The following is a 57,671-nucleotide window of genomic DNA, read 5'->3' on the forward strand; positions in this document are numbered from 1 at the left end:
ACACGAGCGATCCACGTGTCCCCGGCGCGTCGCGCACGCCTGTGCGCCTCACAGGGCCTGCACATGTGGAAACATGAGGGGTCGCTGTCACCCGACAGACACGCACCACGTCGTCCGTACCCGTTGGATCACCATGGACATATTCGCCCAGGAACGCGATCGGCTCCTGAGCTCCACCACGCGCACCCTGGGCATCGCCTGCGCCGGGGTGTCGCTCGTGGCCCTGGCGTTCCCGGGCGTGACCGAGCCAGCTCACCTCGCCCTCGTGGCCGTGCTCGTGGCCGTCCTCGTCGCGGCACTGGTCGTCGTCGGCCGGTCGGGCTCGCGCTGGGCCGTGCTCGGCGGCATGGCCGCCGGCCTCGCCGCCACGGTCGTGGCCCTGCTCCCGTTCGGGGCGCCGGCCGACGCGGCCGTCGCGACGGCGGTCATCCCCCTCGCAGGAGGCGCCAACGCGTCGTTCGCGTTCGTCCTGTCCACGAGCCGCATCCGCGTCGTCACCGCCGTCGTCGCGTTCGCCGTCTCCGTCGCGTGCGTCTCGCTCGCCACGGGATCCGTCCTCACCTTCCCCGTCGCGGCCGTCGTGCTCGGCTGGGTCCTCGTCTTCGTGGTCGGCGTCTGGCTCGGCCGCGCCGTCCCACTCGCCGCCCGTCGCATCTACAGCATCGGCAACGCGCACCGTGCCGAGCGCCAGGCGAGCGAGACGGAGGCGCAGCGCCGGCAGGGCGCGCGCCTCCTGCACGACACCGTCCTCGCGACCCTGACCCTCCTCGCCCACTCGGGCGTGGGCGTCACCCCCGAGGCGCTGCAGGCGCAGGCGGCGGAGGACGCGCGCCTGCTGCGTCACCTCCGCCTCGGCGGGACGCCCCAGCCACAGGCGTCGGGCGAGTACACCCTCGAGACCGTCGAGGAGTCGCCCCTCGGGCAGACCCTCGAGTCGGTCAAGCAGCGCTTCGGGCGCATGGGCCTCGAGGTGAGCTGGCACGGCACCGGCCAGGTGCTGCTGCCGACGCACGTGCTCGACGCGTTCCTGCTCGCCCTCGCCGAGTGCCTCGAGAACGTGCGGCGCCACGCCGGCGTCACCGAGGCGCACGTCACGATCATCCACGACGACTCCATGGTCCGCGCGATGGTGACCGACGCCGGCGTCGGCTTCGAGCTGAACGGCGTGAGCGAGGAGCGCCTCGGCTTCAAGGAGTCCGTCGTCGGCCGCCTGCGCGAGGTGGGCGGCAGCGCCCGGCTCTTCTCGTCGCCGGGCTCCGGCACCACCGTCGTCCTGGAGGCGCCCCGATGAGCATCGACGAGAACACCCTCGGGGTGCAGCGTGGGCGGCGGGCCGCCCGCGGCCTGCCGATCGGCTCGACGGGGGCGCGCTCCCTGCGCCAGGCCCGTGCCGCCGGCGCGACCCTCGGCACCGGCTACCTGGGGATCGGCGCGGCCGTCGTCGCCGCCGTGCAGGCGGTCTACGGGCTCGTCTTCTTCCTCAGCCACCTGTCCGACTACCCGATGGTCGCGCCCGCCCTCGTCGCGTGGCTCCTCTACATCGCCGCGTTCGTCGGCACGGCTGCGCTCGTGACGATCCGGGGCGAGCGCCTCACCGGCGGGGTCTTCGCCGTCATCGGCGGCATCATGATCGTCGTCGTCGTGCTCGACTTCATCGCGATCTGGCCGCTGCACGACGTCGGCGCCTACGCCACGGCGAGCGTCGCGGTCGGCTTCGGGCTGCTGCCCGTCGTCACCCTGCGGCCGGCCCGCGAGATCGTGGTCGCCGTCGGGGTGCTCCTCGTGGGCTTCGTGGTCATGGTCGTGGCCTCGACCCCCCTCACCGCCGACTCCGTGCCGCAGCAGATCTCGATCGTCGCGCTCGCCGTGCTGCCGAGCGCCGTCGCCGTCTCGGTGGTGCAGCGGTTCCGGCGGATGGTCCAGGTCGAGCTCGACCGCGTGCTGGTCCAGAGCAACGTCTCGCAGCCCCGCTTCGCGGTGGGGATGCTCGCGAGCGACGAGCTCGCCCGCCTCGACCTCGCCGCCGAGAAGCTGCTCGACGGCGTCGCCGGGGGCGACGTGCCCCTCCCCCTCGCGCCCAAGGTCGCCTCGCAGGCCGCGTCGCTCGCGACCGAGCTGCGGCTGCACCTCATCGAGGGCCGCCGCGAGACCTGGCTGCACCACGCCGTCACCGAGTCCGAGTACCTCGGGCGCTCGGTGACGCTCGTCGACCCGTCGTCGCTCGCCGGGCTGCTCGCGCCGACGCAGCGCGACGGACTCCTGCAGGCCGTGTGGCTCCTCCTCGGCGACTCGAAGACGAGGGCACCGAGCGCGGCGATCACACTGACCCTCGGCCCCGTGGCCGCCGTCACCCAGTCGATCGCCTCCCTGGCCGGCCGGAGCGTCGAGGTCCCGATCGTCGTCTCGACGACCGGCATCCGGCGCAACCGGGTCACCCCCGCGACGTGGAGCGCCCTCGAGCGCGTGGGCGAGTACTCGGCCTCGACGCACGAGTCCAGCCTCCGCCTGCGCATCCACTGCATCGTCGACAACCCCGCCGAGTCGTGACCGCCCGCGACAGGGCTGTCTGCACCTCGACCCGTCCGTCTAGCATGGACACCACCTCCTCAGAAAGAAGGACCGCCCCGTGACGACACCCGACGACCGCATCCGTCTGGCCCTGGTCGACGACCACAAGATGCTCCTCGGCGCCCTGAGCGAGTGGATCCGGGGCGCTGCCAGCGACATCTCGATGGTCGCCGCCGTCGCGTCCTGGCCCGAGCTGCTCACCCACCCCGAGTTCCCCGTCGACGTCGTGCTGCTCGACCTCGACCTCAAGGACAACATCCCGATCTCCCTCAAGATCAACACCCTCAAGACGACCGGCGTGAAGACGGTGCTGATGAGCACCTACTCCGAGCCGAACGTCGTCCGCGAGGCCCTCGCCGCCGGGGCGCTCGGCTACCTCGTCAAGAGCGAGGACGCCGAGATGATCGTCGAGGCGATCAGGGCCGCCGCCAAGGGCGAGTCGTACATCTCGGCCGAGCTCGACCTCGCGCTCAACGCCGCCGAGATCGGCGGGGTGCCGAAGCTCAGTGCGCAGGAGCGTCGCGTCATGGCCCTGTACGGCGGCGGCGAGCCCGTCAAGGCCGTGGCCTACCAGCTCGGCATCAGCGAGGAGACGGCGAAGAGCTACCTCAAGCGCATCCGCGAGAAGTACCGCGTGGCCGGCTACGACGTCGGCACCAAGGTGGCCCTGCGGAAGCGCGCCATCACGGACGGCATCCTGCTGCAGACCGACATGCCCGCGCAGACCAGCTTCTAGCCACGACGTGACGACGGCCCGGCCCCCCGGAGGGTGCCGGGCCGTCGTCGTCGGTCCCTAGCGCCCCTGCACCACGAAGACGGACCCCGTGTCGGTGTCCTCCTTGTGGTCGGCCTCGCTGGCGGCGGCGCAGAGCGCGGCCTGACGCGCGTCGCCCGTCTTCTGCAGCCGGAAGCTGGCCACGGTCAGCACGACCCCGACGAGCGCCAGCGCCACGCCGACCCAGCCCGGGGCGGCGAAGCCGAACCCGGCGGCGATGACGGCACCGCCCAGGTACGCGCCCGCGCTGTTGCCCAGGTTCATCGACGAGTGGTTGAGGGCGGCGCCGATCACCTGGCTCTCACCGGCCACCTCCATCAGCCGCGATTGGACCGAGGGCCCGATCATCGAGCTGACGAGTCCGAGGAAGAACGTGGTCACGAAGATGCCCACGATGCCGTCGACCAGCAACGCGTACGCGACCAGCGCGGCGATCAGCCCGACGAACCCGACGGTGAGGGCGGCCTTCAGGTTCTTGTCGCTCGCCCAGCCGCCGATGACGTTGCCGATGGTCATGCCGACGCCGACACCGACGAGCACCCACGGCACGACGCCTTCGCCGACGCCCGCGCCCTCGGTCACCGCGTTGGCGATGTAGCTGTAGACGGCGAAGAACCCGCCGAAGCCGATGGCGCCGATGCCCATGACGAGCCAGACCTGGGGCTTCCCGAACGCGCTGAGCTCCCGCCGCATCGAGGCGGACGAGTCGCCCTCCATGCGCGGCACGGCGAGCGCGACGGCGACGAAGGTCAGCGCGAAGATCGCGGCCACGGCGAGGTAGGCGGCGCGCCAGCCCTGCGCCTGTCCGAGCGCGGTGATCGACGGGACGCCGATCACGTTCGCGATCGTCAGGCCGCTGAGCACGAGGGCGACGCCCTTGCCCCGGTTGCCGGGGCCCATGATGGTGGCCGCCACGATGGAGGCGATGCCGAAGTAGGCGCCGTGCGGCAGGCCCGCGAAGAACCGCGCCCCGAGCACCCAGCCGAACGTCGGCAGCACCGCCGACAGCACCGTGCCGACGACGAACAGGGCGAGGAGCCCCATCAGCAGCTTCTTCTTCGGCAGGTGCGACGACATCGCCGCGATGGTCGGGGCGCCGACGACGACGCCGAGCGCGTACGCGCTGACGAGCCAGCCCGCCTGGGCGATGCCCTCGTCCGACGACCGCGCGTAGAGGCCGGGGAGCAGGTCCTGTGCGATGTTCGGCAGCAGGCCCATGGCGACGAACTCGGTCGAGCCGATGCCGAACCCGCCGAGTGCGAGGGCGATCAGGGCGAGGGTCTTGCGGCGGGTGGTGAGGACGATCACGGGCGGCTGCCTTCGAGGTCGGAGGGGCGGGCTGGGATCCAGGGACTCTCCGTCGAGCTGGCTGGTGCGCGACGGGCACGAGGCCCGTCCGTCGGGCACCTGACGTTCGAATCGATTCGACAGGGCCAGGTCGATCCTACCGCCTGGCAGGCACGAGGAGCGAGGGCTCAGCCCTGCTCGCCCAGCGCCCGCTCGAGGCGCTCCACCTTGCCGTCGAGCTCGCCGGTGCGGCCCGGGCGGATGTCGGCCTTGAGCACCAACGAGACTCGAGTGCCGTACCGGCCCACCGCCTCCGTCGCTCGCTTGACGACGTCCATGACCTCGTCCCACTCCCCCTCGACCTCGGTGAACATCGAGGAGGTGCGGTTCGGCAGCCCGGACGCGCGCACCACCGCGACGGCCGCGGCCACCGCCTCGTGCACCGAGTCGCCGTGCGCCTCGGGGTCGAGCGATCCGGCGGACGGGCCGCCGCTGGGAGAGACGGAGAAGGCGACGATCATGCGGTCATACTCGCACCGTCGCCGGGACGCCGCCACGACGCGGCGGCGTCCGACGAGCGCGACGACGAACCGGCCCGCCACAGCTGCACCAGCGCCACGACGAGCAGCGCGACCTCGCCGAGGTTCCGCACCGTGATCAGCACGAGCATCCAGGGCTCGACGCCGAGCAGGGCCTGGTACTCCCACGGGTAGATGACCTGTGTGAGCGCGGCGATGCCCACGGCCAGCGCGGCAGGCACAGCGGCCGACGGCCCTCCGCGCCGGGCGAGCACGAGCCAGAGCACCACCGGCGGCGCGAGCCAGGAGACGAACTGCGGCGAGCCGACCTTGTTCGTGACGATGAGGGCCGTGACGAAGGCCAGCGACAGCGGCGCGAGGAGGTGCACGGCCGACGCGCCGCGCCTCACGGCCCGCAGCCCCAGCAGCAGCACGAGCAGCACGACGAGAGCCATCAGCACGGTCGTGAGCCTCGCGGCGGTGCCGACGCCGTCGCCCTCCACCTGGTAGGTGAGGATCTGGTGGTCGTAGTAGACGAAAGCCCCCGGCGTCGCGGCGGCGGCCCGCCACAGCCACGCGGTGGCGGTGGGCGACTCCACCTGCAGCCCGCGGCCGGCCTGCTCCCCCACGAAGCCGAGCACGGTGGCCCCGCTGCCGAGCACGAGCGAGATCGCGACGACGGTGACGGTCGTCGCGACGGCGCCCACGACGACGTCACTCCGGGCCCGGCCGCGCAGGGCCACGACGGCGGCGACGACGAGGGCGGCCGGCCACACCTTGACCCACGCGGCGACCGTCAGCAGCACGGACGCGGCCAGCGGCCGGGACGAGAGCAGCAGCAGCCCGACGATCGCGAACGGCACGGTGACGGCGTCGATGCGCCCGACGGCGATCGGCCCGAGCGCGAGCAGGAACAGCAGCCACCACCAGGCGGCCCCGACGTGAGGACGTCCGTGCACGGCCTCCGCCGGCGCTCCTGCTCCTCGTGTGCGGGCCACTGGTCTACGGATCCCGCCGATCAGCACCGCGAACGCCCCCGCGTCCAGCAGCAGCACGATCGTCAGCCACGCCTGCCCGTAGTGGGCGTCGCCGCCGACGCGCGCGAGCAGCATCGGCACGGCGGCGAGCAGCGGGTAGACCCACGGCCGGTCCACGCCCACCCAGTCGCCGCCTCCCACGCCCTGCTGCATCCACGTGCGATAGACGCTCCACACGTCGCCCATCGGCTGGTTCGGCCCGGTGAGCGCCGCGTGGCCGACGACGAGGTGGACGAGCACGAAGGCCGACCACAGCACGGCAGGGTGAGCCGCGACGCGTGCCGAGAGGCGTCGTGAGGCGCCGTCCGCGCCGGGTGCACGAGGAGGCGCGGCGACGGTCATGCGGGCAAGGCTAGCCGTCCGGCGTCACACGAGGCCTCGGTGCCGCCGCGCGGGACCGCGGACGGATATCCTGCCCCTCATGCCCCGCACCCGTCTCCGTCTCGCGGCCGCCGCCGTCTCCGTCGTCGCCGCCGTCGCCTCCTTGTCGGCCTGCGCCCCCACGTCCGGCTCCGGCGACGGCCTCGTCACCGAGGGCAAGCTGACCGTCGCGACCGGCGAGCCGGCCTACAGCCCGTGGGTCGAGGACGACGACCCGACGACCGGCCAGGGCTTCGAGGCCGCGCTCGCCTACGCCGTGGCCGACCAGCTCGGCTACGAGAAGGACGACGTCGTCTGGGTGCGCTCCACCTTCGACGAGGCGATCGCGCCCGGCCCCAAGACGTTCGACCTGAACCTGCAGCAGTTCTCGATCACGGAGCAGCGCGCCGAGGCCGTCGACTTCTCGTCGCCGTACTACGAGACGCGCCAGGCCGTCGTCACCCTGCCCGGCAGCGCGGCCGAGGGCGCGACGAGCGTCGCCGACCTGCAGGGCCTCGCCATCGGCGCCCAGAGCGGCACGACCAGCTTCACCGCGGCCGAGAAAGTCATCGACCCCGAGGGCGGCGTCCAGGCCTACAACTCGAACGACGACGCCAAGGCGGCGCTCGAGGCCGGCCAGGTCGACGCGATCGTGCTCGACGTGCCGACCGCCACCTACTTCGTCGAGGGCGGCGTCGTGCTCGGCCAGCTCGCCGCCGAGGACGGCGCGAGCGACGAGCTCGGCATCGTCCTGCCGCTCGGCAGCGCGCTCACCGGCGACGTCACCGACGCGGTCGAGGCCCTGCGCGCCGACGGCACCCTCGACGAGCTGCAGCAGGAGTGGCTCGCCGACTACGACGTGACGGAGCTGTCGTAGCCCGCACCGCGCTCGCGGTCGACGCCCACCCCGTCAGCGACCTCGAGCTCGGCCGGCGCGCTTTCCGGCGGCGGCAGTCGGGGCGCTCCGTCGCGATCGCCGCCGTGAGCACGATCGCCTTCGCGGCCCTGGCCTGGTGGGCCGTCACGAGCACGCCCGGCTGGGACAGGGTGCGCTTCAGCTTCTTCGACGGCCCCACCCTCGTCGCCGCCTGGCCGCGGGTGCTGGAGGGGCTCTGGCTGAACGTGCGGGTGCTCGTCGTGGCGCTGATCGGCGTCGCCGTGCTCTCGACCCTGCTCTCGGCCCTCCGCACGCTGCGAGGCCCCGTCTTCTTCCCGGTGCGCGCCCTGGTGCGCGGCTACACGGACCTGTTCCGCGGACTGCCGCTGATCATCGTGCTCTACCTCGTCGGCTTCGGGGTGCCCGGGCTCGGCCTCGGCATCCCCCGCCTGCCCGCGGAGGTCTGGGGCACGGTCGCCCTCGTGCTCACCTACTCGGCCTACGTCAGCGAGGTCATCCGTGCCGGGCTCGACGCCGTGCACCCGTCCCAACGGCTGGCCGCCCGCTCGCTCGGCCTCAGCCACGCCGCGACGCTGCGGCTGGTCGTGTTCCCCCAGGCGATCCGCAAGGTCACGCCGGCCCTGATGAACGACGTCGTCTCGATGCAGAAGGACGTCGGGCTGATCTCCGTGCTCGGCGCCGTCGACGCCGTGCGCGCCGCCCAGATCGAGACCGCGACCGCCGCCAACTTCACGCCCTACGTGCTCGCCGGGCTGCTCTTCGTCCTGCTGGCCCTGCCGACCGTCTGGCTGACCGACTGGCTGTCGGCGCGCCTCCGTCGGCGTGAACAGGCCGGGAGCGTCGTGTGAGCGAGCAGGACCAGAGCAAGGGCCACGGCCAGGCCGACCTGACCGCAGGAGGCGCGGCGTCGGGCGCCGAGGTCGTCCTGCGCCTCGAGGGCGTCCGCAAGTCGTTCGGCGGCACCACCGTGCTCGACGGCATCGACCTCGACGTGGCCCGCGACGAGGTCGTCGCCCTGATCGGCGCGAGCGGCTCGGGCAAGTCGACGCTGCTGCGCACGGTGAACCTGCTCGAGCAGGTCGACGACGGGCGCATCGTGCTCGGCGGCGAGGACATCACCGATCCGCGGGTGCGGGTCGACGCCGTCCGGGCCCGCATCGGCGTCGTGTTCCAGCACTACAACCTGTTCCCGCACCTCACGGTCCTCGACAACGTCTCGCTGGCGAGCCGCCACGTGCTGCGGCGCCCCCGGGCCGAGGCCGAGGCGCGGTCCCTCGAGCTGCTCGAGCGCGTCGGGCTCGGCGACAAGGCGCGTGCCTACCCCGACCGCCTGTCGGGCGGCCAGCAGCAGCGCGTCGCGATCGCGCGGGCCCTCGCCCCGAGGCCTGCCGTGCTGCTGCTCGACGAGGTGACGAGCGCCCTCGACCCCGAGCTCGTGGGCGAGGTGCTCGACCTCGTCCGCACGCTCAAGGAGGTGGGGACCACCATCCTCATGGCGACCCACGAGATGGCGTTCGCCCGTGACGTCGCGGATCGGGTGGTGTTCCTCGACGCGGGCCGCATCGCCGAGCAGGGCCCGCCGGCCCAGCTCTTCGGGGCGCCGCGCACCGAGCGGGCGAGGGAGTTCCTCGCCCGCGTCTCCGGCTGAGGCGCCGGCGCCCCTCCCGGGGACCGCCGGCGCCCCGCGTCCGCCCTCAGCGGCGCCGGCGCTTGCTGTACACGTCGAACGCGACGGCGAGCAGCAGCACGAGCCCCTTGATGACCTGCTGCCACGCGGCGTCGACCGACAGGATCGACAGGCCCTGGTTGAGCACGCCCATCACGAGGCCGCCGATCACGGCCCCGACGACGGTGCCGATGCCGCCCTGCACGGCGGCGCCGCCGATGAACACGGCCGCGATGGCGTCGAGCTCGAAGCTCTGGCCCGCCGACGCGACGGCGCTGCCGGCGCGGGCCGTGCTGACGACGCCGGCGAGCCCGGCGAGCAGGCCCATGTTGACGAAGATGCCGAAGGTGACCCACTTCGTCTTGACGCCCGACATCATCGCCGCGTACAGGTTGCCGCCCATCGCGTAGACGTGCCGGCCGAAGACGGTGCGCGTCAGCAGGAACGAGTAGAGCAGCACCAGCGTCGCCAGGATGATCAGGATGATCGGCGTCCCGCGGTTGTAGGCCAGCAGGTAGCAGAGGTACATGATCGCGGCGACGGCGATGGCGATCTTCAGCACGAACGAGACCGCCCGCTCGCGGGGCAGCTCGAGGCGCCGCAGGTTCGCCCGGGCGCGCAGCTGCTGAGCGACGAGGCCCGCCGAGGCGAGCAGGCCGATGCCGAGCGTGAACAGGTCGGGCTGGCCGGTCGTCGGCAGCGTGCCCGAGCCGATCGAGTTGAAGGCCCGCGGCAGCCCGCTGATGGTGCCGCCCGTGAGCAGCACGAGGGCCACGCCGCGGAACACCAGCATTCCGGCGAGCGTGACGATGAACGCCGGGATGCCGACGAAGGCGATCCAGAAGCCCTGCCACGCCCCGATCAGCGCGCCGACGAGCAGCGACAGCGCGACGGCCACGCCCCAGGGAAGCCCCCAGTCGTTCATGGCGAGCGCGGCGACCGCGCCCACCGTGGCGACGACCGAGCCGACCGAGAGGTCGATGTGCCCCGCGATGATCACGATCACCATGCCGATCGCGAGGATCAGCACGTAGGCGTTCTGCTGGATCAGGTTGCTGACGTTGCCGGGGTAGAGCAGTCGGCCCTCGGTCAGCACCTGGAACAGCAGCACGATGACGAGCAGGGCGGCGAGGATGCCGTACTGCCGCATGTCGATCCGCAGGCGTCGCTTGGAGCCCGGCATCGGCCCGGACGCAGGAGGCGGAGCGGACGGACGAGGAGGTGCGGTGGTGGTCACGAGGCTTCTGCTCCTAGGTTCCTGGTCGCGGTCATGTGGCGCATCAGCTCTTCCTGGCTGGCGTCGGCGCGCGAGAGCTCGGCCGTGAGCCGCCCCTCCGCGATGGTGTAGATGCGGTCCGAGAGGCCGATCAGCTCGGGCAGCTCGCTCGAGATGACGACGACCGCCTTCCCCTGGGCGGCCATCTCGGCGATGATCCCGTAGATCTCGTACTTCGCCCCGACGTCGATGCCCCGGGTGGGCTCGTCGAGGATCAGCACGTCCGGGCCCGAGTAGATCCACTTGCTGAGGACGACCTTCTGCTGGTTGCCGCCGGAGAGGTTGCCCACGACCGACGAGACCGACGGGGTCTTGATGTTCATCTGCCGGCGGTAGTCGTCCGCCACGGCGTACTCGCGGTTGCGGTCGATGACGCCGAGCCGGGCGAGCTTGCCGAGCGCGGCCGCCGAGACGTTGACCGTGATGCTGCCGATCAGGTTCAGGCCGTAGCGTTTCCTGTCCTCGGTGACGTAGGCGATGCCGTTCTTGATCGCCTCGCCCACGGTGCGGGTCTGGATCTCGACGCCGTCCTTGTAGACGCGGCCCGAGATGTCGCTGCCGTACGAGCGCCCGAAGAGGCTCATCGCGAGCTCGGTGCGCCCCGCCCCCATCAGGCCCGCGAAGCCGACGATCTCGCCGGCCCGCACGGTGAAGGAGGCGTCGTCGACGACCACGCGGTCGGCGTCGACCGGGTGGTGCACGGTCCAGTTCTCGACGCGCAGCTTCTCGGCGCCGATGTCGGGCACCCGCGGCGGGAACTGGCTGTCGAGCGGACGGCCGACCATGGCGCGGATGATGCGCGTCTCGATCTCCGGGGTGTCCTCGACCGCGAACGCCTCGATCGTCTTCCCGTCCCGGATGACCGTGACCGTGTCGGCGATCGCCCGGATCTCGCCGAGCTTGTGGCTGATGATGATCGCCGTGATGCCCTGGTCGCGCAGCTGGTCGATCAGGCCCAGCAGGTGCGCCGAGTCGTCGTCGTTGAGCGCGGCCGTCGGCTCGTCCAGGATCAGCAGCTTCACCTCCTTCGAGAGCGCCTTCGCGATCTCGACGAGCTGCTGCTTGCCGACGCCGAGCTCGAGCACCTTGGTGACGGGGCTCTCGGCGAGGCCGACCCGCTGCAGCAGGGCCGCCGCCTCCAGGTTGGTGCGGTTCCAGTCGATGACGCCGCCGCGCTGCACCTCGTTTCCGAGGAAGATGTTCTCGGCGATCGAGAGGAACGGGCTGAGCGCGAGCTCCTGGTGGATGATCACCACGCCGTCGCGCTCGCTGTCGTTGATCGACGAGTAGCGGACGGGCCGGCCGTCGAGCTCGATCACGCCGCCGAAGCTGCCGTGCGGGTAGACGCCCGACAGCACCTTCATCAGCGTCGACTTGCCCGCGCCGTTCTCTCCGCAGATCGCGTGCACCTCGCCGCGCCGCACGCTGACGGAGACTCCGTCGAGCGCGCGGACGCCGCTGAACTCCTTGACGATGTCGGTCATCTGGAGGATGACGTCGTCCATGTGGTCCTCGTTCCGTTCAGGGGTGAGGGAGCCGGCGGCGGCCCGTGGGGACCGCCGCCGGCTGCCGGGTGGTGGGGTCAGAGACCCACGTCGCCGGCGTCGACGAAGCCGGAGTCGACGAGGACGGACTGCACGTCGTCCTTCGTGACGACCACCGGGTCGAGCAGGTACGCCGGCACGACCTTGACGCCGTTGTCGTACGTCTCGGTGTCGTTCGTCTCGGGGTCCTCGCCCGCGACGATCGAGGCGATCATCGCCTGCACCTGGGTGCCGAGCTCACGCGTGTCCTTCCAGACCGTCATCGACTGCTGGTCGGCGAGGATCGCCTTGACGTTCGCGACGTCGGCGTCCTGGCCCGTGATGATCGGCCAGTCGGTGCCCGCCTGGTAGCCGGCCGCGTCGAGGCTGGCCTCGATGCCGAGCGCGAGGCTGTCGTTCGGCGAGAGCACGACGTCGACCTTGTCTCCGCCCGTGTAGAACGACTGGAGGCGGTTGTCCATCTCGGCCTGGGCGTCGTCCGAGCCCCAGCCGAGGATGCCGATGGCCTTCCAGCCGTCGTCGTCGGCCGGTGCCTTGCCGCTCGGCACGGTCAGCACGCCGCTCTCGACGTAGGGCTGCAGGACGTCCCACGCACCGGCGAAGAAGAAGCCGGCGTTGTTGTCGTCGGGGCTGCCCGCGAAGGGCTCCATGGTGAACGGGCCCTTCTCGCCGTCGGCGAGGCCGAGCTGGTCCTCGATGTACTGGCCCTGCAGCTGGCCGACCTTGTAGTTGTCGAAGGTCGCGTAGTAGTCGACCGCCTCCGTGCCGTTGATGAGGCGGTCGTAGGCGATGACGGTGACGTCCTGCGAGGCCGCGTCCTCGAGCACGGGGCCGAGGGTCTGCCCGTCGATCGCGGCGACGACGAGGATCTTCGCGCCTCCCGCGACCTGGTTCTGGATCTGGCTGATCTGCTGGTCGGTCTTGTTGTCGGCGTACTGCAGGTCGACGGTGCAGTCGTCGCCCTCGAGCTTCTCCTTGAGGCCCTCGCCGTCGTTGATCCAGCGCTCGAGGCTGCGCGTCGGCATGCTGATGCCGACGTTGCAGTCGGTGCCGGCGGCGTCGTCCCCGCCGCCGGAGCCGCCGGAGGAGCCGGCGGGTGCGCAGGCCGCGAGTCCGGCCACGAGGCCGAGCGTCAAGGCCGCCACGGAGAGCGTGCGTGCTGTGGTCATGGTGCGGATCCTTCCGATGGGATCTGCCCGGGCGACGGGTCGCGGCTCCCTCCGGGTGCGTGGGGAGCGTCGTGGCCGTGGTTCGTCGTCGAACCGGTCCAGATCGAGCTGTACTTCGCTGTAGTGCTCGAGGCCGACGAGGGTGCGTCGGCTATTTGTTGGCTCTCGGAACATATAGCCGGGAGGAGGCGCGCGCCAGAGCGAGGAGCCGTCGTTACCGAATCGAGATGAACGATGCTCGCGTCCGCCCTGGTCGAGGGCCGGTTGCCGCGCCTGCACCTTCCCAGCGCCGTCCTAGGGTGACGCGTCATCATCCTGGGCAGGCGCCTCCTCCGTGCCGACCAGCCCGAGCAGCACCCGAGCCGACCCCAGGAGACACACCATGAAGAAGAAGACCGGAATCGTCCTCGGAGTCGCAGCGGTCGTGGTGGTGGGCCTCGGCGTCACCGCCGCCGTCGCCGGCCCCGCCTTCTACCGCGACGTGATCGTCGGCGAGCCCGAGGCCGCCCCCACCGTCTCGGTGACGCCCGGCGCGACGACCATCGACACGAGCGACCTCAGCGGCGCCTGGACCGTGGGCGACGGCAGCACCGCGGGCTACCGCGTGGACGAGGTGCTGAACGGCACCGACGTCACCGTCGTCGGCACGACCGACCAGGTCACCGGCACCGTCACGGTCGAGGGCGACTCGGTCACGGCCGCCACGATCGACGTCGACGTCGCGAGCATCGCCACGGACAGCGGCAACCGCGACGGCTACTTCCGCGACGACGCCATGGAGGCCTCGACCTACCCGACCGCGACCTTCGTCCTGACCCAGCCCATCGACGCCGGCGTCCCCGCCGACGGCGACGTCGAGACCGTCGAGGCGACGGGCGACCTCACGATGCACGGCGTCACCCAGAGCGTCACCGTCTCGCTGCAGGCCGCGCTCTCGGGCGACGGGGTGCAGATCAGCGGATCGGTGCCGGTGACCTTCAGCGACTACGGCGTCGAGGCGCCGAGCTTCGGCTTCGTCCAGGTCGAGGACTCGGGCACGGTCGAGTTCCTCGTGTCGGCGACCCCCGCCTCCTAGGCGCGCAGCGATGTGACGCTGCCAGGGCATCTCGCTGAGGCGGACTGCCCCGGAGCGTCAGCTCGATCAGCGCAGCAGGGCGGCTATCGTCGCCGGGAGCGCGTCCACGAGGCCCAGGACCGTGAGGGGCCCTCCGGCGCTCGCGCGCTCGGCGGCCAGGCCGTGCACGACCGCGGCGGTGGCCGCGAGACGGGCGAGTGCGTCCTCCTGGGCGAGCGCCTCGTCCGAGTGGGTGGCGACGAGCGCGCCCAGCACGCCGCCGAGCGCGTCACCGGCGCCCGCCGTCGCGAGCCAGGTCGGCGCGCTCTCGGCCACCAGCCGGGTGCCGCCGGGCGAGGCGACGTGCGTGCGGTGGCCCTTCACCAGGACGGTGCAGCCCCACTCCCCCGCCGCCCGCACCGCGGCCTCGGCCGGGTCGGCGGCGACCTCGTCGACCGACCGGCCCGACGCCCGCGCCAGCTCGCGGAAGTGCGGCGTCAGCACGACCGGCCCCGTCGCCCGCCCGCGCAGCGACAGCGCACCCGCGTCGAGCACGAGGGGCAGCCCCGAGGAGGCGGCCGTCTCGAACCCCTCCGCGGTCTCGTCGTCGAGGTGGTCGGGGTCCACCCCCGAGCCGAGCAGCCAGGCCTGCACCCGGCCGGGGCTCGTCACGGCCTCCGGCCGTCGGTGCAGCACGAAGTCCGAGGCACGCGACGGGCCGAGGTAGCGGAGCATGCCGACGCCGGTGTGCAGCGCGGCCTCCACGCCGAGGACCGCGGCCCCCGGGTACGCGGTCGAGCCGGTCACGACGCCGAGCACGCCGCGGCTGTACTTGTCGTCGTCGACCGCCGGGACGGCGATCCAGGCAGCGGCGTCGGCGGGCGTCCAGGCGGTGAGCCGGGAGTCGGTGGAGCGGGAGTCGGCGGAGCGGGAGTCGGTGGTCACGCCCCGACGCTAGTCGGGCTCGCGGCGCCGGCGTCCGGAGACTCGGCCGAGCCGAGCCGGCCGACGCCGCCGATACGGTGGGTCGATGAGCATCTCGATCCCCGGCCGCACCGTCGTCTTCGACTACGGCGAGGTGATCTCCCGGTTCCCCGACGACGCCTCGCGTCGGCGCATCGAGGAACTCGCCGGTGTCGAGCCCGCCGCCCTCTGGGCCAGCTACGGTGCCCACCGGCACGCCCTCGACCACGGCCGGCTCACGGCCACCGGCTACTGGCGGGCCGTCGAGGCCGACACCGGCGCCGACTGGTCGCGCACCCGCGTGCACGAGCTCTGGGCGGCCGACTTCCCGTCGTGGTTCGTGCCCGAGCCCGGCACCCTCGACGTGATCGCCGACCTCGCCGACGGCGGCACGCGCCTCGCGATCCTCTCGAACGCCGGCCAGGACTTCGCCTCGCCCTTCCGCCACTCGCCCCTCGGCGACCTGTTCGAGCAGGTGTTCGTCAGCGCCGAGCTCGACGACCTCAAGCCGTCGGCGTCGATCTTCCGGCACGTTCTCGCCGAGCTCGGAACAACCGCCGCCGACACGGTGTTCATCGACAACAGGTCCGACAACGTCGAGGCCGCCCAGGCACTCGGCATCACCGGGCACCTGTTCACCGGCCCCGAGCCGCTCCGACTGTTCGTCGAGGGCCTCGCGGGCCTCCCCACCGAAAGGCGATGACCGCTCTCGTGACCCAGACGGACGCTGCACCCTCCCCCACCTCCGCACCCGGCGCCTCCCCCGTCGGCCTCTTCGACTCCGTCACGCTGCGCGGCCAGACGTTCCGCAACCGGCTCTGGGTCGCGCCCATGTGCCAGTACTCGGCCGAGGAGCAGGACGGCGTCGCCACCGACTGGCACCTCGTGCACCTCGGCTCGCTGGCCCGAGGAGGCGCGGGCGCCGTCATCTCGGAGGCCGCGTCCGTCACCCCCGACGGCCGCATCTCGCCGCAGGACCTCGGCATCTGGAACGACGACCAGGTCGAGGCCCTGAAGCCGATCACCGCGTTCGTCCGCTCGCAGGGCTCGGTGCCCGGCATCCAGCTCGCGCACGCCGGGCGCAAGGCGTCCACGTTCCGCCCCTGGAGCGAGACCCAGGGCTCCGTCCCCGAGGCCGAGGGCGGCTGGCCGACCGTCGCGCCCTCCGCGGTCGCCTTCGAGGGCTACGCCGTGCCGCGCGAGCTGACCCGCGACGAGGTCGTCGGGCTCGTGGAGGCCTTCCGCGCCGCGGCCCGCCGCTCGGTCGAGGCCGGCTTCGGGCTGATCGAGCTGCACGCCGCCCACGGCTACCTGCTGCACCAGTTCCTCTCGCCGCTCAGCAACGAGCGCACCGACGAGTACGGGGGCTCCCTCGAGAACCGGGCGCGCCTCCTCGTCGACGTCGTCCGCGCCGTGCGGGCCGAGGTCGGCGACGACCTGCCGCTGCTCGTCCGCTTCTCGGCCACGGACTGGGCCGAGGGCGGCTGGGACGAGCACGAGACGGCCACCGTCGCCGCCTGGTCTCGCGACGCCGGCGCCGACCTGTTCGACATCTCGACCGGCGGGCTCGTCGCCGGGGTGACGATCCCGGTGGGCCTCGGCTACCAGGTGCCGTTCGCGCAGCACGTGCGCGAGACGGCCGAGGTCGAGACCGGGGCCGTCGGCCTGATCGTGTCGGCCCGGCAGGCGCAGGCCGTCGTGGCCGAGGGCCGGGCGGACGTCGTGCTGATGGCCCGCGAGTTCCTCCGCGACCCGCACTTCCCGCTGCGCGCCGCGGCCGAGCTGGGCGTCGAGCTCGACTACTGGCCCGAGCAGTACCTCCGGGCGCCGTTCCGCACCGCGTAGCGCCGCGGACGACGACGACGGCCGCGCCGCCCCCTCGGGGTCGGCGCGGCCGTCGTCCGTGCGGGGCTACGACCGCCGGGTCGCGTCCTGCACCTCGCCGATCAGCTCCTCCAGGATGTCCTCGAGGAACAGCACGCCCTGGGTGTCGCCCCGCTCGTCGAACGACCGGGCGACGTGCACGCCGCTCCGGCGCATCGTCGCGAGGGCGTCCTCGAGGTCGGTGCCTTGGTAGATCGAGATCAGCTGGCGGATGCGCTTCGGCGGCACCGGGTCGCCGAACTCGTCCTCGTCGAGGTCGATGACGTCCTTGAGGTGCAGGTACCCCGTCGGGTCGCCGCCGTCGTCGACCAGCACGTACCGCGAGAAGCCGTTCTGCGCGACGGCGCGCTCCACGTCGCCCGGGGTGGCGTCCTCGGGCAGGGTGACGAGGCCCGACATCGGCACGGCCACGTCGTCGACCGTCTTCTCGGTGAACTCGAACGCCGCCTGGAGCGTGCCGCTGCCGTCGCGGAGGGTGCCCTCACGCTGCGACTGCGCCACGATCGTGGCCACCTCGTCGACCGTGTAGGCGCTGGCGGCCTCGTCCTTCGGCTCGACGCGGAACGCCCGCAGGACGGCGTTCGCCGACCAGTTGAGCGACACCACGACGACGTGCAGGAGGCGCGCCACGGCCACCAGGGGCGGCGCGAGCAGCAGCGCGGCCTTGTCCGGCAACGAGAACGAGATGTTCTTCGGCACCATCTCGCCGAGCACGACGTGCAGGAACGACACCAGCAGCAGCGTGATGACGAACCCGACGACGCTCACCAGCCGCTCGCTGAGCCCGGTCAGGCCGAGCGGGCCCTCGAGGAGGTGGTGGATGGAGGGCTCGGAGACGTTCAGGATGAGCAGCGAGCAGATCGTGATGCCGAGCTGGGTCGTCGCCAGCATCATCGTCGCGTGCTCCATGGCCCAGAGGGTGGTCTTGGCCGCCCTGCTGCCGGCCTCGGCCTTGGGCTCGATCTGCGACCGGCGCGCCGAGATGACGGCGAACTCCGCCGCCACGAAGAACGCGTTGCCCATCAGCAGCAGCACCAGCCAGACGATGCCCCACCAGTCGCTCATCGGGCCGACTCCTTCTGGCGGGCGTCGACGCCGCGCATCGACGCCGGCGCGTCCGACCTGCCGGCGCGCTCGGCCCGGCTCGCGCGCTCGGCGCGGCCACCGCGCTCGGCGCGGCCACCGCGCTCGGGCTGCTCGACGACCTCGTCCTCGGGCGTCGGCGTGAACCTGATCCGGTCGATGCGCCGTCCGTCGAGCCGCTCGACGCGGAACGTGCCCGCCTCGGACTCGACGACGTCGCCGACGACGGGCAGCCGTCCGAGCTCGCTCATCACCCAGCCGCCGACGGTCTCCCAGGGGCCGTCCTCCGGCACCGCGACCGACGCGCGCTCGAGCAGCTCGTCGGGGCGCAGCAGCCCGGGGAACGTCAGCCAGTTGCGCGAACGCACGACGTCGACGCGGCTGCGGTCGTGCTCGTCCGACACCTCGCCGACGAGCTCCTCGATGAGGTCCTCCAGGGTGACGACGCCGGCCGTGCCGCCGTACTCGTCGACGACGACGGCCATCTGGTAGCCGCGGCCGCGGACCTCGCCGAGCAGGTTGTCGAGCGTCATGGTCTCGGGGACGCGCACGGCGTCGGTGAGCAGCGCCGAGACGGGCACGTCGGCCCGCTTCTCCCGCGGCACGGACACGGCCTGCTTGACGTGGACGAGGCCGACCACGTCGTCGATGCCGCCGTCGGTCACCGGGAACCGCGACAGGCCGGTGCGACGGGCCAGCTGCAGCACGGTCTCGGCCGAGTCGGTGCGCGTGACGGTCGAGAGGCGCGGCCGCGGCGTCATGACGTCGGAGGCCGTGTGGTCGCTGAACGCCAGGGTGCGCGCCAGCAGGGTCGCCGTGTCGAGGTCGAGGCTGCCCTCGAACGCCGAGCGGCGCACGAGCGACGAGAGCTCCTCGGCGGTGCGCGCGCCGGACAGCTCCTCCTTGGGCTCGATCCCGACGCCCCGCAGGATCGCGTTCGCCGTGTTGTTGAGCAGGGCGACGGCGGGACGGAACACCGTCGTGAAGCCGACCTGGAACGGGATGACGAGCTTCGCCGTCCGCAGCGGCAGCGCCAGCGCGAAGTTCTTGGGCACGAGCTCGCCGACGATCATCGAGAGCAGGGTCGCCACGACGATCGCGACCACCGGCCCCGCGACCGTGACCACCGGCTCGGGCAGGCCGACCCCGAGGAGGGGCGGCGCGAGCAGCCGGGAGATCGCGGGCTCCATCGTGTAGCCGGTCAGCAGGGTCGTCAGCGTGATGCCGAGCTGGGCGCTGGAGAGGTGCGTCGAGGTGATGCGGAGCGCGCCGATGGTCGGCGCGAGCCCCTTCTCGCCCTTGGCCTGACGGGCTTCGAGGTCGGAGCGGTCGAGGTTGACCAACGAGAACTCGCTGGCGACGAAGAGGCCGGTGCCGATCGTGAGGACGATGCCGATCGCGAGCAGGATCCACTCGTTCACGACGACGGAGCACCGCCCTCAGTCACGGGATGGTGGGAGGGTGCAGCGGGCTGAGACGGAGGGTCATCCATAGAGAGGGAATCTTAGCCGCTGGACGCCCCGTCCGTCAGCGGTCGGCCCCATCTCGTCACCAGCAGGGGAGGAGCCTCGTCACCAGCTGACGGGGAGCGCCTTGCCCTCCTCGTAGCCCGCCGCCGACTGGATGCCCACGAGGGCCCGCTCGGCGAACTCGGGCAGGGTGCGGGCACCCGCGTAGGTGAACGAGCTGCGGACGCCGGAGGTGATCATGTCGAGCAGGTCCTCGACGCCGGGCCGCAGCGGGTCGAGGTAGATGCGCGACGACGAGATGCCCTCGGCGAAGAGCGTCTTGCGGGCGAGCTCGAAGGGGTCGAGGCGGCCGAACCGGCCTTGGACGGCCTTCGTCGACGCCATGCCCCAGCTCTCCTTGTAGAGGCCGCGCTCGTCGGTCGCCAGCTCGCCGGGCGCCTCCACCGTGCCGGCGAACCAGGAGCCGATCATCACCGACGACGCGCCGGCGGCCAGGGCCAGCGCCACGTCGCGCGGGTAGCGGACGCCGCCGTCGGCCCAGACGTGCGCGCCGAGCGACCGGGCGGTCGCCGCCGTCTCGAGCACGGCGGAGAACTGGGGGCGGCCCACGGCGGTCATCATCCGGGTGGTGCACATCGCCCCGGGGCCGACGCCGACCTTGATGACGTCCGCGCCCGCGCCGACGAGGTGGCGCACCGCCTCCTCGGTGACGACGTTGCCGGCGACGATCGGCAGACCCAGCTTGGCCGCCGCGACCTTCCTGACCGCGGCGACCATGCCGTCCTGGTCGCCGTGCGCGGTGTCGAGCACGAGCACGTCGACGCCGGCGGCGGCGAGCGCGCGGGCCTTCTGCTCGACGTCGCCGTTGATGCCGACGGCGGCCGCGACCCGGAGGCGGCCGTCGCGGTCGAGTGCCGGCTGGTAGATCGTCGAGCGGAGCGCGCTCTTGCGGCTCACCGTGCCGACGACCTGCCCGTGTCGCAGCACGGGCGCGAAGTCGATCTCGGCGGCGACCATGCGGTCGAACGCGGCCCGGGGCGAGTCGACGTCGTCCGCGTCGAGCGAGGTGAGCGCGCCGTGCAGCAGGTCGCCCAGCACGGCGTCGCGCGGTGCGGTGGCCAGGCGGGAGGCGGCGATGCAGCCGAGGAACCCGCCGTCCGCGTCGTGGAGCACGATGCCGTGCCCCTCGACGGCGGGCACGCGGGTGAGGGCCGTGGCGACGGTCTCCCCCGGGTCGAGCGACCAGGGTGTGTCCCACTCGACGGGCTGCGACTTGACCCAGCGGATTGCCGCGTCCAGCTCCTGGAGCGGCATGTCCTGCGGGAGGACCCCGAGGCCGCCGCGCCGGGCGAGGGTGGCCGCGAGGCGGGGGCCGGTGACGGAGTTCATGTTGGCGGAGACGATCGGGACGGTGGCGCCCGTGCCGTCGCCCGGCGCCAGCGAGACGTCGAGCCTGCTCGTCACCGACGAGCGGCTGGGCACCAGGAACACGTCGGAGTACGTCAGGTCGTGGGTCGGCGTCGTCTCGTAGAACCTCATGGGTCAACGGTAATCCCTGCGGGTCGTCGGGACGCGGCCAGGCGGACGTTGTTAAGCTGGTCCTCGGCGGGCGCCGCTGCCCGCCGTGACATCGAACGATCAACGGAGAGTGGGCGATCGGCTGTGACGAGCCACGTGACGGGAACGACCGACGAGGGTGCCTTCGGGGCCAACGAGTGGCTGGTCGACGAGCTCTACGAGAAGTGGGTGGTCGACAAGTCCGCGGTCGACGAGTCGTGGTGGCCCGTCCTCGAGGCCTACACGCCCTCGGGCGGCTCCGAGGCCGCGACGCCGGCCGAGGCCCCCGCCTCCGCACAGGCCCCCGCCTCCGCCGACGCCCCCGCGGCCGACCAGGCGTCCGGCGGCGAGGCGCAGGTGCCCGACGAGGTGACCGGCGCCCCCGGTGAGAACGAGCCCGCCGCGCCCGCACCCGCCCCGGCCGCCCCCGCCGGCAAGAAGGCCGCCAAGACCACCTCGGTCGAGCCGTCGGAGAAGCCCATCCCGGCCGAGTCGCCCGCCAAGGCACCCGAGAAGCCCCGCAGCAGCGCCGAGCCCGCACCGGAGCCCGAGGCGAAGGTGGCTCCCCTCCGCGGCATGGCCAAGTCGCTCGCGACCAACATGGACGCGAGCCTGAGCGTCCCGACCGCCACCAGCGTCCGCACCGTCGCGGCGAAGCTCATGATCGACAACCGCATCGTGATCAACAACCACCTCAAGCGCGCCCGCGGCGGCAAGGTCTCGTTCACGCACCTCATCGGCTGGGCGCTCGTCCAGGCCCTCAAGGAGTTCCCGAGCCAGAACGTCTTCTACGACGAGGTCGACGGCAAGCCCTCGGTCGTCACGCCGGCGCACATCAACCTCGGGCTCGCGATCGACATCCCGAAGCCCGACGGCACGAGGGCCCTGCTGGTCCCCGGCATCAAGAAGGCCGACGAGATGACCTTCGCCGACTTCCTGTCGGCCTACGAGGACGTCGTCCGCCGCGCCCGTGACAACAAGCTGACCGCGGCCGACTTCCAGGGCAACACGATCTCGCTGACGAACCCGGGCGGCATCGGCACGGTGCACAGCGTGCCCCGCCTGATGAAGGGCGCCGGCTCGATCATCGGCGCCGGCGCGCTCGACTACCCCGCCGAGTTCCAGGGCACGTCGTCGAAGACGCTCGTCGAGCTCGGCATCGGCAAGACGGTCACGCTCACGAGCACCTACGACCACCGCGTCATCCAGGGCGCCGGCTCGGGCGAGTTCCTCAAGAAGGTCAACGAGCTGCTGATCGGCCAGCGGGGCTTCTACGAGCAGATCTTCGCGGCCCTCCGCATCCCGTACGAGCCCATCCACTGGAACCCCGACATCAACGTCAACCTCGCCGAGCGCGTGGGCAAGACGGCCCGGGTGCAAGAACTCATCAACAGCTACCGGGTCCGCGGCCACCTCATGGCCGACATCGACCCGCTGCAGTACCGACAGCGCAGCCACCCCGACCTCGCCATCGAGAGCCACGGCCTGACCTTCTGGGACCTCGACCGCGAGTTCGTCACCGGCGGCCTCGGCGGCCACACCTCCGCGCTGCTGCGCGACATCCTCGGCATCCTGCGCGACTCGTACTGCCGCACCATCGGCGTCGAGTACATGCACATCCAGGATCCCGCGCAGCGGGCCTGGGTGCAGCAGCACGTCGAGGTGCCCTACGTGAAGCCGTCGCACGACGAGCAGATGCGCATCCTCGCGAAGCTCAACGAGGCCGAGGCCTTCGAGACGTTCCTGCAGACCAAGTACGTCGGACAGAAGCGCTTCAGCCTCGAGGGCGGCGAGTCCGCCATCGCCCTGCTCGACACCGTCATCCAGCAGGCGGCCCGAGAAGAGCTCGTGGAGGTGGCGATCGGGATGGCGCACCGTGGCCGCCTGAACGTGCTCACCAACATCGCCGGCAAGACCTACGGCCAGATCTTCCGCGAGTTCGAGGGCACGCAGGACCCGAAGACGGTCCAGGGCTCGGGCGACGTCAAGTACCACCTCGGCACCGAGGGCGAGTTCACGAGCGCCACGGGCGAGACGATCCCCGTCTACATCGCCGCGAACCCCTCGCACCTCGAGGCCGGCGACGGCGTCCTCGAGGGCATCGTCCGGGCCAAGCAAGACAGAGGCCCGAAGGGCGTCTTCGGCACCCTCCCCATCCTCATCCACGGCGACGCGGCGATGGCCGGCCAGGGCGTCGTGGTCGAGACCCTGCAGATGTCGATGCTGCGCGGCTACCGCGTGGGCGGCACCATCCACGTGGTGATCAACAACCAGGTCGGCTTCACGACCCCGCCGTCCGAGTCGCGCTCGTCGATCTACTCGACCGACGTGGCGAAGACGATCCAGGCGCCGGTGTTCCACGTCAACGGCGACGACCCCGAGGCCGTGGCCCGGGTCGCCGAGCTCGCGTTCTCGTACCGCCAGCAGTTCAAGCGCGACGTCGTCGTCGACCTCATCTGCTACCGCCGCCGCGGGCACAACGAGGGCGACGACCCCTCGATGACGCAGCCGCTGATGTACAACCTCATCGAGGCCAAGCGCAGCGTCCGCACCCTCTACACCGAGGCACTCGTCGGCCGCGGCGACATCACGCAGGAGGAGTACGACGGCGCGCACCGCGACTTCCAGGACCGCCTCGAGCGTGCCTTCCAGGAGACGCACGCGGCCCAGACGGGCTCGATGCCCGTCATCACGGACGACAGCGGCGACGTCGACGACCTCGAGCGCCCCCGGTCGCAGCGGGACGACGCCTCGGGCGAGCCCGAGAGCACGGGCGTCGACCTCGACCTGATCCACGCGATCGGCGACGCGCACGACAACCCGCCCGAGGGCTTCTCGGTGCACCCGAAGCTCTCGCAGCTGCTCAAGAAGCGCGTCGACATGAGCCGCAACGGCGGCATCGACTGGGCCTTCGCCGAGCTCCTGGCGATGGGCTCGGTCCTGACCGAGGGCACCCCGGTGCGCCTCGCCGGCCAGGACAGCCGCCGCGGCACCTTCGTGCAGCGCCACTCGGTGCTGCACGACCGGGAGAACGGCCAGGAGTGGCTGCCCCTGCAGAACATCACCGACGACCAGGCGAACCTCTGGATCTACGACTCGCTGCTCAGCGAGTACGCGGCGATGGGCTTCGAGTACGGCTACTCGGTCGAGCGGGCCGACGCGCTCGTCATGTGGGAGGCGCAGTTCGGCGACTTCAGCAACGGCGCGCAGACGATCATCGACGAGTTCATCTCGAGCGCCGAGCAGAAGTGGGGCCAGCGCTCGAGCGTCGTCCTGCTGCTGCCGCACGGCTACGAGGGGCAGGGGCCCGACCACTCGTCGGCCCGGATGGAGCGGTTCCTCCAGATGTGCGCGGAGGACAACATGACCATCGCGCGCCCCTCGACCCCCGCCTCCTACTTCCACCTGCTGCGCCGCCAGGCGTACGCGCGCCCCCGCCGCCCGCTGGTCGTCTTCACGCCCAAGGCGATGCTGCGCCTCCGTGGTGCGACGAGCGGCGTCGACGCGTTCACGAGCGGCCGGTTCGAGCCGGTGCTCGACTGCACCCGCGTCCAGGACCCGTCGGCGACGAAGCGGATCGTGCTGCACTCCGGCAAGATCCACTACGACCTCTCGGCCGAGCTCGACAAGCGCGGCGTGCAGGACGACATCGCGCTCGTCCGCCTCGAGCAGCTCTACCCGCTGCCGCTCGAGCGCATCCGCGAGGTGCTGTCGCGCTACCCCTCGGCCGAGATCGTCTGGGCCCAGGAGGAGCCGGAGAACCAGGGCGCCTGGCCGTTCGTGGTGCTCGAGCTGCAGAAGCACCTCGACCGCCGGATCACGGTCGCCTCGCGACCCGCGTCGGCCTCGCCCGCCGCGGGCTCGACCAAGGCGAGCGCCGCCCAGCAGGCCGAGCTGATCGCGGCGGCGCTCACGCTGTAGCCCTNCGGTGGGCGGAGTCGGTGGCGGCGGCCGAGACGGCCTCGAGCGTGCGGGCTCCGTGGCCGCGCGACCACTCCTCGAAGTGCTGCAGGAGGTGCGAGCCGGTGCCGTCCCGGCGGGCCGCCTCCCCGACGACCAGCAGCAGCAGCTGCGCGGTCGGGGCGTCGGCGTTGTAGGCCCAGCGCACGTGCGCGCCCGCCACGGCGACCACGCGGCCGTCGTCGCCGCGCACGACCCAGGTCTCGTGCCCCGCGGCCGCGGTGAGGTGCGACAGGCGGGCCGAGAGCACCTCGGCGTCGAGCGAGTGGCCGAGCAGCCCGATGAGGGCCACCAGGTCGTCGAGGTCGTCGGACGTCGGGCTCGCGAGGATCTCCACCGTGGCGGTCATGCGACGACGCTAGCGCAGGTCGACGACCTGTGACGTCGGACGATAGGGTCGAGCGTCATGGGTCTCTTCACACGGAACTCGACGCCCGAGCAGCACGTCGCCGACGAGGCAGCCCGCTTCGTCAAGTCGGTCGCGAAGGGCGGGCACCGCGACGACGCGGCCTCGCTCGACTTCAGCCCGGGCTCCGTCCGCTCGCTCGACGCGGTCCTCGCGCGTCACCGGGGCGACGTCGACGCCGACGGGGTGCCCGACGCGGTCTCGCTCGGCGCCGCCTGCTACTTCTTCGAGACGGTGCGCCGCGAGTACGGCGGCCGACTCTGCTCCGGCACCGGCAGCGACCCGCTCGTGCTGGTCGTCGGCGAGCCTGACTTCCGGCTCTGCGTGCCGGCCGTCTCGAAGGTCGTCCAGCGCACGGGCGACGCGGGCGACCCCTCCCTCGAGCTGCTCTGGGACGACGTCGTGGCGCATGCGGCACGTCGCGAGGACGCGACGCTGTCCTGACGCCCGGACGTCTCGAGCCCCTCGAGGCCTGACGCGTCGCGCCCGTCCGGTCCGCGCGCCACGTCTAGTGCGAGGCCTGCAGGTCGCGGATGCGCGCGAGCACGGTCGAGCGCAGGTCCTCGGGGGCCGTCTCCTTGCAGGCGCGCTGCACCGCCTCCGTCAGCACGATGCCCACCTCGTGCTCACCCGAGCAGTCGGCGCAGGTGGCCATGTGCTCCCGGATGTCGGCGGCGTCCTCACGGCAGAGCTCGTCGTGCAGGAACTCCTCGAGCTCGGCCTTCGCCTTGTCGCAACCGCAGTCGGTCATTTGGTGCTGCCCTTCGATGTCGTGCCGGCCGGCACCGCGATCCCACGGTCACGGGCGTAGTCGGCGAGTAGTCCCCGGAGGAGTCGGCGGCCGCGGTGCAGACGGCTCATCACCGTGCCCACGGGCGTCTTCATGATGTCGGCGATCTCCTGGTACGAGAAGCCCTCGACGTCCGCGAAGTAGACCGCCATGCGGAAGTCCTCCGGGACCTTCTGGAGCGCGTCCTTGACGGCGCTGTCCGGAAGGTGGTCGATGGCCTCGGCCTCGGCCGAGCGGGTGGAGCCGGAGGTGCGGGTCGCCGACTCGGCGCCGCCCATCTGCCAGTCCTCGAGCTCGTCGATCGTGCCCTGGTAGGGGTCGCGCTGCTTCTTGCGGTACGTGTTGATGAACGTGTTCGTCTGGATCCGGTACAGCCAGGCCTTGAGGTTCGTGCCCTGCTGGAACTGCCGGAACGCCGCGAACGCCTTGACGAACGTCTCCTGGACGAGGTCGGAGGCGTCGGCCGGGTTGCGCGTCATGCGCATCGCCGCCGCGTAGAGCTGGTCCATGAACGGCAGGGCCTGTTCCTCGAACAGAGCGCGCAGGTCGGGCTCGCCCTCGTCCGACGCCTCGACGGCCGCCACGGCCTCGACGGTCGCCTCGGCGACGCCGCCGCCGGCCTCGACGGGGTCGGGTGCGGTCGCGCTGGTCGCGGGTGTGGGCTCGTCGCCCTCGGGGGTGATCATCACGGCCGATCCTAGTTCGGCCACGGTGATCCGCCTCGGTGCAAGTGCTGTGGGCACGTGTCCTCCAGGTCGTCGCTGCATTACCCTGGTGAACCGATGCAGGTGTACAGGTATTCCGGGCCCGAGTTCTCCCCCTACGACGACGGCGGCGTTCCCCCGACGGTCGACGACGGGCGCTGGGTCGCGCCGCGCGCCGCCGGGCCGCTCCGCGCCTCCCTGTCGCTGCCCGGGTCGAAGTCGCTGACGAACCGCGAGCTGGTGCTCTCGGCCCTGGCCGACTCCCCCTCGACGCTCCGGGCTCCCCTGCACTCGCGCGACACCTCCTTGATGATCGCGGCCCTCCGCGCGCTCGGCACGACGATCGACGAGCTCGAGTCGGGCGAGCCCTTCGGCCCCGACCTCGTCGTCACGCCCGGCGAGCTCACGGGCGGCGCGACCGTCGACTGCGGCCTGGCCGGCACCGTCATGCGGTTCCTGCCCCCGGTCGCGGCGCTCGCCCTCGGCCCGGTCACCTTCGACGGTGACGAGGCGGCCCGGCGCCGTCCGATGCGCGCGACCCTCGACTCGCTGCGCGCCCTGGGCGTCGACGTGTCGGACGACGGCCGCGGGTCGCTCCCCTTCAGCCTCTACGGCACGGGCGAGGTCGAGGGAGGCGAGGTCGAGATCGACGCGTCCGCCTCCAGCCAGTTCGTGTCCGGCCTGCTGCTCTCCGCTCCGCGCTTCTCGCGCGGGCTGACGCTCCGCCACACGGGAGACGTGCTGCCGAGCACGCCGCACATCGAGATGACGATCGACGCGCTCGCGCAGCGCGGCGTGACCGTCGCGACCCCCGAGCCCGGCGTGTGGGAGGTGCCGCCCACCGCGATCGCCGGACGCGAGCTGACCGTCGAGCCCGACCTCTCGAACGCCGCGCCGTTCCTCGTCGCGGCCCTCGTGGCCGGCGGCACCGTCTCGATCTCGCACTGGCCGGCCGAGACGACGCAGGTCGGGGCCGACCTGATCGAGCTGCTGCCGCTCTGGGGCGCGACCGTCACGCTCGACGACGGCGTGCTGACCGTGGACGGGGGCGACGGCCTCGTCGGCGGCGGCTCGCTGCCGGGCGTCGACGTCGACCTGTCCCGTGGCGGAGAGCTCGCCCCGGCCCTCGTCGCCCTGGCCGCCCTCGCCTCCGGTCCGAGCACCATCACGGGCATCGGTCACCTGCGCGGGCACGAGACCGACCGCCTCGCCGCCCTCGCGAGCGAGATCTCGGCGCTCGGCGGCCTCGTCACCGAGCTCGACGACGGCCTCCGCGTCGAGCCCTCGCCCCTGCACGCCGGCCAGTGGCGCACCTACGGCGACCACCGCATGGCCCACGCCGCGGCGATCATCGGCCTCGCGGTCGACGGCGTCGAGCTCGACGACGTCCGTGTCGTCTCGAAGACGCTGCCCCAGTTCGTCGACCTGTGGGACGACCTGCTGGGCCGCCGCGTCGTCGAGCGACCGGCCGACGTCGACCTGCTCGGGTTCCTGTAGGCCCCCGGTGAGCTGGTGGAGCGACGGCGACGACGCCGTCGAGGACGAGGCCTGGGGCCAGTACGACGAGAGCTCGGTGCGACAGCGGCCGAACCCGAAGGCCAACCGGCCGCGCACCAAGCAGCGGCCCGCGTACGCGGACGCCGAGGAGGGGGTGGTCTGGACCGTCGACCGCGGCCGCTACGGCGTGCTGATGGACGCCGGCACCCCCGACGAGCGCGAGATCACGACCGCCCGCGCCCGTGAGCTCGGCAAGAAGAGCGTCGTCACGGGCGACCGGGTCGGCGTCGTCGGCGACACGAGCGGGGCGGAGGGGTCGCTCGCCCGCATCGTCAAGGTGCAGGAGCGGACGACGCTGCTGCGCCGCAGCGCCGACGACAGCGACGCCGTCGAGCGCGTCATCGTCGCGAACGCCGACCAGATGCTCATCGTGGTCGCGGCGGCGGACCCCGAGCCGCGCCCCCGTCTCGTCGACCGCTACATGGTCGCCGCCTTCGACGCGGGGGTCGAGCCGATCCTCTGCATCACGAAGACCGACCTGGCCGACCCCGCACCGTTCGCCGCCCACTTCTCGTGCCTCGACCTGCGGATCGTGACCACCACCTCCACGTCGTTCGACCCCCTGCCCGACGGGTCGCCGGCGCCGGTACTCGACGAGCTGCGCGAGCTGCTCGACGGGCACGTCACCGTGACCGTGGGGCACTCGGGCGTCGGCAAGTCGACGCTCGTCAACGCCCTGACGGGGTCGCAGCGCGAGGTCGGCGTCGTCAACGCGGTGACCGGGCGGGGGCGGCACACGTCGTCGTCGACCGTCTCGTTCAAGGTGCCGAGCGGCGGCTGGATCGTCGACACCCCCGGCGTCCGCTCGTTCGGGCTCGGGCACGTCGACCCCGAGAACATCCTGCGGTCGTTCGCGCGGCACGCCCACCCCTCCGAGAAGCCCTCGCGCGACGGGATCCCGCTGGCCGAGGCGCACGACTGGGAGATCGTCGACCGCGTCGAGGCCGGCGAGCTCGGCGACGTCGGGCGTGAGCGGCTCGCCTCGCTGCAGACGCTGCTCGCCTCCAAGGGCGGCGTCAGCGGCCGCGAGCAGGCCGCCCGCGACGAGGACGCCCGTTCGGGCGAGCAGCCGCCGCCGCGCTAGCCGGCCCCGCCGCGGCGCGGCGTCGCTGGGTCGCTGGGTCGCTGGGTCGCTGGGTCGCTGCCGGTGGGCAGCCGCGCTGACCGCCGCCGCGGGTGGGTCGCTGCCGCACATGCCGACCTCGGGCCCTGCAACAACGGGATTTCGCGCTTGTGTCGCAGCGCTGGCCGCCTCCTGGTCGGCATCTGCGGGGGCCCTCTCAAATTTGAGAGTGATCCGTTGTCTCCCGACCGTTACACGACGGAGGCGGGACGATGAAAGCAGGATCACTCTCGCTCTGCGATCCCCGCCCCCGAGAGATGACCGCTCCGCGGTGCAGAGACGAGGAGGTGCGATGCCGGCCGGGCGCGCTCGGTACGCTGGCGAGGTGACCGACCCGACCCGCGCCTCCTCGTCCGACACTGCTGCAGAGACGAGCTCGGCCGGCACCGACGCCGCCACGAACCACACCGACTCGAGCCGGATCGACGCCGCGACCGGCACCGACGGAGGCGCCCGCTGGGCGGCCGACCTGCGGCTCGCCCTCACGCTCGCCGACGCGGCCGACGCGATCAGCACGGAGCGCTACCGCTCCGCCGACCTGCACGTGTCGCTCAAGCCCGACCGCACGCACGTCACCGACGCCGACCAGGCCGTCGAGCGGGCCATCAGGGCCGGGATCGAGTCCGAGCGCCCCGACGACTCCTTCTACGGCGAGGAGTACGGGGACGACGCAGCCGGGGACGCCAGCGCCCGCGAGGACGCCGCCGCGACGGACGGCACAGGCACCGGGACCGACGCGCCAGGTCACGCCCGAGCAGTCCCCCGCCGCCAGTGGGTCGTCGACCCGATCGACGGCACCGCGAACTTCCTCCGGGGCGTCCCCGTGTGGGCGACCCTCATCTCGCTCGTCGTCGACGGAGTCCCTGTCCTCGGCGTCGTCAGCGCCCCGGCCCTGGGCCGCCGCTGGTGGGCGAGCACGGGCGGCGGCGCCTTCGCGTCCGAGCACGGCACGACTCCCCTGCGCGTCTCGGGCGTGCGCGACCTCGCCGACGCGTCGCTGAGCTACAACGGCCTCGAGTACTGGCGGGAGGCAGACCGGCTCGAGCCGCTGCTGACGCTCACCGAACAGGTCTGGCGCACCCGCGCCTACGGCGAGTTCTGGTCGTACCTGCTCGTCGCCGAGGGCGCGCTCGACATCGCGGGCGAACTGGGGCTGCAGCCCTACGACATGGCAGCCGTCATCCCGATCGTCGAGGAGGCGGGCGGCCGGTTCACGAGCGCCGACGGAGAGCCCGGCCCGTGGCACGGCAGCGCCCTCGCGACGAACGGCCTGCTGCACGACGACGTCCTCGCGATCGTCTCCGCCCCCGCTGAGCCGCTCCCCCAGCCCTGACCCGGGGCGCGAGCACGCCAGGCGCGGCTCGCCGCCCCAGCCATCGCCGCCCGAACGCTCGCCGCCCGAGCGCTCCCCGCAGCGCGACGTGCCCCGAAGTGTCACCTCAAGCGGCGACGACCAGCCGTCCGGGGCAACTCGACGCCGACGCACGACCTCATCCGCTCGGTGTAGGCCCGGGCCGGGAACCGGTCCCTCTGGTTGATGCCCACGCAACACGCGGTCGGCTTGACTGGCCGCAGGCAGTCGCCACACCCCGGAGGGGTCCCGCCGAAGAGCGGGTGAGCGAGCCAGGAGCCCCGCGGTCCGTCGTCACCTCGACGGGCCGCGGCGGCCCCGCCAACCAGACCGTCCCGCACCATCTCGCAGAGGAGCCCACCATGTCCGTCGTCACCGCCGCCTCCGTCGTCGCCGCCCACACGAGCACCGTCGCCCGCGTCGACCCCGCCGCGGTCGACCTTCCGCGTACGCTCGCCGTCGACATCACCGCCTGGCTCGACGCCGCTGCCTCGCAGTCACCCGCGGCCTGAGCCGCGCCGCCCGACGAGCAGGGCCTAGGAGGCGTCGGCCGCCTCGCCCACCCGTCCCTGCTTGCGCGCCCGCAGGTCGAGCAGCGCCAGCACGAGCGCTCCCGCCACCAAGGCGATGGTCACCAGGAACCCGCTGCGGTACGCCTCGTGGTAGATGTCGAGGGTCGAGCCCTCGCTTCGGCCCGCGATGACCGAGTAGAAGGTCGACACCGCCGCGGCCGTGCCGATCGCGGTGCCGGCGCGCTGGCCGACCTGCCCCATGGAGCCGGCCACTCCGCCCATCTCGACCGGCACCTCCGCCAGGGTCAGGGTCTGGTTCGGCGAGATGACGAAGCCTCCCCCGGTGCCGGCGACGAGCATGCCGCCCGCCATCGCCCACGGCGTGTACTCGGGCGGGGTGAGCGTCGCGGCCAGCAGGAGGACGACGAAGCCGACGCCCACGAGCACGAGGCCGAGCACGACGAGGCTTCGGCCGTACTTCTCGACGATGCGACCGCCGTAGAAGGCGGCGACCGCGCTGGTCAGCGCGAACGGGATGGTCACCATGCCGGCGTAGACGGGCTCGAGGCCGAGCCCCTGCTGCAGGAAGAGCGTGGTGAGCAGGAACGTCGCGGGAAGCGCGCAGAAGTACACGGTCGCGATGAGGGTGCCGTTGCGGTACGACGCGAGCGAGAACAGCGAGAAGTGCACCACCGGCGACTTGCCGCGGGCCTTGTAGCGCTGCTCCCACCAGACGAAGAGGGCACCGAACCCGGCGAACCCGACCAGGAACAGCCAGCGCAGCGGGTCGTCGCCCTGGCCGGTCGTCAGCACGAACGGCAGCATCAGGGTGAGGATCGTCAGGCCGAGCAGCACGATGCCCATGAGGTCGAGCTCGTTGTGCCCGCTCGGCGCGGTCGACGTGCGGGGCAGCAGCTTGAGGGCGAAGACGATGGCGACGATGCCGAGCGGCACGTTCATCCAGAACAGGAGGCGCCAGCCGTCCTGCGCGCCGCCCACCGCGATGAGCAGGCCGCCGATCGTGGGGCCGAAGGCGGTCGAGACGCCGATGACCGCGCCGAACAGGCCGAACGCCCTGCCGCGCTCGCGTCCCTGGAACAGCTGCTGGATCAGGCCGAGCACCTGCGGCATCTGGATGCCCGCGGCCACGCCCTGCAGGATGCGGGCGGCGACGAGCAGCTCGACGGTCGGAGCGATCGCGCAGAGCACGCTGGCCACGGTGAACGAGCTGAGGCCGATCACGAACATCAGGCGCCGCGACTTGAGGTCGCCGAGGCGACCCGACGGCACGAGCGACAGGCCGAAGGCGAGGGCGTAGCCCGCGACGATCAGCTGCAGCGCGGTCGGTCCGGCACCGAGCGACGCCTCGATGCTCGGCAGGCCCACGTTGACCTTCGACAGGTCGAGGATCGTCAGCGCCGCGACGCCCACGCAGACCCAGAAGGCCTGCCACTTCTGGCGCTCGTCGTACCCCGACGACGAGGAGGAGGTGGGCACGGAGGAGGTGTCGGGCGCGTTCGTCATGGAGGTTCCGTCATACACCTGCAGTGCGTGCACCGTCCTCGCCGACGGCGAGTGGCCCGATTGCGAGCGGACCCGGGGTGGTGGGCCCCGGCTCTTGTCCGGCCGGACGGCGGCGTGTGAAGATCGCTCATGTCGACGTCGTCCCGTCCCCCGGGACGGCCCTCACGGATCAGGACCCCCATGCACAGCGTCGCGCCTCGTCGCGGCCGGCTGGCCCGGACGCTCGTGGCGTTCGCGGTCGCTGCGGCCGCCGTCTCCCCCGCCCTCCTCGTCGCGGGGCCGGCCCACGCGGCCGGCACGCCCCTCCTGACCGAGTCGTTCACCGGCAGCTCGATCGCGGATCCCGCCTGGCGCGGACTGAACGACGCCTGCCTCACCGGGGCGACCACGGCGGTGCCGGCCGGCAGCAGCAACCTGTCGCAGTGCTCCGACCTGAGCGGGTCGCCCGCGGTCGGCACCCCCGGCTTCCTGCAGCTGAACGCCGAGAGCGGCTTCCGTCGCGGCGGTGTCGTCTACAACCAGGCCATCCCGGGCAACGGCGGCCTCGTCGTCGAGTTCGACCAGTGGCAGTACGGTCCCGACGGCGGCGACGGAGGCGACGGCATCGGGTTCTTCCTCACCGACGGCAACGAGCAGCTGACCATGACGGGAGCCGACGGCGGGTCGCTCGGCTACGGCAACCGCAACGGCGACCCCGGCGTCGTCGGCGGCTACGTCGGCATCGGCCTCGACGCCTACGGCAACTACGCGAACCCGACCGAACTGCGCGACTCCACCTGCACCCCGCCCGAGGTCGGCCCCGGCTTCGTGCCGAACGCCGTGTCGCTCCGCGGTCCCGGCAGCGGCACCACCGGCTACTGCTGGCTCGCCGGCACGGTCGGCGCGAACACCGGCGGAGAGCGGTTTGCCTCGACGCTGCCGGGCTCGCTGCGCGGCACCGGTGCCGACGACACCAGCCGCGACTCCGTCCGGGTGACCCTCAGCCCCGACGCGCTCCCCCTCGTCACCGTCGACATCGACTTCCACGACGGCCGTGGCTACCTGCGCGTGCTCGAGCACCAGATGACCGACGCCGCCCCCGACACCTACAAGCTGGGCTTCCTCGGATCGACCGGCGGCGCGACCGACGTGCACCTGATCCGCAACCTCGCGGTCTCGTCCGTGCAGGAGCTCGGCGCCCTCAACCTGGTCAAGTCCGTCTCGGGCACGGCTCCGGCCGAGGGCTGGGCCGTCGGCGACCGCATCCCCTACACGTTCACCGTCAGCAACACCTCGATCGTCCGCCTCGACTCCCTCGCGATCGGCGACGCCCTCGCCGACGACGTCACCTGCCCGGTGGCGAGCCTCGCGCCCGTCGGCCAGCCCGGAGCCACCGCCGTCTGCGCGGGCGGGCACACCGTCACGGCCGCCGACGCCCAGGCCGCGACCTTCACCAACACGGCGACCGCCACCGCCGTCGACTCCCGCAACGGAGCGGCCATCGCGAGCGCCGCCTCGACGGCCACCGCGCCGCTCGACCAGCTGCAGCCGGCCGTGGGCCTGACCCAGACCGCCGAGCTGATCGACGCCGACGGAGACGGCGTCGCCGGCCCCGGCGACACGATCCGCTACCGCTTCACCGTGACCAACACGGGCGAGACGCCCCTCGGCGACCTCGCCGTCGACACGGGAGGCGCCCCGGCCGTCGACACCACCGGGATCGTCCTCGCCGTGGGCGGCACCCGGACCTTCACCTCCGACCGCCCCGTGACCCAGGCCGACGTCGACGCCGGCGGCCCGCTCGTCAACACCGCCTCCGCGACGGGGTCGTCGCCCTCGGGGCTGACGGCCGCCAGCGGTCCCTCGGTCGTGGAGACGCCCCTCCTGACGGCCTCGGACCTGCTCGAGCTGGGCGTCGAGCAAGCCCTCACGACGGACGCGGACGGCGACGGCCTGGCCGATCTCGGCGACGTGGTCACCTACACGTACACCGTGACCAACACGGGCACGAGCACCCTGTCCGGCGTGGCCCTCGCCCCGACGCGCGGCACCGGCGTCGTCGTCCTGAGCGGCGACCCTGCCTCGCTCGCGCCGGGGGCGTCCGTGACCTACAGGGCCACCACGACCGTCACGCAGGCCGACGTCGACAGCCCGGACCCGGTGACCGAGACGGCCACCGCCTCCGCCACGGGCGTGGACGGTCCCCTGACGAGCCCGCCGGCCTCTGTCCAGACCGTCACCGCCGCGGCCGACGACGCGCTGTCCGTGGACGTGGTCCCGGTGCTCGACGACACGAACGGGAACGGCGTCGCCGACCCGGGCGAGACGATCTCGTACTCGTACGTCGTGACGAACACGGGGAACACGAGCCTCACCGGCATCGTGATCGACGGCCCGGGCGTGCTGCAGCCCGTCCGCGTCGGCGACGGCGCCGCGGCCCCGGGCGGCACCGTCCGCTTCACGTCCGCACCCCGCACCGTCACGCAGGCCGACGTCGACGCGGGCGACCCGCTCGTCGTCACCGCCACGGCGACGGGCACGACCCCGGAGGGCACGACGATCGACAGCCCCCAGGCCTCGGGCAGCACGCCCCTCCTGGCCGCGCGGGCCGACCTCGACCTCGAGCTCACGGCCGTCCTCGGGGACGCGAACGGCAACGGCACCGCCGACGTCGGCGAGACGATCACCTACACGTACACCTCCACCAACACCGGCACCGTGACGCTCACCGGCCTGGGCGTGACGGCACCGCGCACCCCGATCACGACGGCGTCGCCCGCGTCGCTCGCACCCGGAGCGTCCGGCTCGGTGAGCGGCAGCTACGTGGTCACGCAGGCCGACATCGACGCCGGCACGGACCTGGGCGCCACCGCGGTCGCGACGGCGACTGACCCCGCAGGAGGCGTGGTGACCTCGCCCGAGGCCGCCCTCGCGATCCCGACGCCGGTCACCCCCGGCACCGGCGGGCTGTCGATCGAGGTGACGGCCGAGCTCGCCGACACGAACGGCAACGGCGTGGCCGACGCGGGCGAGGTCGTCACGTATCGCTACGTCGTCCGGAACGAGGGCACCGTCAGCCTCACCGGCGTCTCGGTCGCGGACCCCGACGCCCAGGGGCTGACCCCCGAGTCCGTGGACCTCGCCCCGGGCGGGTCGGCGACCTTCACCGCCACGCGGACCGTGACGGCTCGGGACGTGATCGCCGCCGCAGCCGGCGACGGGACCGTGCCGACGACCGCCCGCGCCACGGGCACCGCCCCCGACGGGACGTTCGTCACCTCGCCGGCCGCCGCCGTGGCGGTCGAGGCCGGAGCGGTGCCGACGTCGCCGACCGACCCCTCTACGCCGCCCGTGGACCCGGGGACGGGTCCCGTCGTCCCGGGCCCGGCCGCACCTGGCCCGGCCGCACCTGGCCCGGGCGCAGGCACGGTCCCCGGTGGTGCGGGCGGCGGCACCGGCACGACGGCCGGTCGCCCCGGGCTCGCCTTCACCGGCTCCGACAGCGCCTGGCTCGCGAGCATCGCGACGATGCTCCTCGTGGCCGGCGCCGGTGCGGTCTCCGTCTCCCGCCTCCGCACGGGTGGGGGGCGACGCCAGCGCCCCTGACCGCCCGGCTGGTCGACGCGCCGCGACCGGGAACGACGAAGGCCCCCGACCTGCTGGTCGGGGGCCTTCGTCGTCGCGGCGACGGTACAGAGTGTGACGACGGCCCGATGGTGGAGATGGGGGGAATTGAACCCCCGTCCATCGCTGAGATTGCACGCATTCTACGGGCGTAGCCAGATGAGACGTTCTGCTCGGCCCCGACCTTCGCTACTGGCTCCTAGGTCGACGGGCCCAGCCCGAGTGCAAGTCCCGCGTGACCCTCAGGCGTAGTCACGCAGCAAGCCCTCTAGATGACGTCAGGCTCTGGTTAGAAGGCGGTCACCAGACTGACGGACTCCATGTGGCTCTACTGCTTACGCAGCGAGAGCGAAGTCAGTGCGCTTGTTATTGGCACTTATTGTTTTCCAGAGATCGTTAACGAGATAACCCTGGATCCTCGGCCCGCTTCTCGTTCGCACACAGGCGATGTCGAAACCGATCATCCCCATGAGGGGGCCGTTGTCACACTCTGTTGATCTATGAAGAACCGTTGTCGCTGTGGCCGAGTGTAGTTGCCCCGCAGGGAAGAATCCACTCGCCCGATGCCGCCAGCTCTACTCGCCCAGGTGCTTCCGGGCCGACATCGCCGACTGGGCCTCGCGGGTCGCCGTGCGCTCGCGCAGGGTCTGTCGCTTGTCGTACTCGCGCTTGCCCTTGGCGACGGCGATCTCGACCTTCGCTCGCCCGTCGCTGAAGTAGATCTTGAGAGGGATGACGGTGAAGCCGCCCTCTTTCGTCTTCTGCCCGATCTTGACGATCTGCTGCTTGTGCAGCAGCAGCTTGCGCTTGCGCCGGGGTGCGTGGTTGTTCCAGGTGCCCTCGGTGTACTCGGGGATGTGCACCGCGTCGAGCCACGCCTCGCCGGCGTCGACGAAGGCGTAGCCGTCGACGAGCGAGGCCCGCCCCTGCCGCAGCGACTTGACCTCGGTGCCGCTGAGCACGATGCCTGCCTCGTAGGTGTCCTCGATCAGGTAGTCGTGGCGCGCCCGACGGTTGGTGGCCACGACCTTCTCGCCGCGTTCTTTCGCCACGCTCTGCCTCCGGTCGTTCGTGGGATGGTCTGCCCGCGATCAGGCAGCCTGTCAGTCTACATGAGCGAGACAGCGAAGGAGGCGCGGTCCAGGTCTCCCTGCACCGCGCCTCCTGCAGGCACTCGCCTCGCGACGCGGGGCGTCGCTAGACCTTGAGGTACCGCCTGATGGCGACGTTCGCCGACAGCGCCGCCAGGGCGATGCCGATCACGACCACCACCGGCACGACGATCGCCGTCTCACGCAGCCCGATGAACGGGGTGGAGGCGAAGGTCGTCACGAGGTAGCCCTTGACGAAGAAGTTGACGATGGCGATCAGCGCACCGCCCGCCAGCACCGAGCCCACCAACGCGGCGATCACGCCCTCGAGGATGAACGGCGTCTGGATGAACCTGTTCGACGCGCCCACCAGCCGCATGATGCCGAGCTCTCGCCGTCGACTGAAGGCGCTGAGCCGGATGGTGGTGGCGATCAGCAGCACCGCCGCGATGAGCATCAGCACCGCGATGCCGATGGCCGTGTAGCTCGCGGCGTTGAGCACCGAGAAGATCGGGTCGAGGTAGCCCCGTTGGTCGACGACGCTCTGCACGCCGGCGAGGCTCGAGAGGCTCTCGGTGAGGACGTCCGACTGCGTCGGGTCCTTGAGGTTCACCCAGAACGTCTCGTTGAGGTACGACGGCTGAACGAACTCGGTCGCGGGGCTGTCCGCGAACTGGGTCGTGAACCGGGCGTAGGCCTCGTCCTGCGTCTCGAAGTACGACCGGTCGACGAAGGGCGCGAGCACCTGGCTGCTGAGCTGGGCCTCGACGCCGTCGATCTGGTCCTGCGTGGCCTTGGCGCCGGTGCAGTTGCCGGTGGTGTCGGTCTCGGTGCAGAGGTAGACGGCCACCTGGGCCTTGTCGTACCAGTAGCCCTTCATCTGGTTGATCTGCAGCTGGAGCAGGGCCGCGGTGCCGACGAAGGTCAACGAGATGAACGTGACGAGCACGACCGCGACGACCATCGAGACGTTGCGCCGGAGGCCGCTGCCGACCTCGCTGAGGACGAGTCCGAGTCTCATTCGTCCGCTCCCCTCAGGCTGAGGTCTTCCACACCGATGGCCTGGATGGGCACCGCCTGCGTCTGGTAGCCGCCGTGGCGCTCGTCGCGGAGGATGTTGCCCGCCGAGAGCTCGATCACGCGGCGCTGCATCTGGTCGACGATGCCGGCGTCGTGCGTCGCCATGATCACCGTGGTGCCGCCGGCGTTGATCCGCTCGAGCAGCGTCATGATGCCGGCGCTGGTCGAGGGGTCGAGGTTCCCCGTCGGCTCGTCGGCCAGCAGGATCGACGGCTTGTTGACGATGGCGCGGGCGATGGCCACGCGCTGCTGCTCGCCGCCGGAGAGCTCGTGCGGCAGGCGCTGCTGCTTGCCCACCAGGCCGACCATCTTCAGGACGTCGGGGACCGCCTCCTGGATGAAGCCCTTGCTCTTGCCGATCACCTGCAGGCTGAAGGCGACGTTGTCGAACACGCTCTTCTGCGGCAGCAGGCGGAAGTCCTGGAACACCACCCCGAGGTTGCGGCGGAAGTACGGGACCTTGCGGCTCGAGAGCACGCCGAGCTTCTGCCCGAGCACGTGGATCTGGCCCTTAGAGGGCTTCTCCTCCTTGAGCACGAGGCGCAGGAAGCTGGACTTGCCGGAGCCGGAGGCACCGACGAGGAACACGAACTCGCCCTTGAGGATCTCGAGGGTGACCGAGTTCAGTGCCGGCCGGGGGTTGCCGGAATACACCTTGGTGACTTCATCAAAACGGATCATGACGGGGATCACCCTAAGCGCGGGCTGCGCCGATCGCGGTCGCGACTCGCCCCTCGAACGGGCCTATGGAAGCGCTGGGAGAGCGCGGAGGAGGCGCGGTGCCGTCGCGCACCGCGCCTCCTTCGTGACTCCCCCGCGCCTCGTTCGCGCCTGGCTCAGTCGTCGTCGCGCTTGCGCCAGCGGATGCCCGCCGAGATGAAGCCGTCGAGGTCGCCGTCGAACACGTTCGACGGGTTGTTGACCTCGTGCTCGCTCCTCAGGTCCTTCACCATCTGGTACGGCGCGAGGACGTAGCTGCGGATCTGGTCGCCCCAGCTGGCCGTGATGTTGCCCGCCAGCTCTTTCTTCTTCGCGTTCTCCGCCTCCTTCTGCAACAGGAGGAGGCGCGACTGCAGCACGCGCATCGCCGCGGCCCGGTTCTGGATCTGGCTCTTCTCGTTCTGCATCGAGACGACGGTGCCGGTCGGGATGTGGGTGAGGCGGACGGCCGAGTCGGTCGTGTTGACGCTCTGGCCGCCCGGGCCCGACGACCGGAAGACGTCGACGCGGATGTCGTTCTCGGGGATCTCGACCGCCTCCGTCTCCTCCATCAGCGGGATGACCTCGACCGCGGCGAAGCTCGTCTGGCGCTTGCCCGCGGCGCCGAAGGGGCTCATCCGGACGAGGCGGTGCGTGCCGGCCTCGACGCTCAGGGTGCCGAACGCGTAGGGCGCGTCGATCTCGAAGGTGGCGCTCTTGATGCCCGCTTCTTCGGCGTAGCTCGTGTCCATCACCGTGGCCGCCATGCCGTGCTTCTCGGCGTAGCGCAGGTACATGCGGAGCAGCATCTCGGCGAAGTCGGCCGCGTCGACGCCGCCGGCCCCCGCGCGGATGGTGATGACCGCGGGCCGCGGGTCGTACTCGCCGTCGAGGAGCGTCTGCACCTCGAGCGTGTCCATCATCTTCTGCAGGGCCTTGAGCTCGACCTGCGCCTCGTCGGCGGACTCCTGGTCGTCGCCGTCGTTGGCCATCTCGACCAGGACGCCGAGGTCGTCGAGGCGCTGCTCGGTGGTCTCGAGCTTCTCGAGCTCGGCCTGGCGGTGGCTGAGCGCGCTCGTGATCTTCTGCGCGTTCTCGGTGTCGTCCCAGAGGTCGGGTGCCGACGCCTGCTCGCTGAGCTGGGCTATCTCGGCGACGAGACGGTCTTGCCCGATCACGGCCCGGATGTCCTCGAACGTGGCCCGGAGGGCGGCAATCTGCTCAGAGAAGTCCAGTGCGATCATGGTGGTCGAGCTTACCGGGCCGGGGCGGACGGGGCCTGCGCGTGCTGGCTGCCGTCGCTGCTGCCGCTGCCACTGCTGCCGCGGGGGCGCGCGACGCCGGCCTCGCGGAGGGCGACGTCGGCGAGGCGGCGGACCACGGCCGGGTCGCCCGCCCGCCACGACGCGACGGGGTCGGGCGAGACGGCGAGCGCCGCGCGGGCGTCGCGTCCGGTGAGGGCACGCAGGGCGAGCAGGTCCTCTCCGCCGGGCAGCGCGAGCAGCCCCCGCACCGAGGAGGCGCGGCGCACGAACGCGACCCGCCCGCGCAGCCACGCCCACAGCACCACGATGCTCGGCAGCCCGCCGACCAGCAGCCCGGCCACGAGCGCGGCGCGCGCCACGTCGTCCTGCTGCTGGCGGCCCGCGTCGACGAGCGTCTGGCCGGCTCCGGCCGCCCCGTCGAACGGTGCCGACGCGGCGCCGCCCAGCAGCGGGATGCCGCCCAGGACGCGCGAGGCGTCGTCCATCGTCCCCTGGAAGCCGGTGCCCGCCTCCTCGATCTGGCGCCCCAGCTCGGCGAGGCCGCCGACGAAGGCGGCGACCGCGAGCCCGAGCGCCACGAACACCACGACGAGCCCGACCGCGACGACGTCGCCGGCGACCTGGCGAGCACGGACGGCGTTCGACGCCGAGTAGATCTGCATCCCCCCAGTCTGCCCCGCGCCCCGTGCCCCGTGCCCCGTGCCCTGGAGGCGTCGAGTTGCCCCGAAGCGCTGCCCCGGCCCCTCCGACGTGACAGATCAAGGCAAGTAGACGAGGCAACCCGTGGGGGCCACCGTCAGGGGCGCGCATCGAGGTCGCGAGCGAGGCGACCGAGGAACGAGGCGGCGAGTGGCCCGCGGAGGTGGTCGTCAGTGACCCGGTGGTAGGCCCACCCGTCGTCCACGAACCGCGCTGCGCGCTCGATGCCTCGACGCCACTGGCGTCTGTCCGTCCTGTGTCCGTCGCCCTCGAACTCCACTGCGACCTTGCGGCGTCCGTCGCTGAGGTCGGGTCGTCCGAGATACGCCCCCGACGCGGTCCAGCGCTTCATGTTGACATCGAGCCGTGGCAACCCTGCACGCTCGATCATCAATCTCAGGAGCGTCTCGCGGGGTGACATGACGCCGGCCCGCAGCCATTCCGAGGCCGCCCGGAGTCGCACGACACCAGGTCGCCGGTGCGCCCTCTCCACAGCGTCGACCAGCTCGGCGAGGTCACGCCCGCGGGCCGGGCCGAGCGTCGACCACCTTCCCGCCAACGCGTCGCCGACCTGCACGAGCTCGTCGACCGACAGGAGCGGGGCCGACTGCACCCACGCCTCCACCGGGTCGACGACGCGGAGTCCCCCGAGGGAGTGCAGCCGCGGCACCCGCGCGAGCCGATGGCCTCGCACGCCCGGACGCCTCCGCTGGTGCGTGGTCGATCCGGTCACGTGCAGGGCGCCGCCCTCGTGACGGGTGGGCAGAGGAAGATGCCACAGCGCGAGTGCCGTCACGTGGCTGAAGTACTCGTCGCCGCAGAGCAGGACGCCGAGAGCAGCCGCCCGCTGCTCGATCGACTCTGGTGCGACCGTCGTCCGGACACCGTGGTGCGGACTGTTCAGGTCGGCGGCGCGGAGCCGATGGGGCGGTACACCTGCGTCACGGGCGTCCTGGGCGGAGAACGGACCTAGGGCGAGGGATGGGGGAAGGGGTCGTGGACGCACGGACCGAGACTCGGGACCGCACTGGGCTGCCGCTCGGGGGCAGCGTCGACCTGGGGACGACATCGCTCATCCGTCGCCGGTGGAGGAGAGGCCCCTCTTCACACTGCACGGATCGAGTTGGCCCGTTCTGCTGCGCTCAGACTCAAGAGGAAGCACATCGGGGCAAGTCGCGCATCTGACACGGGCGTGATGGGCTCGGGCGGGGCGGGGGCGGGCGCGCGAGCGGGTGCGGGCGCGCTAGCGCGCGAAGGAGGCGGGCGCGTGCGCGGCGTAGCCGGCGCGGGTCGCGCGGGCGACCGCGTCCGGCAGGGCGGCGAGCAGCGCGTCGACGTCGGCCTCGGTGCTCGTGTGCCCGACCGTCATGCGGAGCGCGCCCCGCGCCTCCTCATCGGAGAGGCCCATCGCGAGCAGGACGTGCGACGCCTCCGGGATGCCCGCCTGGCAGGCGGACCCGGTCGAGACGGCGACGCCCGCGGCGTCGAGGAGGAACAGCAGCGAGTCGCCCTCGCAGCCGGGGAAGGTGAAGTGCGCGTTGCCCGGGAGGCGGTCGACCGGGTCGCCCCGCAGCACCGCCGACGGGACGGCGGCCTGCACCCCCGCGACCAGCCGGTCGCGCAGCGGCTCGTACGCGTGGTGCGGCTGCTCGGCGGCGACGGCGAAGGCGACCGCGGCCGGGCCGTCCTGCGTGCCCGAACGCACCTGTCGCTGCTGGCCGCCGCCGTGGATCAGCGGCTCGACCGTCGCGGTGCGCGAGAGCACGAGGGCGCCGATGCCGATGGGCCCGCCGATCTTGTGGGCGCTGACGCTGAGCGCGGCGAGGCCGCTCGAGCGGAAGTCGATCGGCACCTGCCCGTACGCGGCCACCGCGTCGCAGTGCACCGGCACCCCGTGGGCGGCGGCGAGCGCCACGACCTCGTCGACGGGCTGCAGGGTTCCGACCTCGTTGTTGGCCCAGAGCAGGCTGACCAGGGCGACGTCGTCGTGCTCGACGAGGGCCGCGGCGAGCGCGTCGACCCGCAGCCGGCCGTGCTCGTCGAGCGGCAGCCAGGTCACGACGGCGCCGTCGTGCCGTTCGAGCCACTCGACCGCGTCGACGGTGGCGTGGTGCTCGCCGGCGGGGACGAGGAGGCGCGGGCGAGGCCGGTCGGCCTGCCGCGCCCACCAGAGGCCCTTCACCCCGAGGTTGACGGACTCGGTCCCGCCGGAGGTGAAGACGACCTCGATCGGCTCGCAGCCGAGGGAAGCGGCGACGCGCTCACGCGCCTCCTCCAGCACGCGCTTGGCGCCCTGGCCGGCGGAGTGGATGGAGGAGGGGTTGCCGACGGTGCCGAGGGCCGCGGCGTAGGCGGCGATGGCCGCGGGGTGCATCGGCGTCGTCGCGGCGTGGTCGAGGTAGACGACCATGGGGGCGCCTCCTGTCGGCCGGTCGGTTCGCGGGCCCGTCTCGGCCCTCATCTACTGTAGGTCCCGTGCCCGACATCGACCCCCTCGCCGACCTCGGAGTGCGCCAGGGGCCGGACGGGCCGACGCTCCGCGTCTTCTCGTCGTCGGCCGAGCGCCTCGAGGTCGTCATCGACGACGCGCCCCACGACCGGGTCGTCCCGCTGACGCGCGACGAGCACGACGTGTGGACTGCGACCGACGCGGCGTTGACACCGGGTCGGCGCTACTGGCTCCGCGTCGACGGGTCCGACCACGCCGACGGGACGGCGGGCGACACGGCCCGTGCCGACGGCGGCGAGCACCCCACCGGCGAACGCCCCGCCCTGCTCGACCCGTACGCGCGCGGCCTCGGCCGGACGGGCCGTGGCGAGCACCGCGCGACCGTGATCGACGAGTCGTTCGACTGGGGCGGCGTCGAGAAGCCGCGCACCCCGCTCGACCGGGTCGTCGTCTACGAGGCGCACGTCCGTGGCCTGACGAGGCTCGCCCCCTTCGTGCCCGACGAGCTGCGCGGCACCTACGCGGGGCTGGCCGCCGACACGACCATCGCCTACCTGAAGGGGCTCGGGGTCACCGCGGTCCAGCTGCTGCCGGTGCACCAGCACGTCGACGAACAGCGCCTCGTCGCGCAGGGCATCGAGAACTACTGGGGCTACAACACGCTGTCCTGCTTCGCCCCGCACGCCGCGTACGCGAGCCGGGACGCCCAGCTGGCCGGCGCCTCCGCCGTCGTCCGCGAGTTCAAGGGGATGGTGCGCCTGCTGCACGAGGCGGGCATCGAGGTCTGGCTCGACGTCGTCTACAACCACACCGCCGAGGAGGGCGAGGACGGCGGGCCCGTGACGAGCCTCCGCGGCCTCGACGCGGGCGCCTACTACCGGCACGACGCCGAGGGCCGCCCCGTCGACGTGACCGGCTGCGGCAACTCGCTCGACACGAGCCATCCCGCCGCGCACCGTCTCGTGATGGACTCGCTGCGCTACTGGGCGACCGAGATGCAGATCGACGGCTTCCGCTTCGACCTCGCCGCGACGCTCGGCCGCGACGCGGGCCACGTCTTCGACCCGGCTCACCCGCTGCTGCACGACATCGTCTCGGACCCGGCCCTGGCGGGCGTCAAGATGGTCGCCGAGCCGTGGGACGTCGGAGCCGGCGGCTGGCAGACCGGCGCGTTCCCCGACGGGTGGATCGAGTGGAACGACCGGTTCCGCAACCGGGCCCGCGACTTCTGGCTGACCGACGTGGCGACCGCCCGCGCCCAGGGCACGCCGCCCACCGGCGTCGGCAGCTTCGCCTCGAAGCTGAGCGGGTCGAGCAACGTCTTCAGCCACGACCGCGGGCCGCTCGCCGGGCTCAACTTCGTCACGGCCCACGACGGCTTCACCCTGCTCGACCTCGTCTCGCACGACGCCAAGCACAACCTCAGCAACGGCGAGCAGAACCGCGACGGCACCGACGACAACCGGTCGTTCAACCACGGCGTCGAGGGACACAGCGACAACCCCTGGATCAGCGACGCGCGTCGCCGCTCGATGCGGAACCTGCTCGGCACCCTCTTCGTGTCGTCGGGGGTCCCGATGCTCACCGCCGGCGACGAGCGCGGTCGCACCCAGCGCGGCAACAACAACGGCTACTGCACCGACAGCGAGCTGACCTGGGTCGACTGGGCGACGCAGCCGTGGCAGCAGGGCATCCACGACGACGTCGCGACGCTCGCGCGGATCCGCCGGGAGAACCCCGCGCTCCGCCCGACGCGGTTCGGCGTCGAGGGCGCCTGCACCCTCAGCGCGAACGACATCACCTGGGCCGACGCGTCCGGCGCGGAGATGCGCCAGGACGAGTGGGAGGACCCGCGCGTCCGGACCCTGCAGTACGTTGCCCGCTCGACGCCCGAGCACGAGGCGCCGAACACGGTCCTCGTGCTGGTGCACGGGGCCGAGTCCGCGGCGGCCGTCACGCTCGCCCGTGCCGAGGGCGTCGCCGGCTGGGAGCCGCTCTGGTCGAGCGACGACTCCGCCGAGCTGCACCCGCTCGAGCCGGGCGACGAGGTGCTGGTGTCGGCCCCCACGGTCGTGGTCTTCCGGGCCGTGCCGTGAGCGGCGGGCGCACCCCGTCGGCCGCGGGCGCAGGCAAGGGCGCCGGCACCCCGGCGACCGTCGCGCTGACCGCGGCGGGCATCGCCTTCACCGCGCACGCCTACGAGCACCACGACACCGCGACGAACTTCGGCGAGGAGGCGGCGGCCGAGCTGGGCCTGTCCGAGGACCGCGTCTTCAAGACGCTCGTGGCCTCGGCCGACGACGAGCTCGTCGTCGCGGTGGTGCCCGTCGCCCGCCGCCTCGACCTCAAGGCCCTCGCCGCCGCCCTCGGCGCGAAGAAAGCCCGGCTCGCCGACCCCGCCGTGGCCGAGCGACGCACGGGCTACGTCGTCGGCGGCATCAGCCCGGTGGGCCAGCGCTCGGCGCTGGCGACCGTGGTCGACGCCAGCGCCGCCTCCTTCGCCACCGTCTTCGTCAGCGCCGGGAGGCGCGGGCTCGACCTCGAGATCGCTCCCGACGACCTGGTGCGCGCCACCGGGGCGCGGCTGCTGCCGATCGCCCGTGACTGACCTGATGCCCGTGTCCGGCGTGGCCGGCGCGACCGATCCGACGACCCTGTGGGCCGTCGTGGCCGTCGCCGCGGCGCTGCTCGCGCTGAACGGCGTGACCGTGCTCGCCTACGCGCTCGACAAGCGGGCCGCCCGGCGCGGGGCCCGTCGGGTGCCCGAGCGCACGCTGCTGACGCTCGGCCTCGCCGGAGGCTGGCCGGGCGCGGTCCTGGCGCAGCGACGGCTGCGGCACAAGACCCGCAAGCGGTCGTTCCAGTCCTCGTTCCGGCTGACGATCGCCCTCAACGTCGCGATCGTCGTGGTCGTGGTCCTCGTCGTCCGCCTCTCGACAGGCTGAGTCCGGAGGGGCGGCGAGCAGGGCGAGCGGGGGCCGCTGCCGGCGACCGGACCGGTTCGGGCCGGGTCCGGGCGCGCTGCAGCAGCGTCCTGTGACGGCACCACGGCGATCGACCGGGGTGACGGCAGGACGGTGCCCGTCGTGCTGACGAGCGTGTCGAGGGCGCCGGGCTCTCGGGGCGGATCGCACCCCGGGCGGGCAGGCCGCGTCGACAGATCCGACTGTACTGGTCCCCCGGATGGCGGACAAGACAATTCGATGCGATCGCATCCACCCAGTTGAGGGGCCAGCGGGTTCGTCGCAGGCTGGGCGTCGCACTCCACCCGGCCGTCGCCCGCCGTCCCCGGGGGAGGCGGTACGCCGGGCCTCGAGACCGGGTAGCGTCGCCCCCGTGGCGACAGCATACGAACCCAGAGTCGGGCGGATCCCCGTCACGGCGCTCTCCCCGACCACCCCCGACCGGGACTTCCCGACGAAGGCCTTCGCCGGAGAGGTCGTGCCCTTCGGCGCGACCGTCTTCCGCGAGGGGCACGACGTCGTCGGAGCCGACCTGGTCCTGACCGACCCCTCCGGGTCCGAGTCCCGGCACCCGCTCGTCGCGGGCCTGCCCGGCACCGACCGCTGGACGACGGAGGTGCAGCTCGAGACGGAGGGCGACTGGACCTGGCAGGTCGAGGCGTACACCGACGACTGGGCGACCTGGCTGCACACCGCCGAGATCAAGGTCCCGGCCGAGCTGGACGTCGAGGTCACCTTCGCGCTCGGCAGCCGCCTCCTCGCCGCCGCCGCCCCCGGCTACCCCGACACGACCCTCGTGCGGGACGCGGCGAAGGCCCTCGCCAACGAGGCGCTCTCGCCCGGCTCGCGCCTCCGCGTCGCGACCGACGCGCGCCTCGCCGCCGTCTTCGCCGCGAAGCCGATGGCCAGCTTGGTCACGCGCAGCGCCCCGGAGGAGCTGCGCGTCGAGCGCAGCCGCGCCGCGGTCGGCAGCTGGTACGAGTTCTTCCCCCGCAGCGAGGGTGCCAAGAAGCTGCCCGACGGCACCTGGAAGAGCGGGACGTTCCGCACCGCCGCCCGCCGGCTCCCCGCGATCTCGCGGATGGGCTTCGACGTGCTCTACATCCCGCCCGTGCACCCCATCGGCACGACGTTCCGCAAGGGGCCGAACAACACGCTCACGGCCGGGCCGAACGACCCGGGCTCGCCCTACGCCATCGGTTCGCCCGACGGCGGCCACGACGCGGTGCACCCCGACCTCGGCACGCTCGCCGACTTCCGCTGGTTCGTCGACACCGCCAAGAACACGGGCCTCGAGCTGGCGCTCGACCTGGCCCTGCAGTGCTCGCCCGACCACCCGTGGGTCACCGAGCACCCCGAGTGGTTCACGACGCTGCCCGACGGCACGATCGCCTACGCCGAGAACCCGCCGAAGAAGTACCAGGACATCTACCCCCTGAACTTCGACAACGACTACGAGGGCGTCAGCCGCGAGGTGCTCCGCATCGTGCGGCACTGGATCGAGCTCGGCGTCACGATCTTCCGCGTCGACAACCCGCACACGAAGCCGGTCCGCTTCTGGGAGTGGCTGCTGCACGAGGTGCGGCAGACGAACCCCGAGGTGGTGTTCCTCTCCGAGGCGTTCACCAAGCCGGCCATGATGCAGGCGCTCGCCCGCGTCGGCTTCCACCAGTCGTACACGTACTTCACCTGGCGCAACGAGAAGTGGGAGCTCGAGGAGTACCTCGACGAGCTGTCGAAGGAGACGAGCGCCTGGCTGCGCCCGAACCTGTTCGTCAACACCCACGACATCCTCACTCCCTACCTGCAGTACGGCGGTCGCCCGGCGTACAAGGTGCGGGCCGCGATCGCCGCGACGGCGTCGCCGACCTGGGGTGTGTACTCGGGCTACGAGCTCTTCGAGGACGTCGCCCGCCCGGGCTCGGAAGAGAACATCGACAACGAGAAGTACGAGTACAAGCCGCGCGACTGGGCCGGTGCGGAGGCGGAGGGCGCGACCCTCGCCCCCTACCTGACCCAGCTCAACCGCATCCGCAGCTCGCACCCGGCCCTCCGCCAGCTCCGCAACCTCGACCTGCACTCGAGCGACGACGACGCCGTCCTCGTCTACTCGAAGTACCTGTCGCGAGCCCACACGCGCAGCGGCCGGGCCGACGCCATCATCGTCGTCGCCAACGTCGACCCCCACTCGGCCCGCGAGACCACCGTGCACCTCGACGTGACGAAGTTCGGGCTCGCCCCCGGCGGCACGTACACGGTGCGCGACCTCATCACCGGCCAGTCGTGGACCTGGGGCGACGACAACTACGTGCGCCTCGACGCCTTCGTCGAGCCCGTGCACGTGCTGTCCGTCGACCTCACCCGAGCGCCGTAGGAAGGCGACCCACCATGAGCATCTTCTCCCGCCACGGCTCCTCCCGAGACGACGACCGTCCCGAGCCCGTCAAGCCCGAGCCTGCAGCGGCTGAGCCCGTCGCACCCGAGGCCGTGGCTGCCCAGCCGGTCACGCCTGAGCCCGCGGCCGCCGAGCCCGTCGCACCTGAGCCCGTCGCCGCCGAGCCGGTCACCTCGGTGCCCGACGAGAACGACCCCCCCGTCACGGCGGAGTCCCCGCTCCCCGCCGAGGAGCCGGCAGAGCCCGACGAGCTGTCCATGAGCGACGAGCTCGACGAGCCGTCCACCGCGGACGACCCCGACGAGCCGTCGGACCCGGCGGAGGCCGACGAGCCGCTCCTGGCCTCCCCCGTCCCCGCCCCGGTCCCGACCGAGGAACGCCCCGTCCTCGACCTCGGACCGGCGACCCCGGCCGAGCCGGCCGGTGCGCGTCCGGCCATGCACGAGGACCCGACTCCTCCCGACGTGCGCCGCGAGCCCACGGCGTCGACCCCGCAGCTCCCCGCCCTCGACGACGCCGAGGTGCTGGCCGCGGCCGAGGGCCGCCACGCCCACCCGCACGCGGTCCTCGGCGAGCACACCGTCGACGGGGTCACGGTCGTGCGCGTCGTCCGTCCGCTGGCCGACTCCGTCAGCGTGACGGGCGCCTCCGGCGAGGTCGTGGTCCTCGAGCACCACGCGCACGGGCTGTGGCAGGGCGTCGCCCCGGCGCCGCTCGGCGGCTACCAGGTGACGGCCGAGTACGAAGGAGGCGCCCCCTGGGTCGCCGACGACCCGTACCGGTTCTCCCCCACCGTCGGCGACCTCGACCTCTACCTCTTCGGCGAGGGCCGTCACGAGCAGCTCTGGACCGTGCTCGGCAGCCACGTGCGCGAGCACGAGGGCGTCCACGGCACCTCCTTCGCCGTCTGGGCCCCGCACGCACAGGCGGTGCGCGTCGTCGGCGACCTCAACGGCTGGTGGGGCGACCGGCACGCGATGCGTCGTCTCGACGACAACGGCGTGTGGGAACTCTTCGTGCCCGGCGTCGACCAGGGCTCGTACAAGTACCAGATCCTCACGCCCGACGGCGAGTGGGTCGAGCGGGCCGACCCGATGGCACGACGCGCCGAGGTGCCCCCGGCCACCGCCTCCGTCATCACCGAGGCCGGTCACGACTGGGGCGACGACGCCTGGCTCGAGCGCCGAGCGGCGAGCGACCAGCACGCCGGCCCGATGAGCGTCTACGAGCTGCACGTCGGCTCGTGGAGGCCCGGCCTCGGGTTCCGCGAGCTGGCCGACCCGCTGGTCGACTACGTCACCGCGCTCGGCTTCACGCACGTCGAGTTCATGCCGCTCGCCCAGCATCCGTTCGGCGGCTCGTGGGGCTACCAGGTCACCGGCTACTACGCGCCGCAGAGCACCTGGGGCTCCCCCGACGACCTGCGCTACCTGATCGACCGGCTGCACCAGGCCGGCATCGGCGTGATCGTCGACTGGGTTCCCGGCCACTTCCCGAAGGACGAGTGGGCCCTCGGCCGCTTCGACGGCCGCAGCGTCTACGAGCACTCCGACCCGCGCCGTGGCGAGCAGCCCGACTGGGGAACCTACGTCTTCAACTTCGGCGACTCGCAGGTGCGGAACTTCCTGGTCGCGAACGCGCTGTACTGGTTCGAGGAGTTCCACGTCGACGGCCTCCGGGTCGACGCCGTCGCCTCGATGCTCTACCTCGACTACAGCCGCAACGACGGCGAGTGGCTGCCGAACGAGCACGGGGGCCGCGAGGCCACCGAGGCGATCTCGTTCCTGCAGGAGACCAACGCCACGGCCTATCGTCGCCACCCCGGCATCGTGATGATCGCCGAGGAGTCGACCAGCTGGCCGGGCGTCTCGCGACCCACCAGCGAGGGCGGCCTCGGCTTCGGCCTCAAGTGGAACATGGGCTGGATGCACGACACCCTCGACTACGTCGAGAAGGACCCGCTGTACCGCTCGTACCACCACGGCGAGATCACCTTCTCGTTCCACTACGCGTGGAGCGAGAACTTCATGCTGCCGATCAGCCACGACGAGGTCGTCTACGGCAAGGGCTCGCTGTTCGAGAAGATGCCCGGCGACGACTGGCAGAAGCGCGCGAACCTCCGCGCGTACCTCGCCTACATGTGGGGGCACCCCGGCAAGCAGCTGCTCTTCATGGGGTCCGAGTTCGGCCAGCCGACGGAGTGGAGCCAGGAGCTCGGCCTCGACTGGTCGGTGCTCGACCGGCCGCAGCACCAGCAGGTCTTCGACCTCGTCAGCCGCCTGAACCAGGTCTACACGTCCGAGAGCGCGCTCTGGGCCCACGACTTCGACACCGAGGGCTTCGAGTGGATCGACGGCGGCGCGGGCGAGCAGAGCGTGGTCGCGTTCCTCCGGAAGTCGGGCTCGGGCGACTCGCTCGCCGTGCTGGCGAACTTCTCCGGCCAGCCGCAGCGCATGCGCTTCGGTCTGCCGGAGGCCGGCACGTGGGACGAGGTGCTGAACACCGACGCGACGATCTACGGCGGCTCGGGCGTCGGGAACTTCGGCGCCGTCACGGCCGTCGACAGCCCGTGGGCCGGGCGTCCCGCCTCCGCGGACGTCCAGCTGCCGCCGCTCGGCGTCGTCTGGCTGAAGCTCCGCCGCTGAGCAGTCACGCCGCTCCTCCCCCGGGGCGACATGCACGAAGGGCCCCGACGACCTGGTCGTCGGGGCCCTTCGTGCACGCTGCGGATCAGTACAGCAGCATCGTCAACCGACGCCGGGCGGCGGCGACGCGGGGGTCGTCCAGGCCGACGATCTCGAAGTAGTCGAGGAGGCGGGTGCGGGCTGCGTCCTTGCCGGCCGCGTCGAGCGACGGGAAGACCGTCAGCACGCGGTCGAAGGCGTCGTCGACGTGGCCACCGCTGACGTCGAGGTCGGCGACCGCCAGCTGGGCGTCGACGTCGGTCGGAGCCGCAGCGGCCGCGCCGCGGACGTCGGCGATCGTCACGCCCTGCAGGCGGGCGATCAGCGACACCTGGGCGAGGCCCGCGACGGCCAGCTGGTCGCGCGGGTCCTGCGCGATGGCCGTGCGGTAGGCGGTGATCGCCGCGTCGTAGTCGCCCCGGTCGATGGCGTCGTAGGCGTCCTGGTGGTGCGGCGGCAGGGGCTCGGGCTCGGGTTCGGGCGTCTCGCCGTCCGCGGAGGCCGCGGCGCCGTCGACCACGGCCGTCCCGGTGACGCCGTTCTGGGCGGCCAGCTCGAGCACCTGCTCGAACACGTCGCGCACCTGGGCCTCGGGCAACGCGCCCACGAACAGCTGTACGGGCCGACCGCCGATGACGGCCGCCACCGCGGGGATCGACTGCGCCTGGAACGCCTCGGTCAGCTGGGGGTTCGCGTCGACGTCGACCTTGACGAGCAGCAGGCGGCCGGCGTACTCGGCCACGAGCTTGTCGAGGACGGGCGAGAGCTGCTTGCACGGCCCGCACCACTCGGCCCAGAGGTCGACGATCACGGGGACCGTGTTGCTCAGCTCGAGCACCTGGGAGAAGGTCGCGTCGGTCGCGTCGACGACGAGCGCGGGGACCGCGACGGCGGCGCCCGGGGCGCCGGCGGGCTGGCCGGGTGCCGTCGGCTGCGCAGGAGCGCCGGCGGCGGACGGTGCGGGCCGGTTGACGAGGGACGACAGGTCGACTGCCCCTCGGAGGCCGGCGGGGACGGGGGGAAGGCCGGTCACGGCAGCTCCTTCGCTTGGATGAGTGCCTGGCTGAAGCCGAGCAGGACGATCTTGTCGTCGCTGCCCACGGGAGGCACCTGGAACAACAACTGGACACCGTAGGTCGCCTCGATGCCCTTCTTGGACGTGTCGAGGCCGAGCAGGGACTTGACGACGCCCTGCGGCTCGACGCTCGCGCCCTCGGCGGTCGGCTTGACCGTCTCGACCTCGTTCAGCGCCACCGAGACGAGCGCCCCGGCGTCGTTCGTCGCGAAGGCCACCGCGTCGTCCTCGACGGGGGACGACGAGAACTCGATGGAGGCGGTGGTCGGCAGGGCCGTCCGCTTCGCGTCCTTGTAGGCCTTGCCGATCTTGTCCCGCAGCGTGTCGCCCTCGCCCTGGAACTGCGGTGCCCACTGGCTCTCGTCCCCGTTGCGGAGGATGTCGCCGTAGGCCTCGGCGAGCTGGTCCGGCCGCAGGGTGAGGAGCTTGACGTCCGGTGCGAGCCTCGCGGCCCCGATGGTGGCGGGCGCGACGGTCGGCAGGGTGGCCTGCGCCTCCAGCGACTGGGCGTACTCGACCTTGTACGGGTCGCGAGCCGTCTCCTGGAGCAGAGTCAGGGCGACGGGCGCCTTCGTCGCGTCGGCGTCCTGGACGACCGTGAAGAGGGTGCGCGGCCACGTGTCGGACTGCTGGGGCAGCGTGAGGGTGACGTCGCCGGCGGGGATGGCCAGGGGGCCGGCGGCCGCGGCGTCCTTCGCCCGGATGACGTAGTCGGCCTGGCGCTGCTGGAGGGCGGGACCGGTGAACCGCGTCTCGGCCAGCGCGGCGTCGAGCGCACCGTCCGCCTGCGCCGCCACCGCCGCGATGCGCTCGACGATCCGCTCGGCCTGGGCGACCGTCACGACCGGGGGCTGCACGCTCGGGGCGTCGTCCTCGGCGTCGGCGCCGTCGGTCGGGGTGGCTGTCGGGGTCGCCGTCGCGGACGAGCTCGCGCCCTCGGCGGGGGCCGGCCAGTAGTCCGCGGAGCAGCCGGCGAGGGCCAGGGACCCGACGAGGAGGACGGGCACGACGGCGACCGACCGACGCGTCCGGCCTCGACGCGTGCCGGACGACGCCGAGGCGTCGATCGACTCGGGGGTCCCCGCCTTGAGCGCGCGGCGGCGGGACGGCCGGGAGAGCTTCGGGCGCGAGCCGTCGCTGGAGGTGCGGCGGGGGCCGCGGGTCCGGCGGTGGTGCACGATCGCCCAGATGTACAGCAGCACGCCGATCAGGAGCGTGACCAGTCCGCCGACGATCAGGGGGCCGGCGGTCGGGGTCGCCGTCGAGAGGGGCCAGGTGACCGCGACGTCGGCCGGGGCGGGCTCGGTCCCGTCGGAGACGACGACGAGGGACACGTCGTCGGGCGCGTCGAGGGAGAAGGTCAGGGGGCTGCCGCTGTACTGGTCGTACCAGAGGTCGGAGTCGGCCGGGTCGGGCACCGTCGTCTCGTCGCCGGCGACGGTGCGGGTCGTCAGCTCGCCCGCGTCCGCGTCCCACTCGACGAGGTTGTAGTCGGCGTCGCCGACCCAGCCGAGCACGTCGGAGGTGCGGCCGGTGGCCGCGAACACCGTGTCGGCTCCGTCGATCGAGACGGTCTGGCGGCCGTCGTGCCCGTGCAGGGCGCTGGCGGGGACGACGGTGACGGTCGCCTCGGAGGAGCTGGTCGACACCGAGGACGAGACGCTCGACGGAGGCGCGAACACCGTGCGCTGGGCGAACCCGAGGGCCACCATCAGCGCCGCGAGCACGACGACGACGACAGCGATGATGAAACGCACGTTGTTTTCTCCCTCCGTGCCGCCATCCCGGTCGGGTGGGAGCGCCGCGGCAGACGCCGTCGGAGCTCGCGCGGGCCTGGCCGGGAGGCCGGGCACGGCGGCGGGTATTTAAGACGGCTCAGCGTATCCGACCAGCCTGAGTGCCGCACCCCGGCCTTCCTCGGGGACCGTCACGCCCTCCTCCGGCCGCTAAAATCGTCGCGCCGGGCACGTGAGCAGTGTCCGCCACGGACGCGAGGGAGACACAGTGGCTGCTGACGACACGGAATTCGGGACCGAGCTGCGCGGCTACCGCAAGGACGACGTCGACGCGGCCCTCGGGGACCTCCGTCGCGAGCTGATCAAGGCCAACGCCGACCGTGCCGAGATGGCAGGGTCCGTCAAGCAGCTGCAGACGCGCCTCGACGACCTGCAGACGGAGCTCGAGGAGGCCGGCACGCCCACCTACGCCGGGCTGGGCAGCAAGCTCGAGCAGACCCTCCGGCTCGCGGAGGAGCAGGCGACCGCCCTCGTCAGCAAGGCCGACATCGACTCCGAGGAGCTCCGCACCTCGTCGACGAGCGAGGCACGCCGGGTGCTCTCCGACGCCCGGGAGCGCGCCGACGCCCTCCTCGAGGACGCCCGGGGCCGGGCCGCCGCCCAGGTCGCCGAGAGCACCGGCGAGGCCGACCGCATGGTGGCCAGGGCGCGCGGCGAGGCGCGTTCGCTGCTGCAGGAGGCCCAGCGCGACTCCTCCGCCATGCGGGGCGCCGCGGCCACCGAGTCGGCCGAGAACGTCAGCACGGCACGGCACGAGGTCGCCGCCCTGCACGCGACGGCCGAGCGCGAGGTCGCCGAGCTGCGGGCCCAGGTCGAGCGCGAGGTCGCCGACGCCCGGGACGGCGCCGCGGCGCTGGCACGGGACACCGAGCTGGCACGAGCCGAGTTCGTCGCCGAGGACGAGCGCGTGCGCGCCGACCTCGCCCGCGAGTCCGAGACGGTCCGCGCCGAGCTGGCGCGCCTCGACGAGACCACCCGCGCCGACCTCGAGCTCGAGGTGGCCACCCGACGGGACGACCTCGCCCGGGAGGTCGAGGCCGCCCGTGCCGAGCTCGACGACGACGTCGACACCGGCCGTGCGGAGCTCGCGGAGCACGTCGCGGTCACCAGGGCAGAGCTCGACGCGGACGTCGCGCAGACGCGCGCCGCCCTGGAGCGCGAGGTCGAGGAGGCGCGCCTCGCGGCGAGGAGGGAGGTCGAGTCCGCCAGGGCCGACCTCGAGCACGAGCTGACGACGGCTCGAGACGCCCTCTCCGCCGAGGTCGCCGCCACCCACGAGCGCCTCGAGCGCGAGGTGCAGCAGCAGCGGGACCGGCTCGAGCGCGAGGCGGGCGAGGCGCGGGCCGTCGTCGAGGCCGAGACGGTCAACGCGAGGGCCGACCTCGACGCCGAGGTGGCCGAGAGCCAGGCGCAGCTGGTCGACGACGAGGAGGCGCAGCGCGTGCGCCTCGCGGCCGAGGTCGCGACCCAGCAGGCGAGGCTCGTCGCCGACCGCGAGACCGCCGTCGCCGAGCTCGCCCGGGAGCTCGAGGAGCGCCGCAGCGACGCGGAGGTGGAGCTGCGCACCCGACGCGACGAGGCCGAGCGTGAGCTGGTGCAGCGGCACCACGCCGCGGTGGCCGAGACGCAGGGCTACCTCGACGACGCTGCGGGGCAGCTCGAGGAGGCGCGTCAGCGCGCCGTCGAGACCCGACGCGAGGCGGACGAGCTGGAGCGCACGTCGCACGAGCACGCCCGCACGGTCCGGTCCGAGGCGGACGCCACGGCGCACGACGTCCTCACGAACGCGGAGCAGCGCGCCGCGAGCCTGGTCGACGACGCCGAGCGCCGGTCCGCCGAGCTCACGGACGACGCCGAGCGCCGGCTCGCCGAGATCCGGGAGGAACGCGACGCCGTCGCGGGGTACCTCGAGAACCTGCGCGCCGTGTTGGCCCCGCAGGCACAGGGTGCGTCAGAGTAGGCAGTCGGTGGCGTCGGGCTGAACGGCGCACCGGTCGTCGACAGGAGCTGCCCGCGTGAAGATCCACGATCCGTTCCGCCTCGGGCTGCTGGCGGGCCTCGGCGTCATCGCCGCCCTCGTCATCGGGGGCGCCCTCAGCGAGCTGTCGACGATCCTCACCTACGTGGGCGCCGCGATCTTCATCGCCCTGGGCCTCGACCCGGTCGTGTCCTGGCTCGAGAACCGCTCGGTGCCGCGCTGGCTCGCGATCGTCGTCGTCTTCACGGTCGCGATCGGCGCCTTCGTCGGCGTGGTCTTCGCGATCGTGCCCGTCATCGTCAGCCAGGCGACGACGCTGATCACGAGCCTCGTCACGTACCTGCAGAGCGTCACCACGCAGGAGTTCGTCGACAACCTCCAGGCGCTGGTGCCCCAGAACTTCTTCGACGTCCAGCAGGCGCTCGACTCGGTCCTCGACTTCCTCACGAACCCCGACAACGTCGTCACCATCGGCGGCGGCGTGCTGGCCGTGGGCGTGGCCATCGGCAACGGGGTCTTCGCCACGGTCGTCGTGGTCATCCTCGTGCTCTACTTCACCTCGTCGATCAACACCTTCAAGGCCGGCATCTACCAGCTCGTCCCCGCCTCCAAGCGCGTGCGGTTCGCCGACATCGCCGAGCAGATCAGCCAGTCGGTGGGCCGGTACGTGATCGGCCAGTTCACGCTCGCCGCCATCAACGGCGTCCTCAGCTTCGTGTTCCTCAGCTCCATCGGGGCGCAGCAGCCGGCGGTCTTCGCCTTCATCGCGTTCCTCGGCTCGATCATCCCGCTCGTCGGCACCATCAGCGGGTCGGCCATCATCGTGCTCGCGCAGATCGTGCTGCTGCCGGACTCCCCC

Annotated in this window: 45 protein-coding genes, 1 other RNA gene and 1 pseudogene (1 of these 47 running past the window's edge); 23 read left to right on the forward strand and 24 right to left on the reverse strand. The window is 72.5% G+C overall.

What is annotated here, in order from left to right; translation table 11 throughout:
* The first annotated feature begins 133 nt into the window (after positions 1–133).
* From IFT90_RS09375 to IFT90_RS09385, 3 genes are all read left to right on the forward strand, one after another.
* The gene (locus tag IFT90_RS09375; protein ID WP_192041941.1) at positions 134–1,291 is read left to right on the forward strand and encodes a sensor histidine kinase; all 1,158 of its coding nucleotides are present in this window, start codon (positions 134–136) and stop codon (positions 1,289–1,291) included.
* Positions 1,288–2,547 carry a hypothetical protein gene (locus tag IFT90_RS09380; RefSeq protein WP_192041942.1) on the forward strand — a complete coding sequence of 420 codons (1,260 nt, stop codon included), beginning with the start codon at positions 1,288–1,290 and terminating at the stop codon, positions 2,545–2,547. The genes IFT90_RS09375 and IFT90_RS09380 overlap by 4 nt, the downstream gene beginning before the upstream one ends.
* A 79-nt stretch (positions 2,548–2,626) precedes the next feature.
* Positions 2,627–3,304, forward strand: a complete 678-nt coding sequence (locus tag IFT90_RS09385; RefSeq protein ID WP_123546384.1) for a response regulator transcription factor — start codon at positions 2,627–2,629, stop codon at positions 3,302–3,304.
* Between the two features lie 57 nt (positions 3,305–3,361).
* Here IFT90_RS09385 and IFT90_RS09390 read toward each other — a convergent pair whose 3' ends face one another.
* The 3 genes from IFT90_RS09390 to IFT90_RS09400 all read right to left on the reverse strand — a co-directional run bounded on the left by IFT90_RS09390 (position 3,362) and on the right by IFT90_RS09400 (position 6,527).
* A complete protein-coding gene (locus IFT90_RS09390) occupies positions 3,362–4,651 on the reverse strand; it encodes an MFS transporter (RefSeq protein WP_192041943.1) in 1,290 nt (429 codons plus the stop codon).
* Between the two features lie 167 nt (positions 4,652–4,818).
* Positions 4,819–5,151, reverse strand: coding sequence for a thiamine-binding protein (locus tag IFT90_RS09395; RefSeq protein WP_192041944.1), 333 nt, complete (start codon positions 5,149–5,151; stop codon positions 4,819–4,821).
* The gene (locus IFT90_RS09400) at positions 5,148–6,527 is read right to left on the reverse strand and encodes a glycosyltransferase 87 family protein (protein ID WP_192041945.1); all 1,380 of its coding nucleotides are present in this window, start codon (positions 6,525–6,527) and stop codon (positions 5,148–5,150) included. Before IFT90_RS09400 ends, IFT90_RS09395 begins: the two co-directional genes overlap by 4 nt.
* Before the next feature lie 79 nt (positions 6,528–6,606).
* Here IFT90_RS09400 and IFT90_RS09405 point away from each other — a divergent pair, with 79 nt between their 5' ends.
* Genes IFT90_RS09405 through IFT90_RS09415 form a run of 3 tightly spaced genes read left to right on the forward strand, consistent with a single transcriptional unit; the run spans position 6,607 to position 9,091 of the window.
* The gene (locus tag IFT90_RS09405; RefSeq protein WP_192041946.1) at positions 6,607–7,422 is read left to right on the forward strand and encodes an ABC transporter substrate-binding protein; all 816 of its coding nucleotides are present in this window, start codon (positions 6,607–6,609) and stop codon (positions 7,420–7,422) included.
* Positions 7,386–8,291: an ABC transporter permease subunit gene (locus IFT90_RS09410; protein ID WP_192041947.1), complete on the forward strand. Its 906-nt coding sequence runs from the start codon at positions 7,386–7,388 to the stop codon at positions 8,289–8,291. The genes IFT90_RS09405 and IFT90_RS09410 overlap by 37 nt, the downstream gene beginning before the upstream one ends.
* A 38-nt stretch (positions 8,292–8,329) precedes the next feature.
* Positions 8,330–9,091 (forward strand): amino acid ABC transporter ATP-binding protein, encoded by a 762-nt coding sequence (locus tag IFT90_RS09415; RefSeq protein WP_192042345.1) that lies wholly within the window; start codon positions 8,330–8,332, stop codon positions 9,089–9,091.
* Between the two features lie 46 nt (positions 9,092–9,137).
* Here the strand turns inward: IFT90_RS09415 and mmsB are convergent, their stop codons facing one another.
* From mmsB to chvE, 3 genes are all read right to left on the reverse strand, one after another.
* Entirely contained in the window at positions 9,138–10,292 is a 1,155-nt protein-coding gene (mmsB, locus tag IFT90_RS09420) for a multiple monosaccharide ABC transporter permease (protein ID WP_123546390.1), read from the reverse strand.
* Between the two features lie 50 nt (positions 10,293–10,342).
* Positions 10,343–11,890: a multiple monosaccharide ABC transporter ATP-binding protein gene (mmsA, locus tag IFT90_RS09425; protein WP_192041948.1), complete on the reverse strand. Its 1,548-nt coding sequence runs from the start codon at positions 11,888–11,890 to the stop codon at positions 10,343–10,345.
* 77 nt (positions 11,891–11,967) lie between these two features.
* Positions 11,968–13,098: a multiple monosaccharide ABC transporter substrate-binding protein gene (gene chvE, locus IFT90_RS09430; protein WP_192041949.1), complete on the reverse strand. Its 1,131-nt coding sequence runs from the start codon at positions 13,096–13,098 to the stop codon at positions 11,968–11,970.
* Positions 13,099–13,480: 382 nt separating this feature from the next.
* Between chvE and IFT90_RS09435 the strand changes: the two genes are divergently transcribed.
* Positions 13,481–14,173 carry a YceI family protein gene (locus IFT90_RS09435; protein ID WP_192041950.1) on the forward strand — a complete coding sequence of 231 codons (693 nt, stop codon included), beginning with the start codon at positions 13,481–13,483 and terminating at the stop codon, positions 14,171–14,173.
* Positions 14,174–14,239: 66 nt separating this feature from the next.
* Here the strand turns inward: IFT90_RS09435 and IFT90_RS09440 are convergent, their stop codons facing one another.
* A complete protein-coding gene (locus IFT90_RS09440) occupies positions 14,240–15,097 on the reverse strand; it encodes an NAD(P)H-hydrate dehydratase (protein WP_192041951.1) in 858 nt (285 codons plus the stop codon).
* Between the two features lie 85 nt (positions 15,098–15,182).
* On the opposite strand from IFT90_RS09440, the gene IFT90_RS09445 reads away from it, so the two are divergent.
* The gene (locus IFT90_RS09445; RefSeq protein ID WP_192041952.1) at positions 15,183–15,818 is read left to right on the forward strand and encodes an HAD family phosphatase; all 636 of its coding nucleotides are present in this window, start codon (positions 15,183–15,185) and stop codon (positions 15,816–15,818) included.
* The gene (locus tag IFT90_RS09450; protein ID WP_192041953.1) at positions 15,815–16,960 is read left to right on the forward strand and encodes an NADH:flavin oxidoreductase/NADH oxidase; all 1,146 of its coding nucleotides are present in this window, start codon (positions 15,815–15,817) and stop codon (positions 16,958–16,960) included. The genes IFT90_RS09445 and IFT90_RS09450 overlap by 4 nt, the downstream gene beginning before the upstream one ends.
* 66 nt (positions 16,961–17,026) lie before the next feature.
* Here IFT90_RS09450 and IFT90_RS09455 read toward each other — a convergent pair whose 3' ends face one another.
* The 3 genes from IFT90_RS09455 to IFT90_RS09465 form a co-directional block, all read right to left on the reverse strand.
* Positions 17,027–18,064 carry a hemolysin family protein gene (locus IFT90_RS09455; protein WP_192041954.1) on the reverse strand — a complete coding sequence of 346 codons (1,038 nt, stop codon included), beginning with the start codon at positions 18,062–18,064 and terminating at the stop codon, positions 17,027–17,029.
* Complete coding sequence (locus IFT90_RS09460; protein ID WP_192041955.1) at positions 18,061–19,503, reverse strand: CNNM domain-containing protein; 1,443 nt, start codon at positions 19,501–19,503, stop codon at positions 18,061–18,063. The genes IFT90_RS09455 and IFT90_RS09460 overlap by 4 nt, the downstream gene beginning before the upstream one ends.
* A 150-nt stretch (positions 19,504–19,653) precedes the next feature.
* Positions 19,654–21,090, reverse strand: a complete 1,437-nt coding sequence (locus tag IFT90_RS09465; protein WP_192041956.1) for a GuaB1 family IMP dehydrogenase-related protein — start codon at positions 21,088–21,090, stop codon at positions 19,654–19,656.
* A 123-nt stretch (positions 21,091–21,213) separates the two neighbouring features.
* Between IFT90_RS09465 and IFT90_RS09470 the strand changes: the two genes are divergently transcribed.
* Positions 21,214–25,029 (forward strand): multifunctional oxoglutarate decarboxylase/oxoglutarate dehydrogenase thiamine pyrophosphate-binding subunit/dihydrolipoyllysine-residue succinyltransferase subunit, encoded by a 3,816-nt coding sequence (locus IFT90_RS09470; protein WP_192041957.1) that lies wholly within the window; start codon positions 21,214–21,216, stop codon positions 25,027–25,029.
* Positions 25,030–25,034: 5 nt separating this feature from the next.
* On the opposite strand, the pseudogene IFT90_RS17540 reads toward IFT90_RS09470, so the two are convergent.
* Positions 25,035–25,417, reverse strand: a pseudogene (locus tag IFT90_RS17540) (GNAT family N-acetyltransferase); the annotation flags it as partial.
* 57 nt (positions 25,418–25,474) lie between these two features.
* On the opposite strand from IFT90_RS17540, the gene IFT90_RS09480 reads away from it, so the two are divergent.
* Positions 25,475–25,918: a hypothetical protein gene (locus tag IFT90_RS09480; protein WP_192041959.1), complete on the forward strand. Its 444-nt coding sequence runs from the start codon at positions 25,475–25,477 to the stop codon at positions 25,916–25,918.
* A 64-nt stretch (positions 25,919–25,982) separates the two neighbouring features.
* On the opposite strand, the gene IFT90_RS09485 is transcribed toward IFT90_RS09480, so the two are convergent.
* Complete coding sequence (locus IFT90_RS09485; protein WP_192041960.1) at positions 25,983–26,225, reverse strand: zf-HC2 domain-containing protein; 243 nt, start codon at positions 26,223–26,225, stop codon at positions 25,983–25,985.
* Positions 26,222–26,950, reverse strand: a complete 729-nt coding sequence (locus tag IFT90_RS09490) for a sigma-70 family RNA polymerase sigma factor (protein ID WP_123546404.1) — start codon at positions 26,948–26,950, stop codon at positions 26,222–26,224. Before IFT90_RS09490 ends, IFT90_RS09485 begins: the two co-directional genes overlap by 4 nt.
* 96 nt (positions 26,951–27,046) lie before the next feature.
* Between IFT90_RS09490 and aroA the strand changes: the two genes are divergently transcribed.
* From aroA to IFT90_RS09510, 4 genes are all read left to right on the forward strand, one after another.
* Positions 27,047–28,465: a 3-phosphoshikimate 1-carboxyvinyltransferase gene (aroA, locus tag IFT90_RS09495; protein ID WP_192041961.1), complete on the forward strand. Its 1,419-nt coding sequence runs from the start codon at positions 27,047–27,049 to the stop codon at positions 28,463–28,465.
* 7 nt (positions 28,466–28,472) lie between these two features.
* Positions 28,473–29,609, forward strand: coding sequence for a ribosome small subunit-dependent GTPase A (gene rsgA / locus IFT90_RS09500; RefSeq protein WP_192041962.1), 1,137 nt, complete (start codon positions 28,473–28,475; stop codon positions 29,607–29,609).
* Between the two features lie 460 nt (positions 29,610–30,069).
* Positions 30,070–30,981 (forward strand): inositol monophosphatase, encoded by a 912-nt coding sequence (locus IFT90_RS09505; RefSeq protein ID WP_371812291.1) that lies wholly within the window; start codon positions 30,070–30,072, stop codon positions 30,979–30,981.
* Between the two features lie 380 nt (positions 30,982–31,361).
* Complete coding sequence (locus IFT90_RS09510; protein WP_192041964.1) at positions 31,362–31,511, forward strand: hypothetical protein; 150 nt, start codon at positions 31,362–31,364, stop codon at positions 31,509–31,511.
* Positions 31,512–31,535: 24 nt separating this feature from the next.
* Here the strand turns inward: IFT90_RS09510 and IFT90_RS09515 are convergent, their stop codons facing one another.
* Positions 31,536–33,035, reverse strand: a complete 1,500-nt coding sequence (locus tag IFT90_RS09515; protein ID WP_192041965.1) for an MFS transporter — start codon at positions 33,033–33,035, stop codon at positions 31,536–31,538.
* A gap of 180 nt (positions 33,036–33,215) precedes the next feature.
* On the opposite strand from IFT90_RS09515, the gene IFT90_RS09520 reads away from it, so the two are divergent.
* A complete protein-coding gene (locus tag IFT90_RS09520) occupies positions 33,216–36,620 on the forward strand; it encodes a hypothetical protein (RefSeq protein ID WP_192041966.1) in 3,405 nt (1,134 codons plus the stop codon).
* A gap of 108 nt (positions 36,621–36,728) precedes the next feature.
* Here the strand turns inward: IFT90_RS09520 and ssrA are convergent.
* From ssrA to IFT90_RS09560, 8 genes are all read right to left on the reverse strand, one after another.
* Positions 36,729–37,106: a transfer-messenger RNA gene (gene ssrA / locus IFT90_RS09525) on the reverse strand.
* Between the two features lie 107 nt (positions 37,107–37,213).
* Complete coding sequence (gene smpB / locus IFT90_RS09530) at positions 37,214–37,690, reverse strand: SsrA-binding protein SmpB (protein WP_123546410.1); 477 nt, start codon at positions 37,688–37,690, stop codon at positions 37,214–37,216.
* 145 nt (positions 37,691–37,835) lie between these two features.
* On the reverse strand, positions 37,836–38,750 hold the full coding sequence (gene ftsX / locus IFT90_RS09535) for a permease-like cell division protein FtsX (RefSeq protein WP_192041967.1): 915 nt from the start codon (positions 38,748–38,750) through the stop codon (positions 37,836–37,838).
* Complete coding sequence (ftsE, locus tag IFT90_RS09540) at positions 38,747–39,490, reverse strand: cell division ATP-binding protein FtsE (RefSeq protein WP_123547268.1); 744 nt, start codon at positions 39,488–39,490, stop codon at positions 38,747–38,749. The genes ftsX and ftsE overlap by 4 nt, the downstream gene beginning before the upstream one ends.
* Before the next feature lie 155 nt (positions 39,491–39,645).
* The gene (gene prfB / locus IFT90_RS09545; protein WP_123546412.1) at positions 39,646–40,752 is read right to left on the reverse strand and encodes a peptide chain release factor 2; all 1,107 of its coding nucleotides are present in this window, start codon (positions 40,750–40,752) and stop codon (positions 39,646–39,648) included.
* 11 nt (positions 40,753–40,763) lie between these two features.
* On the reverse strand, positions 40,764–41,435 hold the full coding sequence (locus IFT90_RS09550; RefSeq protein ID WP_192041968.1) for a hypothetical protein: 672 nt from the start codon (positions 41,433–41,435) through the stop codon (positions 40,764–40,766).
* 134 nt (positions 41,436–41,569) lie between these two features.
* Complete coding sequence (locus tag IFT90_RS09555) at positions 41,570–42,166, reverse strand: hypothetical protein (protein ID WP_192041969.1); 597 nt, start codon at positions 42,164–42,166, stop codon at positions 41,570–41,572.
* 549 nt (positions 42,167–42,715) lie between these two features.
* The gene (locus IFT90_RS09560; protein ID WP_192041970.1) at positions 42,716–43,882 is read right to left on the reverse strand and encodes a cysteine desulfurase family protein; all 1,167 of its coding nucleotides are present in this window, start codon (positions 43,880–43,882) and stop codon (positions 42,716–42,718) included.
* A 65-nt stretch (positions 43,883–43,947) separates the two neighbouring features.
* Here IFT90_RS09560 and glgX point away from each other — a divergent pair, with 65 nt between their 5' ends.
* The 5 genes from glgX (at position 43,948) to glgB (ending at position 51,924) form a co-directional block, all read left to right on the forward strand.
* Positions 43,948–46,017: a glycogen debranching protein GlgX gene (gene glgX, locus IFT90_RS09565; protein ID WP_371812207.1), complete on the forward strand. Its 2,070-nt coding sequence runs from the start codon at positions 43,948–43,950 to the stop codon at positions 46,015–46,017.
* Positions 46,014–46,529: a Cys-tRNA(Pro) deacylase gene (ybaK, locus tag IFT90_RS16655; RefSeq protein ID WP_371812208.1), complete on the forward strand. Its 516-nt coding sequence runs from the start codon at positions 46,014–46,016 to the stop codon at positions 46,527–46,529. The genes glgX and ybaK overlap by 4 nt, the downstream gene beginning before the upstream one ends.
* Positions 46,522–46,866, forward strand: coding sequence for a DUF1294 domain-containing protein (locus tag IFT90_RS09570; RefSeq protein WP_199861751.1), 345 nt, complete (start codon positions 46,522–46,524; stop codon positions 46,864–46,866). Before ybaK ends, IFT90_RS09570 begins: the two co-directional genes overlap by 8 nt.
* A gap of 391 nt (positions 46,867–47,257) precedes the next feature.
* On the forward strand, positions 47,258–49,258 hold the full coding sequence (locus IFT90_RS09575) for an alpha-1,4-glucan--maltose-1-phosphate maltosyltransferase (RefSeq protein ID WP_371812209.1): 2,001 nt from the start codon (positions 47,258–47,260) through the stop codon (positions 49,256–49,258).
* Between the two features lie 458 nt (positions 49,259–49,716).
* A complete protein-coding gene (gene glgB / locus IFT90_RS09580) occupies positions 49,717–51,924 on the forward strand; it encodes a 1,4-alpha-glucan branching protein GlgB (protein ID WP_192042348.1) in 2,208 nt (735 codons plus the stop codon).
* Positions 51,925–52,009: 85 nt separating this feature from the next.
* Here glgB and IFT90_RS09585 read toward each other — a convergent pair whose 3' ends face one another.
* Together IFT90_RS09585 and IFT90_RS09590 are read right to left on the reverse strand one after the other, a co-directional pair.
* Positions 52,010–52,996 carry a tetratricopeptide repeat protein gene (locus IFT90_RS09585; RefSeq protein ID WP_192041972.1) on the reverse strand — a complete coding sequence of 329 codons (987 nt, stop codon included), beginning with the start codon at positions 52,994–52,996 and terminating at the stop codon, positions 52,010–52,012.
* Entirely contained in the window at positions 52,993–54,795 is a 1,803-nt protein-coding gene (locus IFT90_RS09590; RefSeq protein WP_192041973.1) for a hypothetical protein, read from the reverse strand. Before IFT90_RS09590 ends, IFT90_RS09585 begins: the two co-directional genes overlap by 4 nt.
* 247 nt (positions 54,796–55,042) lie before the next feature.
* Between IFT90_RS09590 and IFT90_RS09595 the strand changes: the two genes are divergently transcribed.
* Positions 55,043–56,794, forward strand: coding sequence for a hypothetical protein (locus IFT90_RS09595; protein ID WP_192041974.1), 1,752 nt, complete (start codon positions 55,043–55,045; stop codon positions 56,792–56,794).
* Between the two features lie 55 nt (positions 56,795–56,849).
* Positions 56,850–57,671: the 5' portion of an AI-2E family transporter gene (locus IFT90_RS09600; protein ID WP_192041975.1), read on the forward strand. The gene runs 237 nt beyond the window's last position; the window shows 822 of its 1,059 coding nt (coding positions 1–822); its start codon is at positions 56,850–56,852; its stop codon lies beyond the right edge, outside the window.

The organism is Frigoribacterium sp. CFBP 8766, from assembly GCF_014841435.1.
Lineage (GTDB): Bacteria > Actinomycetota > Actinomycetes > Actinomycetales > Microbacteriaceae > Frigoribacterium.

What these genes read in the sequence shown, in the direction of transcription:
- IFT90_RS09375 (WP_192041941.1), top strand. Translation starts at nt 134, where the DNA reads ATGGACATATTCGCCCAGGAACGCGATCGGCTCCTGAGCTCCACCACG.
- IFT90_RS09380 (WP_192041942.1), top strand. Translation starts at nt 1,288, where the DNA reads ATGAGCATCGACGAGAACACCCTCGGGGTGCAGCGTGGGCGGCGGGCC.
- IFT90_RS09395 (WP_192041944.1), bottom strand. Translation starts at nt 5,151, where the DNA reads ATGATCGTCGCCTTCTCCGTCTCTCCCAGCGGCGGCCCGTCCGCCGGA.
- IFT90_RS09400 (WP_192041945.1), bottom strand. Translation starts at nt 6,527, where the DNA reads ATGACCGTCGCCGCGCCTCCTCGTGCACCCGGCGCGGACGGCGCCTCA.
- IFT90_RS09405 (WP_192041946.1), top strand. Translation starts at nt 6,607, where the DNA reads ATGCCCCGCACCCGTCTCCGTCTCGCGGCCGCCGCCGTCTCCGTCGTC.
- mmsB (WP_123546390.1), bottom strand. Translation starts at nt 10,292, where the DNA reads ATGCCGGGCTCCAAGCGACGCCTGCGGATCGACATGCGGCAGTACGGC.
- mmsA (WP_192041948.1), bottom strand. Translation starts at nt 11,890, where the DNA reads ATGGACGACGTCATCCTCCAGATGACCGACATCGTCAAGGAGTTCAGC.
- chvE (WP_192041949.1), bottom strand. Translation starts at nt 13,098, where the DNA reads ATGACCACAGCACGCACGCTCTCCGTGGCGGCCTTGACGCTCGGCCTC.
- IFT90_RS09435 (WP_192041950.1), top strand. Translation starts at nt 13,481, where the DNA reads ATGAAGAAGAAGACCGGAATCGTCCTCGGAGTCGCAGCGGTCGTGGTG.
- IFT90_RS09445 (WP_192041952.1), top strand. Translation starts at nt 15,183, where the DNA reads ATGAGCATCTCGATCCCCGGCCGCACCGTCGTCTTCGACTACGGCGAG.
- IFT90_RS09450 (WP_192041953.1), top strand. Translation starts at nt 15,815, where the DNA reads ATGACCGCTCTCGTGACCCAGACGGACGCTGCACCCTCCCCCACCTCC.
- IFT90_RS09455 (WP_192041954.1), bottom strand. Translation starts at nt 18,064, where the DNA reads ATGAGCGACTGGTGGGGCATCGTCTGGCTGGTGCTGCTGCTGATGGGC.
- IFT90_RS09465 (WP_192041956.1), bottom strand. Translation starts at nt 21,090, where the DNA reads ATGAGGTTCTACGAGACGACGCCGACCCACGACCTGACGTACTCCGAC.
- IFT90_RS09480 (WP_192041959.1), top strand. Translation starts at nt 25,475, where the DNA reads ATGGGTCTCTTCACACGGAACTCGACGCCCGAGCAGCACGTCGCCGAC.
- IFT90_RS09485 (WP_192041960.1), bottom strand. Translation starts at nt 26,225, where the DNA reads ATGACCGACTGCGGTTGCGACAAGGCGAAGGCCGAGCTCGAGGAGTTC.
- IFT90_RS09490 (WP_123546404.1), bottom strand. Translation starts at nt 26,950, where the DNA reads ATGATCACCCCCGAGGGCGACGAGCCCACACCCGCGACCAGCGCGACC.
- aroA (WP_192041961.1), top strand. Translation starts at nt 27,047, where the DNA reads ATGCAGGTGTACAGGTATTCCGGGCCCGAGTTCTCCCCCTACGACGAC.
- IFT90_RS09510 (WP_192041964.1), top strand. Translation starts at nt 31,362, where the DNA reads ATGTCCGTCGTCACCGCCGCCTCCGTCGTCGCCGCCCACACGAGCACC.
- IFT90_RS09515 (WP_192041965.1), bottom strand. Translation starts at nt 33,035, where the DNA reads ATGACGAACGCGCCCGACACCTCCTCCGTGCCCACCTCCTCCTCGTCG.
- IFT90_RS09520 (WP_192041966.1), top strand. Translation starts at nt 33,216, where the DNA reads ATGCACAGCGTCGCGCCTCGTCGCGGCCGGCTGGCCCGGACGCTCGTG.
- ftsX (WP_192041967.1), bottom strand. Translation starts at nt 38,750, where the DNA reads ATGAGACTCGGACTCGTCCTCAGCGAGGTCGGCAGCGGCCTCCGGCGC.
- ftsE (WP_123547268.1), bottom strand. Translation starts at nt 39,490, where the DNA reads ATGATCCGTTTTGATGAAGTCACCAAGGTGTATTCCGGCAACCCCCGG.
- prfB (WP_123546412.1), bottom strand. Translation starts at nt 40,752, where the DNA reads ATGATCGCACTGGACTTCTCTGAGCAGATTGCCGCCCTCCGGGCCACG.
- IFT90_RS09550 (WP_192041968.1), bottom strand. Translation starts at nt 41,435, where the DNA reads ATGCAGATCTACTCGGCGTCGAACGCCGTCCGTGCTCGCCAGGTCGCC.
- IFT90_RS09560 (WP_192041970.1), bottom strand. Translation starts at nt 43,882, where the DNA reads ATGGTCGTCTACCTCGACCACGCCGCGACGACGCCGATGCACCCCGCG.
- glgB (WP_192042348.1), top strand. Translation starts at nt 49,717, where the DNA reads ATGCACGAGGACCCGACTCCTCCCGACGTGCGCCGCGAGCCCACGGCG.